Below are 55,572 nucleotides of genomic sequence, written 5' to 3'. Positions count from 1 at the left end.
GCCCTTCGCGGCGGTCACCGACTTCGTCGACCCGGCGGTCGACTTCAGCCTCAAGTTCCAGGCCAACGGCGCCGAGAACGAGGGGCACGAGGAGCATGACGTGCCCGAGAATGACGGCCCGTCGGTGCGGCCGGCCGAGGACGGGTCCAACGTCGTCTCGGTGGACTTCACGCGGAAGAAGTAACGACCGGTTCAGGTCGTCACCCCGGGCTTGATCCAGGGTCCGCCTTCCTCTTTAGCACCGCCTGACTGAAGAACAGGCAGACTCCGGCCACGCCCGGGGTGACGGAGGAAAATGAGCCAGGCTACCCGCACCGAGACCGACAGCTTCGGACCGATCGAGGTTCCTGCCGACTGCTACTGGGGCGCTCAGACCCAGCGCAGCCTCGGCAACTTCCCGTTCGGCGAGCGTGAGCGGATGCCGCTCGGGCTGGTCCACGCGCAGGCGATCGTGAAGCAGGCGGCGGCACGGGTGAACCGCAGGCACGGGCTCGACGGCACGCTCGCCGATGCGATGGAGACGGCGGCGGCGGCGATCATCGCTGGTCGCCATGACGATCAATTTCCTCTTTCGATCTGGCAGACCGGAAGCGGCACCCAGACCAACATGAACGTCAATGAGGTGATCGCCGGGCTTGCCAACGAGGCGCTGAGCGGCGCCCGCGGCGGCAAGAGTCCGGTCCACCCCAACGACCATGTCAACAAGAGCCAGAGCTCGAACGACAGCTTCCCGACCGCACTCCACGTCGCGGCGGTGCTCGCCGCCGAGCAGCAGCTCTATCCGGCACTCGAGCGGCTGACGACTGCCCTCGAAGCCAAGACGGCCGAGTGGGACCATATCGTCAAGATCGGCCGCACCCATACCCAGGACGCGACCCCGCTGACGCTTGGCCAGGAATTCTCTGGCTATGCCGCGCAGCTGAGGAGCTGCCGCGCGCGCATCGAGGGTGCGCTCGAGGGCAACCTTCGGAAGCTCGCCATTGGCGGTACCGCGGTCGGCACCGGCCTCAACGCGCCCGAAGGCTGGGCCGAGGACATGTGCGCGGCGATCAGCGACATCGCCGGCAGCGCCTTCCACCCCGCGCCCAACAAGTTCGCCGAGATGGCGGCGCGTGACGGCCTCGTCTTCTTCCACGGCGCGCTCGTCACGCTGGCCGTGGCGCTGAACAAGATCGGCAACGACATTCGCTTCCTCGGGTCGGGCCCGCGCTCGGGCCTTGGCGAACTCAGCCTGCCCGAGAATGAGCCGGGCAGCTCGATCATGCCCGGCAAGGTCAATCCAACCCAGGTCGAGAGCCTGACGATGGTCTGCGCGCAGGTGGTCGGCAACGGCCAGGCACTGACGATCGGCGGGATGCAGGGCCACTTCGAGCTCAACGTCTTCATGCCGCTGATCGGATCGAACGTGCTTCGTTCGGTCGAGCTCCTGTCGGTGTCGATGGTCAGCTTCGCCGAGCGCTGTGTCGAGGGGATGACCGCCAACGAGGAGCATATCCGCGAGCTCGTGGCGCGCAGCCTGATGCTGGTCACCGCGCTCGCGCCCGAGATCGGCTACGACAATGCCGCGAGCATCGCCAAGCATGCCCACAAGAAGGGACAGAGCCTCAAGGAAGCCGGGCTCGAGCTCGGGCTGGTCGATGCCGAGACCTTCGACCGGGTCGTTCGGCCGGAGGCGATGATCGGGCGGTGAGGCTCGCGGTCACTCTCGTCGGAGTTGCGCTGCTCGCGGGTTGCGCGACCCGGCCGCCGGTTCGCGAACCGGCGCGGCCGCCGATGGTAGTAGAGCCCGAGCGGCCGGTGGCGACCGCGGCCGATTACATGGCGGTGAGTGCGTCGCGCAGCCTGCTGCTGGTGCGCGCGGCCGAGCTTGCGGAGCGGCGGGCACCGACGGTTGCAACCCTGGCTCGCCGGATCGCGGCCAACCACCGGGGGATCGGGGCGCAACTCAACCTTGCCGGGCGCAGGCTGGACCTGCTGCCTTCGGCCGAGCTGCTGCCGCTCGACGCGGCGCAGCTTGCGGCACTTGGGCGGACGGGCGAGCCCGCTGTCGCATTCCGCCGGATCGTCGCATCGGCCGTGGCCAATTGCCTGGCCGACGCGGGGGACTATGCGATGCGCGGCACAAGCCCCACCCTCCGACCGGTCGCGCGCTTCGCCGAAGCGGTATGCCGCGAGGAAGCGGCGCTGCTTTCCAGGGGCTGACGAGTCGCCCCGTTGACTCCGTTCACGGAGTCGCGCGAATAAGAACAAAAGCAGAACATCAGCGTTGTGAGTCGTGTGGATCCAAGGTTTCGCCTGGTCGCCGGCGGCGGAAGCCGTGCGGCTGAAGAGGTGTCGTTTCCCGGCAAAGGCCGGGGCGCGGTGCCTCCTCCGGCACGTCCGGTCGAGCCGGCCAGCAGTGGGGCTTCCGCGTTCGCAGGCGAGCCGATCCTGTCCGAACTCTTCCCCTCATCCCCGCGCGATGGGGGATGGAGCGGGTTCGTCCTGGCCCAACTCGGCACTTCGGGTCCCCTGCTTTGGGTGCAGGAGCGGATGGCGATCCTCGAGGGCGGGCGGGTCCATGCGGCCGGGATCGGTCGGCTTGCCGACCAGCTCATCCATGTCGAGGCGAAGGACGCCAAGTCCGCGCTGTGGGCGATGGAGGAGGGCCTCCGATGTTCGGCGCTGAGCGGGGTCGTGGGCGAGATATGGGGCGATCCTCAGGCGCTCGACTTCACCGCCACCCGCCGGCTGGCAGTGGCGGCGGAGCGGATGGGGGTTTCCTGCTGGCTGGTCCGTCCGGGCGGCCATGCCGGGCTCAGCGGCGCGCGCGAGCGCTGGCGGCTGGCGAGTGCGCCGAGCGCCGTCCACCCATTCGATCCCAAGGCCCCGGGCAGCCCACGCTGGGCCGCCGAGCTGTTCCGCTCGCGACGGCGGGCACCGGCCTCGTGGGTGGTCGGGCATGACCCGGCGGATCTGCTCGCTGTGGCTGCCGAACCTGGCGATCGAGCGCTGGGCGAGTCTCAGCGGCGCACCGGCTGAGGCGGCGGCGCGGCCGCTGGTCCTCACCGTCGAGGGACGGCACGGGCCGCTGATCCATGCCGTCACTCTGACTGCGCGCGAGCGCGGGGCACGTGTCGGATCAAGGCTGACCGACGCCCGGGCGCTCGACCCCGGACTCGAGGCCGAGGCAGCCGACGTCGCCGGCGAGACCGCCTGGCTTCGCGCGGCGGCGCGCTGGGCGTCACGCTGGTCGCCGCTGGTCGAGGACGACGGAAGCGACGCGTTGCGGCTCGACGTCAGCGGGGTGGCGCACCTGTTCGGCGGCGAGCGGGCGCTGATCTCCGACATGGAAGCCCGCTTCGCCGCCATGGGGGTGAGCGCGCGAGCGGCGATCGCGCCCACCGCCGGAGCGGCCTGGGCGCTGGCGCGCTACGAGCCGGAGGTCCGCACCGCCACGGTCGACCGGCTCGCCCAACTGCTCGCCCCGCTGCCGGTGTCGGCCCTTCGGCTCAGCCCGCTCGCTACCCAGACTCTGGTCCGGCTCGGGCTCAAGACCGTCGGCGACCTCGCCGGTGTTCCGCGCAAGGCGCTGGCGCGACGCTTTCCCAAGGACGCGCATCCGCTCGACGCGCTCGATCGGGCGCTTGGCCGCCGGCCGGAGCCGCTGACCCCGCTGCCCGACGACCCGCCGCCGCGGGCGCTGCTTCCGATCAAGGAGCCGGTGGTTCATCCCGAGGCGGGAGCGCAGGCGCTGAACCTGCTGGTGCCGAGGCTCGCGGCCGAGCTGGAGCGCCGCAAGCTCGGCGCGCGCCACCTGTTCCTGACCGCCTTTCGGGTCGACGGGACCACCAGCGAGGTCCAGGTCTCAACCTCGATCCCCACGCGCGAGCCGGGCCATCTCCACCGGCTGCTCGGCGGCGTGCTGGAGCGGGTCGGGCTCGACCCCGGCTTCGGGATCGACGCCTTCCTGCTCGAGGTGCGCTGGTGGGAGCGGCTCGACTCGGCGCAGGAAGCGCTGGTCGGCGAACCTTCGGGCGAGATGGCGGTCGCGGCGCTGATCGACCGGCTGAGCGTCCGACTGGGCCCGGCCAAGGTGCGGGTGCCGGTGGCGGTCGAGAGCCACCTGCCCGAACGTGCGGCGGGCTGGCGCGAGGGGATCGATACTCCCCTCGCGATTGCGGGAAAGCCTGTCGTCGCGGACAAGCGAATTTCTTCCCGCAGGCGGGAGGGGGAGCAGGTCCCCGCCCGACTGCTCGATTCCCCCGAGGCCATCGCGGTCATCTACGCCACTCCCGAAGGGCTGCCGCGGCGGTTCGTGTGGCGGCGCAAGGTGCACGACATCGCCCGGGCTCAGGGACCTCGACGTGTGGCCCCGGAGTGGTGGCGCTCGGCCTCGACCGCCCGGCTGCGCGACTATTACCGGGTCGAGGACGGCGAGGGCCGACGCTTCTGGATCTTCCGCGAGGGGCTGGTCGACGATGGCCGCGGCGGCGCGCCCTGCTGGTTCGTCCACGGGCTGTTCGACTGATGCCCGAACAGGAAGGCTTCGCCCGCCGAAAGCTGGTCCGCGAGGATGGGCCGGCGCCCTTCATCCCCAAGGCACCGTTCGTCGAATTGGGGGTGACGACGCCGTTCAGCTTCCTTCGCGGGGCGTCGGATTCGATCGAGCTGGTGCTGACCGCGCTCGAGCAGGGGATGGACGCGATCGGGGTGGCCGACTGGAACAGCTTGGCCGGGGTCGTACGGATGCACAGCGCCTGCAAGGGCGCCGGATTGAGGCCACTGATCGGCGCGCGGCTGGTGGTGGATGTTGCTGACCCTCCCCCGCCCACGGGAGGGGAAGAGGCGCGCGGCGCCGAAGGGGAGGGCCTGTTGCGGCTGGTTCCGGCAACCCCTCCCCCGGCGCCTCCCGCAAGCGAGAGGGGGGAAGAGAGCATCCACCTTCTCGCCTACCCGCGCGACCGGGAAGGCTATGCCCGGCTGTCGCGGCTGCTCAGCCTGGGGCAGGGGAGGGCGGAGAAGGGGGAGTGCGTGCTGACACTCGCCGATGTCGCCGACCATGCCGAGGGAATCGCCTTCATCGCATGGCCGGGCGAGGACCTCGACGTCTTCGAGGCGCAGCTTCCTGCAATCCGCTCGGCGCTGCCCGGACTCCGCCATGTCGCCGCGACGCATCTCTACCGCGGGGACGACCTCGCGCGGATCGAGCGGCTCGACCGGATCGCGGCGAGCATCGGCGGGACCATCCTTGCCACCAACGACGTCCATTACCATGCCCGCCACAAGCGCCCGCTGCAGGATGTCCTGACCTGCATCCGCGAAAAGGTGACGCTGGCGAGCGCCGGGCTCCGGCTCCACGCCAATGCCGAGCGGCACCTCAAGTCTCCGGAGGAGATGGCGCGGTTGTTCGAGCGCTGGCCGCACGCGCTCGCCGCGACCCGCGACTTCGCCGACGCGCTCGACTTCAGCCTCGACGAACTCAAGTACGAATATCCACGCGAGAGCGTGCCCGAGGGCCGCACCCCGCAGGAACAGCTGTTCCACCTCACCTGGCAAGGCGCGGCCGACCGCTATCCGGATGGTATTCCCGACAAAGTGGACCGGCAAATCCGCCACGAGCTCGCGCTGATCGAGAAGCTCGACTTCGCGCGCTACTTCCTGACGGTGCATTCGATCGTCGACTTCGCGCGGAGCTGCGAGCCGCCGATCCTCTGCCAGGGGCGAGGGAGCGCGGCCAACAGCGCGGTCTGCTACTGCCTCAAGGTGACTGCGGTCGATCCGGCCGACACCGACCTCCTGTTCGAGCGCTTCATCTCCGAAGAGCGCAAGGAGCCGCCCGACATCGACGTCGACTTCGAGCATGAGCGGCGCGAGGAGGTGATCCAGCACATCTACTCGAAATATGGTCGCGACCGCGCCGGCCTCGCCGCCACCGTCATCCACTATCGTCCGCGCTCGGCGATCCGCGAGGTGGGCAAGGTGATGGGCCTGTCCGAGGACATTTGCGCGGCGATCTCCGGGACGATCTGGGGATGGGGCGAGGACGTCACCGAGACCCATGTGCAGGAAGCCGGCCTCGACCTCACCGACCCGCATCTCGCCCGGACCATCAAGCTGGCCGAGCAGCTGATCGGAATGCCGCGCCACCTCAGCCAGCATGTCGGCGGGTTCATCCTGACCGAGCGCCCGCTGATCGACACGGTGCCGGTCGGCAACGGCGCGATGCCCGACCGGACCTTCATCGAGTGGGACAAGGACGACATCGAGGAACTGGGCATCCTCAAGATCGACGTGCTGGCACTCGGCATGCTGACCTGCATCCGAAAATGCTTCGGGCTGATCGAGGAAGTGCATGGCGAAAAGTGGGACCTCGCCACCGTCCCGCGCGAGGAGCCCCGCGTCTACGACATGCTCTGCAAGGGCGATTCGCTGGGCGTGTTCCAGATCGAGAGCAGGGCGCAGATGAACATGCTGCCAAGGCTCCGCCCGCGCTGCTTCTACGATCTGGTGATCGAGGTCGCGATCGTCCGCCCGGGACCGATCCAGGGCGACATGGTGCACCCCTACCTCAAGCGCCGGCAGGGCAAGGAACCGGTCATCTACCCCCGGCCCGCGCCCGAACATGGTCCCCCCGACGAGCTGGAGCGGATCCTCAAGCGGACTTTGGGCGTCCCGGTGTTCCAGGAGCAGGCGATGAAGATCGCGCTCGACGCGGCGCGGTTCAGCTCTGCCGAGGCCAACCAGCTCAGGAAGGCGATGGCGACCTTCCGCAGCCGCGGCACGATCGACCTGCTTCAGGACAAGATGGTCGAGCGGATGGTCACCCGCGGCTACGAGCGCGAGTTCGCCGAGCGCTGCTTCCACCAGATCCGCGGCTTCGGCGAATATGGCTTCCCCGAAAGCCACGCGGCGAGCTTTGCGCATCTCGTCTACGTCTCGAGCTGGCTTCGGTGGAAGTATCCGGCGGCGTTCGCGGCGGCGTTGCTCAACAGCCAGCCGATGGGCTTCTATGCTCCCGCGCAGATCGTGAAGGACGCGCAGGCGCATGGGGTGACGGTGCTGCCGGTCGACGTGAACGAGAGCGGATGGGATTGCAGCCTGGAGGTCGAGCGCCCTTCGACTTCGCTTCGCTCCGCTCAGGACGAACGAGAGGAGGAGACCCGACCACAGCTCGCTCATTCCGAGCGCCCCAACCTCGTTCGTCCTGAGCGAAGTCGAAGGACGCAGGACCAAGCCGTCGCACTCCGCCTCGGTCTCCGCCAGGTCGAGGGTCTCCGCGCCATGGATGCGGCGCGGGTCGTCGCCTCTGCGCCCTGCGCTACGGTCGAGGACCTCCATCGCCGGGGCGGGGTGCCGCCGCATGCGGTGGTCCGGCTGGCCGAGGCCGACTGCTTCCGCTCGATCGGGCTCGACCGGCGTCAGGCGCTGTGGGATGCCCGAGCGCTCCGCCCGGTGCCCGAGCTGCCCTTGTTCGCAGCCGCCCGGACCCGTGAGGAAGGCGAGGAGCGGGAGAGGGCGGTGCTCCCTGCCATGCCGCTGCCCGAGCATGTGGTCAGTGACTATCAGACGGTGCGGCTCAGCCTGAAGGCGCATCCGATGCAGTTCCTGCGCGACCATTATGCGCGGCAGGGCTTCGTTCGCGCCTCGGACCTGCGCGCGATCCGCTACGGAAAGCGGGTCAGTCTCGCCGGGCTGGTGCTGATCCGGCAGCGGCCGGGCAGCGCCAAGGGGGTCTGCTTCATCACGCTCGAGGACGAGACCGGGACCGCCAATCTGGTGGTCTGGCCCGACGCATTCGCCGCCCAGCGCAAGGTGGTGATGGGGGCGCGGCTGATGGTGGTGCACGGCATCGTCCAGCATGACGAGGCGGTCTGCCACCTCATCGCCAGTCGGCTCGAGGATGATAGCTGGCGGCTGCGGACGCTCTCCGACAGCCAGTCCTTCGACCCGCAGGTCGGCCGCGGCGACGGCGCGGGACCCAGCCGCCCGCCGATGGCGCGCCACCCGCGCGAGGCGGAAATCATCCCCAAGGCGCGGGTGATCAACTGCCCGACCCACTGACCGTCCCTTAAAAATGCCACAAAGCTGCCATTCTTCGGCAAGGCTGGCGCAAGGAAAAGGGTGATAGGACAGCGACATGCGCAAGATCACACTGACCCTCGCGGCGCTTGCCGCCGCCCTTGTCGCCGCGCCGGCCTCCGCGCAGAGCCCGCTCGAGGGGCTGTGGACCAGTCCCAAGGGCAACGTCACCGTGCGGATCGCCCCCTGCGGTGCGCGGCTGTGCGGGCAGGTGGTCGAGGCCAGCGCCAAGGCACAGCGCCGCGCCGCCAAGCAGGGCGTCCCAAGGCTGGTGGGCGAGCCGCTGCTCAACAACATCGAGCCCGCCGGACCTGGCAAGTGGAAGGGCCGGGTCTACGTGCCGCGCCTCAAGAGCCATGTCGGCGGCAACATCACCATGCAGGGCCGCGACCGGATGCAGGTCTCGGGCTGCCTTGCCGGGATCCTCTGCAAGAGCGCGGTCTACCGCCGCATCGGCTGAGCCCACTTCGGCGGCGCTTTTCAAGGCCCGCCCGCCCCGCTAGCGCGAGGCCATGAGCAAGCTTCCAGTCCTCGTCACCGGCGGTGCCGGCTATATCGGCAGCCACGCCGTCCTCACGCTCCATGACGCCGACTGGCAGGTGGTGGTCGCCGACAATCTCTCCAACGGCCGCCGCGAGGCGGTGCCCGCCGGAGTGCCGCTGGTCGAGGTCGACGTCGGTGACGAGGCCTGCATGGAGGCGGTGCTGAGAGAACATGGCATCCAGGCGATCATGCACTTCGCCGGGTCGATCGTGGTGCCCGAAAGCGTCTCCGATCCGCACTTCTATTATCGCAACAACACGGTCGCGAGCCATGCGCTGATCGGCGCCGCGCTGAAGGCCGGGGTGCGGCACGTCCTCTTCTCCTCGACCGCGGCCACCTATGGCGCGCCCGAGACGGTGCCGATCGACGAGGATACGCCGACCCGCCCGATCAATCCCTATGGCCACAGCAAGCTGATGACCGAGCAGATGCTGCGCGACTGCGCCGCCGCCTACGGCTTCAACTATGGCGCGCTCCGCTACTTCAACGTCGCCGGGGCGGATCCAAAGGGCCGTTCGGGCCAGGCCGGCAAGGGCGCGACCCACCTGCTCAAGGTCGCCTGCGAGGCGGCGGTCGGCAAGCGGACCCATGTCGACGTGTTCGGGACCGACTATCCAACGCCCGACGGCACCTGCATCCGCGACTATATCCACGTGTCCGACCTCGCCAGCGCCCACGTGCTGGCGCTCGAAGGGCTGATCGCCGACCCGGCGACCAGCTTCACCATGAACTGCGGCTACGGGCGGGGCACCTCGGTGCTGGAGATGCTCGACGCGCTCGATCGGGTGAACGGGACCCCGGTCAAGCGGGTGATGGGCGAGCGTCGCGCGGGCGATCCGCCGCAACTGGTCGCCTCCAACCGGCGCTTGGTCGAACGGCTGGGCTGGCAGCCGGCCTATGCGGATAGCGAGACGATCATCCGCAGCGCGCTCGAATGGGAGCGGCGCCTCAACCGATAGGAAGTCTGCCCTTGCGTCACCGCCTTCTCGCCGCTCCGCTTGCCGCGCTTCTGCTTGCAGCGGCGCCGCCTCCCGCGCCCGCCGGCGTCTACAAGGCGCCCGCCGCGCAGGCCGAGCGGGTCCGGGCGACGGTCGAGTTCCTTGCCGACGACCTGCTCGAAGGGCGCGCCGCGGGCAAGCGCGGGCACGAGGTCGCCGCCGTCTACCTCGCCAGCCGCTATCGCGCGCTCGGCCTCGAGCCGGCAGGCGAGAATGGCAGCTGGTACCAGCGTGTGCCGTTCCGCCGCGCCGCGACCGCGGGCACCCCGACCTTCGCGCTGACTTCTGGTGGACGAACCGAGGCGCTCGCCGCCAACCGCGATATCGCCATCCGCCCGAGCGTCACCGAGCGTGAGCGCAAGATGGCCGCCGAGCTGCTGTTCGTCGGCTACGGCCTTCGCGAGCCCAAGCTTCGGCTCGACGACTATGCCGGGCTCGACGCGCGCGGGAAGATCGTGGTGGTGCTGAGCGGAACCCCGCGCGGCCTGCCCAGTGATATCGCCGCGCACCTCTCGCAGCAGAAGGACGAGATGGCCGCCGCGGCGGGTGCGGTCGGGCTGATCGAGATCGGCGGCGGCAATCCAAGCGACCGCGAAGTGACCGACTGGGTCGATTCGAGGGGAGCGGCAGGCAATGTCCCTGCTGGCCTTCGCCTGCGTGGCTCGGTCAGCCGAGGCGTCGCCGAGCGGCTGTTCGCGGGCAAGCCGCAGAGCCTCGCCGCCATCCTTCAGCAGCGCGCCGCCGGCCAGCCCGTCCGCGGCTTCCCGCTCGGCGCCCGGTTGTCGCTTGATGCCCGTTCGAACTGGACAGACTTCACCAGTCCGGCGGTGATCGGCCGCCTGCCCGGAAGCGACCCCGTCCTGGCCAAGCAGAACGTGCTGCTGATGGGGCACCTCGACCATCTCGGCATGAAGGAGAATGCCAAGCCGGGCGAGGATGCGATCTACAATGGCGCGCTCGACAATGCCGCGGGCGTCGCGACCATGCTCGAGGCGGCGCAGCGGTTCGTCGACAGCGGACAGCGGCCCAGGCGCTCGCTGCTGCTGATCGCTCATACCGGCGAGGAGCTGGGCCTACTTGGCGCTTCCTACTGGGCGTCGCACGCGACCGTGCCACTCTCCAGCGTGACGGCGGCGATCGACCTCGACATGCCCTTGCCGCTCTACGACTTTACCGACGTGACCGCGTTCGGCGCCGAGCACAGCACCATTGCCGACACCGTCGCGGCTGCGGGCCGGACGATGGGCATCAGCGTCGGGCCTGACCCGATGCCCGAGCAGGGCATCTTCACCCGCTCGGATCACTATCCGCTCGTACTCAAGGGCGTTCCGGCGATCCTGATGTTCACCGGCCATGCCAATGGCGGGAAGCCGGTGTGGGATCGCTTCTTCTCCGATGCCTATCACCGCGCCGGCGACGATCTGAAGCAGGACATCAACTGGGGTGCGCTCGCCCGCTACGGCGAGCTCAACTACCGCATCGCGAGGACCCTCGCCGACTCCCCGCAGCGGGCGACGTGGAAGCCGGGAAGCTATTTCGCCAAGGCAGTCCGCTAGCTTACTTCTAGAAAGTAGAATTCGTTCTCCCGCGTCGCGGTGGCGGTGGCCCCTCTAGAATGAGGGGCCGCCTTCTCCGCGGCGGAGGGGAGTCATGCCTTGGGCCTGGTTGCAGAGCAGCGATCCGCAGCAGGCGGGCGCGCGGTGAGCGCGTTCGGACGGGCCGGCGGGGGCGGTCGGCGCCTGTCGCGCAGGCAGTCGGCACCGCTGGTGGCGACGATTTCGACTCTGTCGGCAACCGCGCACGGCACCCTGATGGATCTCTCGGCCAACGGCGCGAGGATCCGGACCAAGCCGCCTGGCGTCGGGCGCGAAGTCGTCCTGATCGTGGCCGGGCTCAAGGTCCATGGGACGGTGTGCTGGACGACCGGAGACCAGTGCGGCCTGGTTTTCTCCGAGCCGCTGACGATCATGGAAGTCCGCCACCTGCTCCACGAGGCGGCGATCGATGGTGCGATGAAGGCCGAGGTGCGGGATGCCCGGGCCGAGTGGCTTGGCGGCAAGCCACGCTGAGCGAGCGGCGGCTTCGACCGCCTCACCTTGACTCGGGCCGTCGCCTCCCATAGTGGCCCCGACCGAAGCCCTTCCGGGCGTCAGCTGACAACAAGAAACAAAGAAACGGGCAGGCCCGGTCATGAAGATTCGCAATTCTCTCAAGAGCCTCAAGGACCGTCACCGGGATTGCCGCGTGATCCGTCGTCGCGGCCGCACCTACGTCATCAACAAGACGAACCGGCGCTTCAAGGCCCGCCAGGGCTGAGCTGAACCGGTCCTAAACGGACCGGATCCACTCATCGCAGGAACAGAGCGACCTGCCGTCCATCGACGGTTAAGGTCGCTTCGTCTATTGGAAGGCTTCGTTCAGGAGCCCGAATCAGATGACCGTCCTCTTCCGCACCATCATCGCCGCAGGCATCGGCCTCGCCGGCCTCGGCCTGGTGGGTGCGCCGACGGATGCCATCGCGCAGGCGGCACCGAGCCAGGGCTGCACGTCGCCTCCGGGCATGAACTACATGATCTGCAACGGTCAGCGCGTGCCCAAGCCTGGCAACCGTGTCGCCACCAGCGGTGGTGGCTGGCGCGAGGAAAGCCGTCAGGGCAATTGCATCGTTGTGCGCGAAAAGACCGCGAGCGGCGAGTATAAGGAAAGCCGCCGCTGCGACTGAGCCTTCTCGGGTAACCACCCGGAGGGCCCAGTTGGTGCCGTAGGCCTCCTGAACCCGGTGCTTGCCGGGAGGAGCCCCTTAGCCCTGCTTCGTGATCCCTCTCGCTGCGCGCCCGCTCGGGTCGGCGGCGATGGTGCAGGCCGGAAGCTGGAAGCGGGCCATGTCGGTGCAGGGGCGGACCTGAGCGCTGCCGTCGGCCCCCACGAAGATTCCCCAGCTTCGCTTGTCGTCACAGTCCGCTGACCACATCGACAGTTTCTTATATTCGGTGACGTAGCCCGAGCGGACAACCCGCTTGCAGCGAAGGCCGCTGGCGAGAATTGCGCGCTTCAAGGCGATGTCGCGATTCTGATCGCTGAGTTGGTGGAGCGCGTTCTGCTCGGCGCTGCGGACCGCGATTTCGGGCTGCTTGGGTGTGGCCTGCTCGCCCTGGTCGCAAGCGGCGGCAAGCAGGGACAGGCCAAATATCGTCGGCAGGCGCATTCTTACTCCTCCTCATCGGCGATGGTGACGGCATTCGCCGCCTTCGTCGCCTTGCTTACGGCCTCTTCAACGCTCGACGCGCGGGCAAGCGCCACGCCCATGCGGCGCCCGGGCAGGGTCTCTGGCTTGCCGAACAGGCGCAGGTCGACAGGCGTCTCGGCGGTGCCGAGCGCAAGTGCGTCGGCGACGCCGTCAAAGCGGAAGCGGCGGCCGGCGCGCTCGGCGAGGATCACCGCCGAGGCACTCGGGCCAAGCGTCAGGATCGGGGCGACCGGCAGGCCGAGGATGGCACGCAGGTGGAGCTCGAACTCGTTGGGCGACTGGCCGATCAGCGTCACCATTCCGGTGTCGTGCGGGCGCGGGCTCAGCTCGGAGAAGATCGCGCGGTCGCCGGCAATGAAGAACTCGACCCCGAACAGGCCGCGTCCACCGAGCGCGGACACGATGGTCGCGGCCTGTTGCTGCGCGTCGTTGAGGACGGCTGGCGCAAGCTCGGCGGGCTGCCAGCTTTCGCGATAGTCGCCGCCTTCCTGGCGGTGACCGATCGGAGGGCAGAAGTGGATGCCGTCCGCTGAGGCGACGGTCAGCAGGGTGATCTCGCTGTCGAAGCGGATGAACTCCTCGACGATCACCCGCGGGCGATCGCCCCGCATCTTCTCGATTGCGAAGTGGAAGGCGGTGCGGACGTCGTCGATGGTGCGTGCGACGCTCTGCCCCTTGCCCGAAGAGGACATCACCGGCTTGATCACGCAGGGGAGTCCCACCACCCCTGCAGCCTCGACCGCTTCCTCTTCGCTCTCAGCGAAACGATAGCCGCTCGTCTTGAGGCCGAGTTCCTCGGCGGCGAAGCGCCGGATTCCGTCGCGGTTCATCGTCAGCTGCGCGGCCCTGGCCGATGGCACGACGTGCCAGCTTTCGCCCTCGAGCGCTGCCAGCGTCGCCGTGTCGATCGCCTCGATCTCGGGGACGATATGGTCTGGACGGTGCTTCTCGACCGCCGCACGAAGCGCGGCGCCGTCGAGCATCGAGAAGACTTCGCAGGCATCGGCGACCTGCATGGCGGGCGCACCGGCGTAGCGGTCGCAGGCGACGACTTCGCAGCCGAGCCGCTTGGCGGCGATCGCGAACTCGCGCCCGAGCTCGCCCGATCCGAGCAGCATGAACTTGGCGAGGAACATGGCGATGATGCCTACCGCAAGCGTTTCGCACGCGATAGGGTAGGGCATGAGCCTGCTCCTCCTCGCCCTCGCCCAAGCCGCCGCGGCAAAGCCGCTGACCCCGAGCGACATCGTCGCGCAGGCGCCCGCCACGGCGTGGGAAACTCTCTCTCCCGACGACCTGATGGTGATCGACTATGCCGACGGGCAGCGAACGGTGATCCAGCTCGCCCCGGCCTTCGCTCCGGTGCACGTCGCCAACATTCGGGCGCTGGCTAGAGCCGATTACTGGAAGGCGTCGAGCGTTTACCGGGTGCAGGACAATTATGTCGCGCAGTGGGGCGTGAACGAAGGCGGCCCGACAATGCCGGCGAGCGTCGTCAGGAAGCCACCCGCCGAATATCACCGGGCCATGGCGGGGCTGGCCATCCGGCCGCTCGGCTTCGCGGATCCTTACGCGCCTCGGGTCGGTCATGCGCTCGGCTGGCCTATCGCCTACAATCCGAGGAACGGGCGGGCCAATCTTGCCCATTGCTACGGCATGGTCGGGGTCGGGCGCGACATGGCGCCCGATACCGGGACGGGCGGAGAGCTCTATGCGGTGATCGGCCAGGCGCCGCGCCATCTCGACCGAAACATCGCGCTGGTCGGACGTGTCGTCGAGGGGATCGAGAACCTTTCCGCCCTTCCGCGCGGGACCGAGGCGCTCGGTTTCTACAAGGCGGGGACGGTGGCTCGAGCGATCCGCACCGTGCGACTGGCCTCGGCGCTTCCGGCCGCGGGACGACCGAGCTTCCAGGTGATGCGGACAGGCAGTGCCAGCTTCGCCGCCTACGTGCGGGCGCGGGCCAACCGCAACGATGCCTTCTTCCAGGTGCCGGCCGGCGGGGTCGACCTATGCAATGCGCCGGTGCCCGTCAGGCGGACACCGGCGCTTCCTTCTCCGCGTTAGTCGTCCCCGTTCGGCGGGTGCGGCGCTGGGCCGCAGTCCCTTCCCTGAAGCCGAGGGGACGTCTCGTTACGCCGCCCAGGCGTGTCCGTTGTTGCGATTGCGGTGCTGGATGACCGCGGGGCCGTGATGATGGCGGGTGCTGGCTTCGGCCAGCGGCAGGGCCGTGGCACAGAAGGCGCATTCGGCCGACATGCGTCCGATCAGCCAGTGCGTGCGGCCGCAGCCGGGGCAGTGGTTGACCTCATGCTCCCGATACACGGCGTGATAGCCGCGACCCTTGGGATCATGCTTGAGACCGAGTTCTCCGAGGGTGGCAAAATTCGCCATAGGAAGTCCTTTCGCCCGGTAAAACTTCGACCCGCGGACGATGGTTCCGTGATGCTTTTGGCAGTCAGACCGTTCGCAAGGCTGTGGCCGGGCGGACACGAAGGGCGGGCCAGGCAGCGAGCAATGCGGTCGCGACGGCCACCACCATTCCTGCGATGGGCAGCAGCAGGAGGCTCGGCCAGTCCGGCCTGAAAGGCAGGTCGAACAGCTGCGTCACGACGCCCCAGGCCGCCGCCGTTCCCGCCAGAAAGGCAAGGGCGACGATCCCCCCGCTCATCGCCAGGAACTCGATCGCCTGGGCGGCGAGCACCTGTCCGCGGGTCGCTCCGACGAGCTTGAGAAGCACGCTTTCGCGCATCCGCGTCCGGCGAGTGGCAGTGACCGCGCCGGCCAGTACCGCCACACCGATCAGGATGGCGACCGCGGTCGCGAGCCTGATGGCAGCGTCGAGGCCTTCGAGGATCGCCGTGACCCGGCTCACGACATCGCTCACGCGGATGGTGCTGACCATCGGCAGGGCCTGCGCGAGCGCTCGTTCGAAGGCGATGGTCGAGCTTCCCTTGGGAGGGGCGGCGGTGGCCATCAGCGTGTAGGGAGCGCTCTCGAGCGTGCCGGGTGCGAAGATGATCGCAAAATTGAAGCCGAAGCTGCGCCAGTCGATTGTCCGGAAGGAGGCGATCCGCGCCTCGATCGGGACGCCGAGCACCGCGACCGTCAGCGTATCGCCGATCTTGAGGTTGAGCGCGCGGGCAGCCTCGACATCGAGGCTGACCAGCGGTGGGCCCTTGTAGTCGGCTGGCCACCAGCGGCCTTCGACGACTTCGTTGCCGACCGGAAGCTCGGCCGCGAAGGTCAGGCCGCGGTCGCCGCGCAGGATCCACGCGCCCTCCGGGATCGCCTTGAGCGCGGAGACGGGCTGTCCGTTCAATGCGGTGACGGGACCGCGCAGCGAGGGCACGAGGCGCAGGTCGGCGTCGGGCAGGCGCTCGGCCGCAAGGGCACGGAAGTGGGCTTCCTCGTTCGCCGGAATGTCGAGCATGAACAGGGCCGGGGCCTTGGCCGGGATGCTTCCGCCAAGCTCCTGCCGGACGCTTCCGCCGATGCCGGCGAGGGCGACCAGCAGCGACAGGCCAAGCCCGAGCGCGACGCTCAGCCGGATGGTCGCGGCGCCCGGACGGTGAAGGGCGGCAAGGCCGAGCCTGGTCAGGGGCCCGCCGCGCCCGCCGGCCGCCCGTGCGGTGCGGGCGAGCAGCCATCCGGCAGCGGCGAACAGGGCCGCGAGCACGAACCCGCCCACGATCGCCGACAAGGTGATCGCGATGCGCTCCGAGGTCATCAGGGCAAGGCCGATCACCGCCGCTCCGGCGGCAAGCGGCACGATGAGGTCGCGCCACGAACCGGCGCTGTCGTCAAGATCCCCGCGGAGGGTGGGGGCCGGGCGGGCGCGGGCGGCCCGTGCCAGCGGCGCCCAGGCGGCAGCAAGGGTGACGAGCAGGCCGAACAGCGCGGACTGTCCGAGCGCTCCCCATTGCGGGCGGGGATCCGGAGTGACGGGCAGGAGGTCGCCCGCCGCCTGCCCGACGATGGAGGGGACGAAAGCGCCGATCAGCAGCCCGACTGCGGTGGCGGCGAGGGCAAGCAGGGTGACGCTTGAACCCAGCATCAGCAGCAGGTCGCGGCTTCGTGCGCCATGCACCTTGAGGATGGCAATGGTCGAGCGGCGGCTGGCAGCGAACGCCCCGACCGCGCTGGCGATGCCGATCGAGCCGATCCCGAGGGCTCCGAGCGCGATGAGGAGCAGCATCTGGCCGGTCCGATCGGTGAAGCGCCGGGTTCCGCCCGCCGCGTCCGCTTTCTCGGTCACGCGCCATCCGCCGTCGGGGAAGCGCTTCTGGAAGGCAGGGCCGATGCCGTCGGTGGACGCGCCAGCAGGAAGCGCGATCCGGTAGCTGCTGGTGTAGAGACTGCCGGGCTGCACCAGCCCGGTCGCGGCAAGTCCGTCGAGGTCGACCAGTACCGGCGGGGCGAGCGCGAACCCGGACGGCGCTGGGAGGTCGGCGATGATGCCGCTGACGGTGAAGCGACCAAAGCCGACGACCAGCGGACTTCCGGCTCGAAGATCGTAACGCTCGGCCAGTTCGCGGCCGATCGCCGCCTCGGCCGGTCCTTGCGGCATCCTTCCGGAGGCGAGCGTCACCTGCCCCGCCGCGGGCCAGCCGCGCCCGATGCCCGACAGCTCGACCAGCGCGGTCTGGTCGGCGACCTGCGCGGTGCTTCGCAGCGTGATGCTCTCGCGAACCGTTCCAAGCTCGGCGAGCGCCAGTCGTTCTTGGGCAGTGGCCGAGCGCTGCGCGACCGACAAGGAAAGGTCCCCGCCAAGCAGTTCGCGGGCGTTGCCGTCGATGGTCGAGCGGATCGAACTGGCGAGGCTGGTGACTGCGGCAAGCCCAGCGACCGCGATCGCGAGGCAGACGAACAGCAGCCACAGCCCTCCGATCCCCCCGGCGAGATCACGCCGGGCGAGCGTCAGTCCGGCACTCATGCCGCGAGCAGTCCGTCGGCGATCCTGATGGTCCGCCCGGCGCGTTCGGCCACGGCGGGATCGTGAGTGATGACCAGCAGCCCGGCCCCGGCGGCAGCCACTCGGTCGAACAGCAGGTCGATGATCTTCGCGCCGGTCGCCGCGTCGAGGTTGCCCGTCGGCTCATCGGCCAGCAGGAGCCTCGGCGTCGGCGCCGTGGCACGTGCGATCGCCACCCGTTGCTGCTCGCCGCCGGACAATTGCGTGGGATAATGGTCCTCGCGCGCCTCCAGCCCGACCGCGGCAAGCTCGGCCTTGGCGCGTCCCAGCGGGTCGGCGGTCCCGGCCAGCTCCATCGGAACCATCACGTTCTGGAGCGCGGTCATGGTGGGGAGCAGGTGGAAGGCCTGGAGGACGACCCCGATCGCACGGCCGCGAAGCCGAGCCAGCGCATCCTCGCTCAGCTTACTCACGTCTTCTCCCAGGACGCGGGCCGAGCCGGAGGTGGCACGCTCTAGCCCGGCGATGATCGCCATCAGCGAGCTCTTGCCCGATCCCGAGGCGCCCAGCACCGCCACCGTTTCGCCCGGTTGGACGGCGAGGCTGACCCCGCGCAGGATGTCGGTGCGGGCCGCTCCACGACCGAGGGTGAGATGGACGTCGTCGAGCTGGATCAGGGGTTCGGTCATGTCACCTGATGAGCTAGGAAGCTTGAAGGCAGGCGGCAATGGCCTAGATGGTCATGATGTTCCGCCACCTCCTCCCGTTCATCGCCGCGGCGACCTCGGCCATTCCGGCCACCGCCCAGGCGCCGCAGGGCAAGGTGGAGGGGCCGCTGATCCTTGCCTTCGGCGACAGCCTGACCGCCGGTTACGGGCTGGGACGGGGGCTCGGCTTCGCCCCGCAGCTTCAGGATTCGCTCCGGCGGCACGGGATCAAGGCCCGTGTCCACGATGCGGGCGTATCGGGCGATACTACTTCGGGTGGACGGGCAAGGTTAGGTTGGACGCTCCAGCGCCTCGGTCAGAAGCCCGATCTCGCGATCGTCGAGCTGGGCGCCAACGACATGCTCCGCGGGGTCGACCCAAGGGTCACCGAGGCCAATCTCGAAGCGATCCTGAGCGAACTCGACAAGCAGGGCATTCCGGTCGTGGTCGCCGGAATGCTCGCGGCACCGAACCTTGGTCCCGACTATCGCCGCCGCTACGAGGCCATCTTCCCGGCACTGGCGCGGAAGTATGACGCCGACCTCTACCCCTTCTTCCTCCAGGGCGTGGTCGGCAACCGGGCGCTGCTCCTCGGCGACGGCGTGCACCCCAACTTCGAGGGCGTGAAGCGAATGGTGACGGGCATTCTGCCCACCGTCCAGCGGGCACTCGCCAAGCTCGAGCGCTAGGTGCTCAGACCCCGATCTGGCCCAGCGCCTCGTCGCTGAGCGGCTCGGCGAACTGCGCGCCCAACTTGCCGGCGGCGGTCCAGCGGACGACGGCGCTCGCCCGCTCGCGGCCGGGCAGGATCAGCCAGACGCGCGCTCCGACTTCATATTCGGCGGTTGTCTCGGCCATGAAGCCAGTAGCGGAGATGTTGATCAGCCGCGCCTCGGTCCCGGTCGCGCCCAGCTCGCGGACGTGCGCCTCGAGGTCGACCGGCGAGCGCGGCTCCCGCCGGCGCTCTCCAGGCTCGATCTGCTCGGCAATGGTCACGTCGATGGCCACGTTGCCCGTTACTCCACTCGGATGATGAATGACGCCCGTCGGCACCTGCCGGGCCTGACGCAAGCGAGCGCCTATGACGCATCTTTCTGAAAAAGGCCAGTGAGACCTAAGTCGTGGAGGTCGCAGCCGAAAAGTGACGACGACCTGCCCTCATGTTGCGGCGCGGACACTGGAGCGCGGCGTTCATCTGCGGTAACAGGAGGAACGGCCAGAAGCGGTCGCGACATGATTTTTGGGTGGGGTGACGAGACGATGCGCGGGTGGTTTGCGGCTTCGACGATGCTGGCTCTGACGACAGGGACGGCGATGGCCCAGGTGGCGACCACGCGGGCTCCGGCGCCGAGCGCGCCGACGGCGGCCGTGCCGGCCGTCCGTCCGGCGGTTCAGCCGGCCAGGGTCGATCCGCTCGCCCCGGAGCCCGCACCCGGCACCGCGGTGGCGGCCGAGCCGGTTGTTCCGGTGCTTCCGCCGGCGGTCTGGACTCCGGCGCAGGCACTGGAGCTTTCCACCTACGCCAAGGGTGTCGGTCGCGAGGGTCTCGATCCGCGCGACTACGATGTCTCGCTGCTCGACGTCGCGCTTCGCGGGCAGGATCCGGCGACCATCTCCAAGGCCGCCAACGCGACCTGGGAGAAACTCGCGCGCGACCTGGCGCTTGGCCATGTCCGCGGCTCGGCCCGGGTCCAGTGGTTCGTCAAGGACCCCGACCTGCCTGAAGGACGAAGCCGCGAACTGCTCGACCGCGCGCTCGGCGGCGCCGGGATCGCCGCGACCCTCGACGGGCTGCTTCCCACCCACCCGCAATATGGCTCGCTCAAGGCGGCGCTGGTCAAGGCCGAGGGCGACGCCGCGACGCTGGGCAAGATCCGCCTCAACATGGACCGCTGGCGCTGGCTGCCGCGCGACCTCGGCAGCCGCTACATCATCGTCAACGTGCCGGGCGAGCATGCGACCCTGGTCGAGAACAGTGTCACCCGCTGGAAGCACCGGGCGATCGCCGGAGCGGTCAAGACTCCGACCCCGCAGCTCGCGGTGCAGGCGACTGGCGTCATTCTCAATCCCTGGTGGGAGGTCCCGCCGAGCCTGTCAGCCGAAGTCGCCGGCAAGGGCGGCTACGTCGCGGTCAAGGGCAAGGACGGCAAGGTCCAGCGCTGGCGGCAGCCGCCGGGGCCGGGCAACGCGCTCGGCAAGATCAAGTTCGTGATGTACAATCCGCAGAACATCTATCTGCACGACACGAACAATCGCGGTCTGTTCGACGCCCGCTCGCGCTTCCTCAGCCATGGCTGCATCCGGACCGAGCACATCCTCGACCTCGCGGCCGAGCTGCTTGGCGACGATGGCGGGGAGTGGACCCAGGCCAGGATCGACGAGACGCTGACCGCCAAGAAGACGGTGCAGGCCAACTTCGTGAAGCCGCTGCCGGTCTATATCGTCTATTTCTCGGTGGCGGCGCTGACCGACGGCAACGTCGTCCGCTATGCCGACCTCTACAAGCGCGACGCGCCGGTGCTTGCGGCGCTCAACGATCGCGACGGCGGGGACAAGGCGAAGGTTCGGGCCGCGGCCCGCTGATGGAAGGAACGCTCCGGTTCAAGGCCGGAGCGTTCTTCTCAGGCCAGCTTGTCGGCGAAGATCAGGCGGCCCTCGCCGAGCGAGCGCATTACCTCGAAGTGACTGTTGCGGCCGAAGGCGAAACAGCCTTCGGAGCGACCGAGCTTGCCATGAGCGCCGATCATGTCGGCTTCGGCATACCAGGCCTGGTGCACGACAATCGCCCGATCAAGCGCGTTGCTGTTGCTCCAGTCGAGGCCGTTGACCTTCATCGAGAGGCCGTACTTGCCGTGATAGAAGTCGCCGGTGCTGTAGGCACCGTTCGAGGTCGCGTTGCTTCCAAAGTCGTTGGAGAAATGCTCGAGGAAGCCGGTGTGGCTGACGTCCGAGCCACGACCGTGGGCGACGAAGTGGCTTTCGACCTGGCCCGAGGCGACGTCGACGATGTGGAAGCGGCTCTCGCGGCTGGCCTTGCTGAAGTCGGCGATGCCGATCCGGTCGCGATGGCGGAGCGAGGGGCCATGGCGGTCGAGCGCGGCCTTGGCTCTGGCGAACAGCTGCGGATCGATTCCAAGCGGCGCGGCAGGCGCGGCGACCGGCGCGGCCGGCACCGGAGCAAGCGGGACCAGCGGTTCGCTGGTGACCGGCGTGCTCTTGAGAACGAGGCTCGGAAGATCGGCGGCAAGCGCGGCGCCCGAGACCAGAGCGGCTCCGCCACCAAGGCCGAGCAGACGCAGAATTTCACGGCGATTGGCAGTCACTTGGGTGCGGCCCTCCCCTGTTGAACGAAGAAAGCCTATACATGACAACAGGTTAATGAGCGATAGACACCTTGTCGGCTTGGCGTCCGGCGGCTTCGTTCTGGCGTATCCGTCACTCCAAACCGGGAACGCTTGTCGAATCAGGCCGTCACTGGTAGGGGCTGCGGCTTCCGGTGCGGCCTGTGGTCGCCCGCAAACCGCTTTGGTCGCCCGTCTTTCGCCCTCATGGCCGGGAAACGAGCGATGCCTAGCCCTCCGTGTCGGGGGGCGTGGGCGCAACCCTTAGACACTGGAGTGACGGACCTTTTATGCAAATCATCGTTCGCGACAATAACGTCGACCAGGCGCTGCGCGCGCTCAAGAAGAAGCTGCAGCGCGAGGGCGTCTACCGCGAGATGAAGCTGCGCCGTCACTACGAGAAGCCGTCGGAGAAGCGCGCCCGCGAGCGTGCCGCCGCGATCCGCCGGGCCCGCAAGCTCGAGCGCAAGCGCGCCGAGCGCGAAGGTGCTCGTTAAGGTCGGTCTTCCGATATTAACTTGACCCATGCCGAGGCCGCCCCTTACCGGGCGGCCTTTCCATTTGTGCTTGGCCCAAAGGATCTTGCCACGATGAGCGCCACCCAGGTTCCCTTCCGCCCCGTTCCAGCGGGCACCCGAATCCGGCTGTTCGTCGGCCTCGTCCTGCTGATCATGGGCGGCGCTGCGCTCGCCTGGTTCGGTGCCGGCCAGATGCGCCCTGCAGTCACCGCAACCGGAGTCCAGATCCGCACGATCAAGGCGGGAGAGGGTCCGCTCATCACGGCGAACGACGGGGTCATCATCGACTATAAGGGCGCGCTTCCCGACGGGACCAAGTTCGACGAGGCGCAGGATGCGCCGCTGCTGGTCGGACAGGTGGTGCCGGGGTTCGCCGAAGCGCTCCAGAACATGCGGCCGGGCGGAAGCTACAAGGTGCGGATTCCCGCCGAGCTTGCTTATGGCGCCAACCCTCCTCCGGGCTCGCCGATCCCGGCGAACAGCCCGCTCGACTTCGACATCACCGTCAAGAAGGTGGTGCCGAACGCGGCGCAGATGGTGGCGCAGCAGCAGCAGATGCAACAGCAGCAGATGCAGCAGCAGCTGCCGCCGGGCGTCGATCCGGGCGCGCTACCGCCGGGTCAGTGATCCGCGCGGCCGCGCGCCGCTCGGCCAGCTTCTCGAGCGTCACCTTGATGGTGGCCATGATCGGATCGGCGAGCAACAGGCCAAGAAAGCCAAACAGGGCGCCGAAGATGAGCTGCGCGGCAAGCACCATGGCGGGCGCGAGGTCGACCGTCTTGCGGGCGATGTAGGGCAGGATCAGATAGCCGTCGATGTTCTGGACGGCGAAGTAGGTGACGATCGCCCAGATGCCGGCGTCGCTGCTTGCTGAGAAGCCGACCGCGACCATCAGCAAGCCCGAGACGATCGCCCCGATGTTCGGGATGAAGGCGAGCAGGCCGGTCAGCAGCCCGAGAAGCGCCGCCATCGGTACGCCGCCGGCGGCCAGCATGGCGAAGGTGAAAAGCCCCTCGACGACCATTCCGACCAGCCGCCCAAACAGCAGGCGGCGGAGGGTGAAGCCGACCGCCGAGGCGACTTCATAATAGTCGGCCCGGTGGCGCATCGGCAGCATCCAGGCGAAGCCCCGGTCGTAGACCTTGGGTTCGACCGCGAAGAAGATGCCGATGACGATGATCAGGAAGGCGCTGGTGACAATCCCGAGCAGCGCCCCGACAACCCCGGTGATCCGGCCGATCGAGCCAAGCACCGTGGCGATGCCGCTGCCTCCGGTGACCCCGTCGGCGACCGACAGGCCATAGGCCTTGACGAGCTCCGAGATGGTGGTGGCGTCGGTCGGCGGCACGAGGCCGAGGCTCGAGGCCCAGGCGAACAGGCGGACGATCTGCTGCTCGATGGTCGACTGGAGCTGGCCGAACTGGGCGGCGAACTCGGCCCCGGCGAAGGTCAGCACCCAGTAGAGAAAGCCGAAGGCGGCAAGGGTGACGATCAGCAGGCGCTTGCCGCGACCGATCGGAAGGACCCGGCCGAGCAGGCGGGTGCCGCCGTCGAGCAGGACCGCGAAGACCAGCCCACCGACGATCAGTAGAAGCGGCTGGGCGAGGACGACGAGGGCGGCGACGAACAGCAGCGAGCCGATCCAGACCCAGGCCCGCTGCAGCTCGCGGCGGATCAGGGGATCGTGGAATTCGGCCGGTCCCGGCTGCTCGACGTGAACTTCGTTCTCGCCTGCCGCCGCCACGGGGTCAGACCCCGGAGCGGAGCGACGTGCCGGCGCGATCGCCGCGGAGGCTGCTGAACCAGGTCAGCGGATTGTACCAGACGAGGTCACCGTCGAGGCTGAAGGTGATGAACTCGGCGCGGCCACCGATATTCTCCCACGGCACCGGACCGCCGAGTCCACTCTCGGCAAGGCTGAAGCGGCTGTCGGCGCTGCGGTCGCGATTGTCGCCCATCAGGAAGACGTGATTGGCGGGCACGGTGACCGGTCCGAAGTCGTCGCCCTGGCTCGGTCCGAGGTCGATGGTGTCGTACGTCGCGCCGTTGGGCAGCGTCTCACGGACGATCGGCAGGCGGCAGGCGAAGCTGCCGTCGGGCTGCTGGGCCATGAAGCCGGCGAACTCGATCCCGCAGGGCGCATTCGAATCGACCGGGACCAAAGCGGGCGGACGGACCTGGCGGCGGACGGGCACGCCGTTCAGGATCAGCCGGCCGCCGCGGACCTCGACCGTGTCACCGGGCAGGCCGATGACCCGCTTGATCCAGTCTTCCTTGTGACCTGGCGGAGTGACGATGACGATGTCGCCCTGCTTGGGCAGGCTTCCGAAGATCCGTCCGCCCTGCTCGGGCCAGAGGTAGAAGCTCGGGCTTACCCAGGACCAGCCGAAAGGATATTTGCTGACCACCAGCCGGTCGCCCTTGAGCAGGTTCGGCATCATGGATTCGCTGGGGATGTAGAAGGGCTTGGCGACGAAGCTGTGGAAGAACAGCACGGCCAGCAGGACCCAGAACAGGCCCTTGATCTCACGCCACAGGGCGGATTCCTTCTTGGCCTCGGCGGGCGGCGCGGTGGGCGCGCCCGGAGCCGGGGCGGGGGCCGGGCTGCTGGCCTCATTCAGGACGGTATCGCTCACTCAGCTCTCCGGGACGGGCACGGCTTCGAGGATCACGAAGGCCTGCGCCCAGGGATGGTCGTCTGTCATCGTCAAATGCACGCGGATGGCGTGGCCCGCAGGCGTCAGCGCGTCAAGCCGCTCCGCCGCACCGCCGGTCAGACGAAGCGTCGGTGCGCCGCTCGGCAGGTTGGCGACCCCGATGTCCTTCATGAACACGCCGCGCTTGAAGCCGGTGCCGACCGCCTTGGAGAAGGCTTCCTTGGCGGCGAAGCGCTTGGCCAGGGTGCCGGCGCGGGTGAACGGGCGGCGGGCGGCCTTGGCCCGCTCGAGGTCGGTGAACACGCGCTGGAGGAAGCGGTCGCCGAAGCGATCGAGCGAATTCTGGATCCGCTCGATGTTGCAGAGGTCGGAGCCGAGGCCGACGATCAACGCGCCGAATCCATCAACTCGCGCATCCGGCGGACACTGGCGTCGAGGCCGACGAAGATCGCCTCGCCGACGAGGAAGTGACCGATGTTGAGCTCGGCAATCTGCGGAATGGCGGCGATGGGCACGACGTTGGCGAAGGTCAGGCCGTGGCCGGCGTGCGGCTCGATCCCGTTCTTGGCGGCGAGCGCGGCGGCGTCGGAGAGGCGCTTGCACTCGGCTTCGCGAGCATCCTCGGCGAGGTGGGCGTAGCGCCCGGTGTGAAGCTCGACCACCGGCGCACCGAGCTTCAGCGCGGCCTCGATCTGGGCGGGGTCGGGCTCGATGAACAACGATACGCGGATCCCCGCGGCGTTGAGCTGGTCGACGATCGGACGCAGGTGGTCGAGCTGGCCGGCGGCATCGAGCCCGCCCTCGGTGGTTCGCTCCTCGCGCTTCTCGGGCACGATGCAGGCGGCATGGGGCCGGGTCGCGAGCGCGATCCGCAGCATCTCGGCGGTCGCGGCCATCTCGAGGTTGAGGGGAAGCGCGATTTCGTTCTTGAGCCGGACGAGATCGTCGTCGCGAATGTGGCGCCGGTCCTCGCGCAGGTGCGCGGTAATGCCCTGTGCGCCGGCCGCCTCGGCAAGGTGGGCGGCGCGCACGGGGTCGGGGAAGTCGCCGCCACGCGCATTCCGGATCGTCGCGACATGGTCGATGTTGACGCCCAGCCTAAGCATCGATCGGGCGTCGTAAAGCGGGGGTTGTCACGCAGTGTAACCCTGCCCCGGTGACATTGCGAAAGGGTCGCGGCGAGGCCTTCTCGTGTCGCATCAGCCGCACAGATGGCAGCCCAACTCCTATTGTTCAATCATGCCGCCGCCCGGCTCCCCGGCTTGATCGCGGGAATGGCGGCGAGGTCGGGGGGGAGGTCGTCGGCGGCGTAGGTCGGCACGTCGAGGCGGATCAGCGGGGTGAAGGGGACGCCGAGATCGGCGGTGCCGTTCGAGCGGTCGACAAGAGAGGCCGCGGCGATCACCTCGCCGCCGGATTCGGCAATGGCCTTGATCGCCTCGCGGCTCGACAGGCCAGTGGTCACGACATCCTCGACCAGCAGCACGCGGGTGCCGGGATCGAGGCGGAAGCCGCGGCGAAGCTCGAAGGTGCCGGTGGGACGCTCGACGAACATGGCGGGAAGGCCGAGCGCCCGGCCCATCTCGTGGCCGATGATCACTCCGCCCATCGCCGGGGAGACCACCGCCTGGAGCCGGGCCCGGATGTCGGCGGGCAGCTTGTCGGCGAGCGCGCGGGCGAGGCGTTCGGCGCGGGCAGGGTCCATCAACACACGCGCGCACTGGAGATAGCGTGGACTGCGAAGACCGGAGCTAAGGATGAAGTGGCCCTCGAGAAGGGCCTCGGCGGCGCGGAATTCGGCCAGGATCTGCTCTTCGGTCATGGGCTTGGCACCGCCTTTCATTGCGCCTCCGATTAGGTCGAAGGGAGAGGGCAGACAAGCGCTTGAGGGAGGAGCGCACCCTGCTATAAGGCCGCCACTTTCAAGGGGGCTCCGCGCGGGCGCCCTTTCTGCTGAACCTGTTACCGGGGCTTCGATGACACTGAAACATTGGCTGATCGCTTTTGCCGCCGCCGGCCTCGCGCCCATGGCTGCGCAGGCGCAACAAGCGACCACGCCGGCGACCACCGCTCCGGCCACTGCAGGACCGAGCGCGGCAACCGCCAACCCGGCGGCGACGCCCGAAGCCCCGGCGACGCCGGCGGCCGGCAGCGACGCCACCGGCGCCAGCGCGGTGGCCCCGGGTGCGGCCCCGGCCGCGACCTTCGACCATGCGGTCCCGACCCCGGGCATCGGCATGCCCGACGGACGGATGGGCCTGCAGGACCAGTTCACCCCGGTCGGTCGCGAAGCATCGGCCTTCCACGACAACTGGCTGCTGGCGCTGTGCGCGGCAATCAGCATCGTCGTCCTCGCGCTGCTCGTGTGGACCATGATCCGCTATCGCCGCAGCGCCAACCCGACCCCGAGCCGGACCAGCCACAACACGCTGGTCGAGGTGCTCTGGACGCTCCTTCCGGTGCTCGTGCTGGTCGCCATCGCGGTGCCCTCGATCCGGCTCATCCGCCACCAGTACAGCCCGCCGCCTGCCGACCTCACGGTCAAGGTGATCGGCAACCAGTGGTATTGGTCCTACCAGTATCCGGACAATGGCGGGTTCGAGATCGTCTCGAACATGCTCAAGGAGCGCAACGAGGTCGCCGCCGGCACCCGCTTCCGCACCGACGCCGACGGCCCGCGCCTGCTCGCGGTCGACGAGCGGCTGGTGATCCCGGCGGGCAAGGTGGTGAAGTTCATCGTCACCTCGAACGACGTCATCCACAGCTTCGCCATGCCGGCCTTCTGGACCAAGACCGACGCCAACCCGGGCATCCTCAACGAGACCTGGGTCAAGGTCGACCGGCCGGGCGTCTACTTCGGCCAGTGCTCCGAGCTTTGCGGCGCGCGCCACGCCTTCATGCCGGTCGCGGTCGAGGTGGTGACCCCAGAGCGCTTCGCGCAGTGGGTCGCGACCAAGGGCGGGACCATGCCGGGTGCAACCCCGGCGGCGGCGGACAGCACCGCGGCGACCCAGGTCAGCCCGGCGGCGGTGAGCGCCCCGGCGCCGGTCGCGGGTGCGACTCCGGCCGCTCCGCCGATCGCGCCGCAGCCGGCAGCGCCCGGAAATACTCAGCCGGGCGTCGCCAACCGCGCGCCCGACAGCAGCACCAATTAAGACGAGAAGCGGACCCGACATGGCCACCACCGCCGATACCATGAAGCTGACCCCCGCCGAGGCGGGTCATGCCGACGCCCATGCGCATGACGACCATGACCACAAGCCGGGCTTCTTTGCCCGCTGGTTCATGTCGACCAACCACAAGGACATCGGCACCCTCTACCTGATCTTCGCGATCATCGCCGGGATCGTCGGCGGCGCCATCTCGGGCATCATGCGGGCCGAGCTTGCCGAGCCGGGCATCCAGATCCTGACCGGGGCTTGGCCGCTGGGCGCGGGAAGCGCCAACATCGACGAGGCCTATCACCACTGGAACGTGCTGATCACCGGCCACGGCCTGATCATGGTCTTCTTCATGGTCATGCCGGCGCTGATCGGCGGCTTCGCCAACTGGTTCGTCCCGATCATGATCGGCGCTCCGGACATGGCCTTCCCGCGGATGAACAACATCAGCTTCTGGCTGACCGTGGCGGGCTTCTGCTCGCTCCTGCTGTCGACCTTCACCAGCGGCGGCACCGGGATCGGCGCGGGTACCGGCTGGACCGTCTACGCTCCGCTCTCGACCAGCGGGTCCGCCGGGCCGGCGGTCGACTTCGCCATCTTCGCGCTCCACCTCGCCGGTGCGGGCTCGATCCTCGGCGCGATCAACTTCATCACGACCATCTTCAACATGCGCGCGCCGGGGATGACCCTGCACAAGATGCCGCTGTTCGTGTGGTCGATCCTGGTCACCGCCTTCCTGCTGCTGCTGGCGCTGCCGGTCCTGGCGGGGGCGATCACCATGCTCCTGACCGACCGCAATTTCGGCACCGCCTTCTTCGACGCGAGCGGCGGCGGCGACCCGGTGCTCTACCAGCACCTGTTCTGGTTCTTCGGCCACCCCGAAGTGTACATCATGATCCTGCCGGCATTCGGCATCGTCAGCCAGATCATCGCCACCTTCAGCCGCAAGCCCGTCTTCGGCTATCTCGGCATGGCCTACGCCATGGTCGCGATCGGCGTCGTCGGGTTCGTCGTCTGGGCGCACCACATGTTCACCACCGGCATGGACGTGAACGTGAAGATGTACTTCACCGCCGCGACCATGATCATCGCGGTCCCGACGGGCGTGAAGATCTTCAGCTGGATCGCGACGATGTGGGGCGGGTCGATCACCTTCCCGACTCCGATGCTGTTCGCGATCGGCTTCATCTTCCTGTTCACCGTGGGCGGCGTGACCGGCGTCGTGCTCGCCAACGGCGGCGTCGACACCTACATGCACGACACCTATTATGTGGTCGCGCACTTCCACTACGTGCTGAGCCTCGGCGCGGTGTTCGGCCTGTTCGCGGGCTTCTACTACTGGTTCCCGAAGATGACCGGGAAGATGTACAACGAGCCGCTCGGCAAGGTGCACTTCTTCATCATGTTCGTCGGCGTGAACCTGATCTTCTTCCCGCAGCACTTCCTCGGGCTCGACGGCATGCCGCGCCGTATCCCAGACTACAACGAGGCGTTCGCCTACTGGAACTACATCTCGTCGGTCGGCTATCTCGTGACCGTGGTGGCGATGGGCGTGTTCTTCCTGAACGTCTTCTGGTCGCTGTTCGCGGGCAAGAAGGCGGGCGACAATCCGTGGGGCGAAGGCGCGACGACGCTCGAGTGGACGCTGCCGAGCCCGCCGCCATACCACCAGTTCGACGTGCTCCCGAAGATCGACTGATCCTCGAAGCCTCGACTCGACAAGGAGCCCGCCCTGCTTTCCGAGCAGGGCGGGCTTCGTCGTTCTAGCGGGTCGCGACCTGGCGGATGACGAGCGCGGTACCGGCGAGGAGCAGCGCATCCTCGACGAAGCCGGTACGGGCCTGGCTCCAGCGCTTCATCGAGCGCAGCCGCGCGGCAAGCCCGAGGTGGGCGGTGCCGACCGCGGTGACGGCGGCGAGCAGCCCGGCCTTCACCCGTTCCTCGCGGGGGGCGAGCGCCGCACCGGCCGCCGCGGCGGTGAGGAAGCGCGCGGTGCTGCCCGAGAGGACCGTCCGGTTGGGCGACTTGGGCCACTTGTCGCCGACCATCTCGGCGACCGCGACCGCGAGCAGGCCGCCGGCGACCCAGGGCTTGTCGAGCAGCGGCGGCGGCGCATTCTCCTCGGGCAGGCGGTGACGCGCCGCGGCGATCGAGACGGCGGCGAGCGGGGTCAGGGCGCGCTGGCCCGAAAGGGCGCCGATGATAAGCGAGGGAAGCATGGTCGATCTCCTGGAATGGTCCAGGCTGAACGACGGGGGACGTGGCTAGTGTCCCGCCGCCCGATGCTCGTCTCGCCTAGTTCGCGGTGCTGGCCGGAACGCGCTTCGCCGAGCGGATGACGATACCGGGCTCGAGCATCTGGCCCTTCATCGCGCCGACCCCCTTGGTGGGCGACGTCGGCGAAGCGAAGATCGCCTTCACCACGTCCATTCCCTCGACCACCTTGCCGAACGGCGCGAAGTCGTCGTCGAAGGGGATCGAACCCAGAGTGATGAAGAAGTCGCTCCGGGCAGTGCCCGGGCCGGCGTTGGCGAGGAGGATGGTCCCCGCTTCGTGCGCGATTCCCGTCTTGCTCGCCGGCTCGTGCGCGACCGGCGGGTAGAGCAGGCGCGAATCCTTGGTGATGCCACCCTGGATGAGTCCGTTGCCGCTGCCGTAGGGCATGGCGCGGTAGAAGGTGATCCCGTCGAAGCGGCCGGCATCGACGTAGCGCAGGAAGTTGGCGGTGGTCAGCGGAGCCCGGCCGCGATCGAGCGCGAGGAGGATCCGGCCCTTCTCGGTCTGGAGCTCGACCTGGACGAGATCGGCCAGCGGAGCGGGGGTCGCCGCGGGTGAGGCCTGCGTTGAAGCCTGGGCCCACGCCGGGGCGCCGGCCAGCGCCAAGCTGATGATTGCAAAAGCGATTCGGATGGTCATGGCTTCACCCTAGCTGCACAAGCGCGAAAGCAGGAAGCCAGTTCTTCCCTCTGTCGAAGGTGCGGGACCCCGGCTTCCGCCGGGGGACATCATGACCTATATGCCCGCCGCATCATGAGCACCGCCGTCTCCACCCGCGACCTCCCGGCCGACTGGCGCGACCTGTTCGCGCTGACCAAGCCACGGGTGATGAGCCTGGTGGTGTTCACCGGCCTGTGCGGACTGCTCGCGGCCCCGGTCACGATGCACCCGGTCCTTGCCTTCACCGCCGTGCTCTGCATCGCGCTCGGCGCTGGCGGAGCCGGGGCGCTCAACCAATGGTATGAAGCGGACCTCGACGCCAAGATGAAGCGGACGCAAGGCCGGCCGCTGCCGGGCGGTCGGCTCAGCCCCCAGACCGCGCTGCAATTCGGAGTCGGCCTGAGCGCGGGAAGCGTGGTTCTGATGGACCTCGCCGCCAATCACCTCGCGGCGGCAATCCTCGCCTTCTCCATCTTCTTCTACGTCGGCATCTACACCGTCTGGCTCAAGCGCCGGACACCGCAGAACATCGTCATCGGCGGCGCGGCAGGCGCCTTCCCGCCGCTGATCGGCTGGGTCGCGGCGACCGGCGAGCTGGCGCTCCTGCCGGTGCTGCTGTTCCTGCTCATCTTCCTCTGGACCCCGCCGCATTTCTGGGCGCTGAGCCTGTTCGTCCGCTCCGACTATGCCGCGGCGGGCGTGCCGATGCTTCCGGTCGTGTCGGGCCCGACCCACACGAGGCGGCAGATCGCGCTCTACACGCTGCCGATGGCGGCCTGCGCGGTGGCGCCCTGGGCGCTCGGGCTGACCGGCGCCATCTACGGCCTCACGGCCGCCTTGCTCAGCCTGCTGTTCGTCGGGCTTAGCCTGATGGTGCTGGCCAACAAGGCGACCGAGCCGGCCGGCATGAAGCCGGAGAAGAAGCTGTTCGCTTTCTCCATCCTCTATCTGTTCGCCTTGTTCGGAGCCCTGGTCTTGGATCGTTTCCTGTGAGTGCGCCCGAGGACGAGGTGATCCGGGCGCGGCAGCGCAAGGCGGCGCGGGTGACCGCGATCCTCCTCTTCGCCTTCATCGCGCTGACCTTCGCCATCACCATCGCGAAGCTGACGGTGAACCGGTGACGGCCGCGAGCGCCGAACTCGCTGTCCGCAACCGCAAGGTCGCGGCGCGGGCGGTGCTGTTCGTCATGTTCATGGTCGGCGTCGCCTTCGCCAGCGTCCCGCTCTACCGGATCTTCTGCCAGGTGACGGGCTTCGGCGGGACCCCGATGCGTGCCGCGCTCGCGCCGGGCGGCCAGACCGCGCTAGCCCCGGTCGGAGTGCGCTTCGACGCCAACATCAATCCCGCGCTGCCTTGGGAGTTCAAGCCCGGGACCAACACGGTCAAGGTCGTTCCGGGCGAACGGATCGTCACTTATTATTCGGCGAAGAGCCTGGTCGCTCGGGCGACCACGGGAAGCGCGACCTTCAACGTCTCGCCGGCGGCGGCCGGACAATATTTCAGCAAGCTCGAATGCTTCTGCTTCACCGAGCAGACGCTACGCGGCGGGCAGCGGGTCGAGATGCCGGTGGTGTTCTTCGTCGACCCCAAGATCCGGACCGATCCTGCGACCAGTCACATCGAGGAAATCACCCTCTCCTACACTTTTTATCCCGTAGAAAAGCCCGGCCAACCCGGCTAGAGCGCCATCCACGTTCGTCATTCACGCGCTACTCCGAGGACCCATGGCCGCGACCCGCAACCATCCCTACCACATCCTTCCGCCGAGCCTGTGGCCGCTGATCGGGAGCTTCTCGGCGCTGGCGCTGACCGCCGGCGGCGTGCTGTGGATGCACGACAATCCCTACGGCCGCTTCGTGCTCCTTGCCGGGCTCGCGGGCGTGCTGCTGACCATGTTCAGCTGGTGGCGCGATGTCGTCCACGAGAGCCGCGCGGGCGACCACACGCCGATCGTCCAGCTGCACCTGCGCTACGGGATGATCCTGTTCATCGCCTCGGAGGTGATGTTCTTCCTCGCCTGGTTCTGGGCCTTCTTCGACAACGCGCTCTTCCCGAGCGCGGTTGAGAGCGTCGGCGGCGTCTGGCCGCCCAAGGACATGCCGGTCATCAATCCGCTCGGCTTTCCGCTTCTCAACACGCTGATCCTGCTCTGCTCGGGCACGACGGTGACCTGGGCCCACCACAGCCTGATCAACGGCGACCGTGACGGGCTCAAGAAGGGCCTTCTCGCGACTATCGCGCTCGGCATCGTGTTCAGCGCGATCCAGGCCTACGAATATGCGCATGCGCCGTTCGGCTTCGTCAGCGCCAGCGGCGGCAACGTCTACGGCTCGACCTTCATGATGGCGACCGGCTTCCACGGCGCGCACGTGCTGATCGGGACCATCTTCCTGATCGTCTGCTACGTTCGCGCCGTGAAGGGCGACTTCACCCGCGAGAAGCATTTCGGCTTCGAGGCGGCGGCCTGGTACTGGCACTTCGTCGACGTGGTCTGGCTGTTCCTGTTCATCTCCATCTACCTGTGGGGTGGATGGGGTGCCGAGTGGCACGGCTGAGCGGGCTGAAGGGACCGGCGGGCCAGTGGCTCGCCGGCACCTGCCCCCGATGTTGCAAGGGCCGGCTGTTCGCCGGCCCTGTTCGTTTCCGCGACCGCTGCGAGTCCTGCGGGCTCGACTTCACCCAGTTCAACGTCGGTGACGGCCCGGCCGCTTTCCTCATCCTGATCGTCGGTGCGATCCTGGTCGTCGGTGCGCTCCTGCTCGATGCCGCCGCCGAGCCGCCTTTCTACGTCCATCTCGTCTGGCTTCCGCTCGGGCTCGGGCTGACGCTCGGCGGGCTTCGTCTGGCCAAGGCGTGGCTGCTCGGCGCCGAATATCGCAACGCCGCGCGCGAGGGACGGCTGGTCCCGTGACGCGCCTTCCGATCCTGGCGACGCTGGTGGTGGTCGCGGCGGTCGCGGCGATGGTCGCGCTCGGTTTCTGGCAGCTTGGGCGGGCAAGCGAGAAGGAAGCGCTGCTCGCCCGCTACGAAGCAAATTTGCGCAGCGCTCCACTCGAAGTGACCGACCGGGTCGACCTCGACTCCGACCTGTTCCGACGGGCGCGAACCATCTGCGGCGGCGGGCCTCGTCCGACGCGGATCGAGGGTGCCGGCAAATTCGGTTTCCGCCTGCTCGCCGATTGCACGGCGATGGACGGCGGGCGAACGCTGGTCGTCCAGCTCGGCACGACCCCGCGGCCTGCTACCGGCGCCAGGTGGAACGGCGGACCGGTCGCGGGTTACCTCACTCCGGCACCCGACAAGCGCTCGGTGCTCCGGCGCGGCTTCGACCATGCGGTGCCGGACCCGATGATCGTCGCCGATCCCCCGCTCGCCGGCCTGTCGGCCAACCCCGCCCCGAGCCTTGCCGAAGTGCCCAACAATCACCGCAGCTATGCATTCCAGTGGTTTGCCTTCGCCGTCAGTGCGCTCATCATCTATGGTCTGGCGCTTCGCGGCCGGAGGAAGGGACGAGCGTGAGCCGGATCAGTCATCTCGCCAATGGCGTGACCGTCATCAGCAGCCCGATGGCCGGTCTCGAGACCGCTAGCGTCGGTCTGTTCGTCGACGTCGGCTCGCGCCACGAGGAGGCGAGGCTGAACGGGCTCGCGCACCTGTTCGAGCATATGGTCTTCAAGGGTGCGGGCGGGCGCTCGGCGCGGGCACTGTCCGAGGCGATCGAGGACGTCGGCGGCGAACTCAACGCCTATACCGAGCGCGACTCGACGAGCTTCACCGCCGCGGTCCTCGCCGAGCATGTGCCGCTCGCGGTGGAGCTGCTCGGCGCGCTTGTGAGCCGGCCGCATTTCGAGGGCGCGGACCTCGCGCGCGAAGCCGAGGTGGTGCTCCAAGAGCTGGCCGAGGCCGAGGACACGCCGTCCGACATCATCTTCGACGAGCTGTGGGGCGCGGCCTTCTCCGGCCAGTCGCTCGGCCGCTCGATCCTCGGCAGCGAGGAGAGCGTTCGCTCGATCGGGCCGGCCGACCTGTTTGCCTGGCGCGACGACCATTATCGCGGGGGCTCCATCGTCCTCTCGGCCGCGGGGCGGATCGAGCATGATGCGCTGGTCGCGCTCGCCGAGACTCACCTCGGGGGGCTCGGAAGCGGTCGCTCGGAGCGGTCGGAGGCGGCGACTTTCACCCCGCGGCTGCGCCGCGCCCGGGCCAAGGCCGACCAGGCCCAGCTGACCGCCGGCTGGGCGGCGCCCGCGATCCGTGCCGAGAACCATCTGCCGGCGCGGCTGTTCGCCGACATCGCGGGCGGAGGTACCTCGTCGCGGCTGTTCCAGGCGGTGCGCGAAGAGCGCGGCCTCGCCTATACGGTCAGCGCCGGACTTCACGGCCACGAGGAGATCGGCCTGTTCTACGTCCATTCGGCGATGGCCCGGAATCAGGCTCGGGCGGCGCAGGGGCTGATCGACGAGGTGCTCCGCGAGACCGCCGCGACCCTCGACCAGCGCGAGCTCGACCGCGCCCGGACTCAGGTCCGCGCGGGGCAGGCGATGGGCCGCGAGACCCCGTGGGGGCTGGCGACCCTGGCGGCTCGGCAGTGGCTGATCCACGGGCGGCTGATCTCGCCCGACGAGCTGACCACGCGGCTTCAGGCGCTGGACGTCGAGACGGTCCGCGCGGCGGGCGCTGGGCTTCTCGCCGGGCGACGGGCGGAAGCGACCATCGGCCTTCCGGCGGCGAAGGCGGCATGAGCGGGCTCGAGACCATCGTCGCCGAGCCGTGGGCCGATTGGGGCCTGATCGACTGCGGCAACGGCGCCAAATATGAGCGCTATGGCCACATCCGCGTGGTCCGGCCCGAGCCGCAGGCGATGTGGGCGCCGGCGCGCGACGACTGGGACCCGGACGCGACCTTCGTGCCCGGCAGCGACGAGGATGGCGGCGGACGCTGGGTCCACCATCGGCAGGTCCCGAGAAGCTGGCCGCTAAGTCGCGACGGAGTGCGCTTCGAGGCCAGCCTGACGCCCTTCCGGCATCTCCAGTTCTTCCCCGACATGGCGCCTCAATGGGACTGGATGCGTGCGCGCGCCGAGGGGGCCGAGGTGATGAACCTGTTCGGCTACACCGGGGTCGGGACGCTCCTGCTGAGCGACGCGGGAGCCCGGCTGACCCATGTCGATGCGTCCAAGAAGAGCGTCGAGCAGGGCAAGAACAATGCGCACCTGGCCGAGCTCGACGAGCGCCCGATCCGCTGGATGATCGACGATGCGGCCAAGTTCACCGCGCGCGAGGTAAGGCGCGGGCGGCGCTATGACGGGATCCTGCTCGATCCTCCCAAGTTCGGGCGCGGGCCGACCGGCGAGACGTGGCGGCTGGAAGAGCATCTGCCCGGCCTGATCGAGGATTGCGCGCGGTTGCTCGACAAGGACAGCCGCTTCCTTGTGCTGACGGTCTATGCGGTCCGGATGAGTGCGCTCAGCATCGCCGAGCTGGTGCGGCAGAAGCTCGGGGCACTCGGCGGGACGGTGACCTGCGGCGAGATGGCGGTGCGCGAGGAAGCGCGCGGCCTGCTGCTCCCGACTGCCATCTTTGCCCGCTGGGCGCCCTAGGTCCGTCCCATCCGAAGCGCCGCGCCGGCGAGGAACGGCGTGCCGACGACAAGGAACAGGCTGACCGCGGCCTCGAGCGCAAGCGCGCCGGCGCGGGGGTCCCCGGCTGCCCCGGCGGCGAAGATCAGCAGCGGAATGGCGAGTGGCAAAAGGAGCAGCGCGGCGAGCGCCCCACTGCGCGGCAGGCCAGCGGTCAGGCTTGCGACCGCGACCGCGAGCGCGGCCAGCCCGGGCGTGCCGATGGCGAGGGTAAGGAGGGTTCGGCCAAGCGCCGCTCCGTCCATCCCGAGCAGGGCGGCGGCGGGAAGCGCGGCGAGCAGCAGCGGCGGCCCGAAGCTCAGCCAGTGAGCGACGAGCTTGGCAAGCGCGACCTCCTCCATCAGCAGTCCGCGGACGGCGAGCTGGTCGATGACTCCGCTGGCCCGGTCGGGTTCGATCAGCCGTTCGACCGGGAGCAGCGCAGCGGTCAGCGCCGCGACCCACAGCATCCCAGGGGCGATCCGGCCGAGCAGGCGCGGATCGGGGCCGACCGCGAACGGGACGAGCATGGCCACCAGCAGGAAGAAGGCGAGCGGAAGCCACGCTCCGCCGCCGAGCGAGCGGCGCAGGTCGCGCAGGATCAGGCGGACGATCAGCGGCCGAGCTCCAGCCGGCGCCACTCGCCGCCGAGCGGCTGGTGGGTCGCGACGACCACCGCCCCGCCCGCCTCGCGATGCTCGGCGATCAGGCGGTCGAGCGCCCGAGCGGATGGTGCGTCGAGCGCGTTCAACGGCTCGTCAAGCAGCCACACAGGAGCCTCGGCGCTTGCCGCGAGCGCGAGCGCGGCCCGCTTTCGCTGGCCCGACGAGAGGATCCGGACGGGCACCTCAGCGAGCGGGGCAAGGCCGAGTGCGTTCACTGCCGGGCTGATGTCTCCGGCGGCCCAGAAGGCAAGCGCCCGGGCAAGCGGCAGTTCGGGGTCGAGCGGGAGGCGCTCGTCGGCAAGGGCGAGTTGGGCTTGGCGATGAATGCGGCCCGCCGTGGGCGCGAGCAGTCCGGCAAGGCAGCGCAGAAGGCTCGACTTGCCGGCTCCGTTGGGACCGGTCACCGCGACGCCGTCGCTCGCGGCAAGGGCGAGGTCGAGCCCCTGAAACAGCAATCGTCCGCCGCGCTCCAGCGCCAGCCCCTCGGCGGCGAGATGCATCAGGCGCCTGCAGCCTGTTCGAGCAAGTGCATGTCCTCGTCGCTGAGCCCGAAATGGTGGCCGATCTCATGGACCAGGACATGGGTGACGAGATGCTCGAGGCTCTCGTTCGTCTCGCACCATTCGAGCAGGATCGGTGATCGGAACAGGAACACGCGGTCGGGGAAGCGCCCGCTCTCATCGAAGCTCCGTTCGGTGAGTGGCCGGCCGACATAGAGACCGGTGAGTTCATAGGGGTCTTCCATCCCCATTTCGGCGAGAGTCGCCTCGTCCGCGAATTCCTCGACGCTCAGCAGAACGCTGCGGGCGGTCGCCGCGAAGGGCTCGGGCAGGCGCTCCAGCGCCGTGCGCGCAAGCGCCTCGATTTCCTCGAGCGAGGGGGCCAGTCCGAACGGGCGCATAGGGCATGTCACTAGCGGGAAGGCGACCCCGACCCAAGGGCAAGTTGCCGAAGTGGGTGTAGACAATCCCGAACCCCGGCCTAGTTTTGCCCCATGAATGTGCTGCTTACCGCCAAGGCGCGTCTCAAGTCGCTGATCGGACGCCGACTGTCGCGTGATTTCCTCGAGAAGCTCACCGAGTACAACATCGCGGAAACCGAGCTCACTCTTGCGGGAGCGAAGCATCATCGCCCGCCGGGGAGCAGCTGGGCCGCGATCATCGAGCGTGGGCGCGAGAAGCTCTGGCAGGAAGCGCTGCCTGATCCCGAGACGCCGATCCTGCTGCTCGAGTTCGGCTCGTGGCAGGGCGAATCGATGCGCTACCTCGCCGGTCTCAACCGCCATTCCGACAGCTGCTTCCTCGGCTTCGACAGTTTCGAGGGACTGCCCGAGGACTGGCGCGGCATGGCGGCCGAGCGCTTCGACCAGGGCGGGGCGCTGCCGGTCGTCGACGATCCGCGAGTGCGTTTCGTCCGGGGCTGGTTCCGCGACAGCGTGCCACCCCTGCTCGACGAGCTGGAGGAGCTCGCGCGGGGCAAGCACCTGGTCGTCCACTATGACGCGGACCTTTATTCCTCGACCATCTTCCTGCTGTTCGCGCTGGGGTCGCGGTTCAAGGCCTACGACGTCATCTTCGACGAATTCTCCGGGCACGAGACGCGGGCGCTGTTCAACTACATGCAGGCGACCGGCGCGACCGCGCGCTTCTCGCACCGGCTCGACTGGCAGGGCTGGCCGCAGGTGGTCGCGGGACGGCTGGAGACGCCCTAGCCGCACGGCTTGTTCCCGGCGCACACAGGCCCTAAGGACCCGCCCGTCCAGGCATCACGGAAATGCGGAGCGGTGGCCGAGTGGTCGAAGGCGCTCGCCTGGAAAGTGAGTATACGGCAAAACCGTATCGAGGGTTCGAATCCCTCCCGCTCCGCCATTCGCCTGCCGTCAGGATCTCGTGATCGACCAGCCTTCGCCGCCGCCAATCGTCATTACCGCCCGCGCGCTTCCGCCGCTTGCGGGGGAGGCGGTGCAGGACGTGGTCGTGCTCGGCCGGCCGGCTCTGGAGCGGGCGCCCAGCCAGGCGCTCGAGGATATCGTCCGGGCGGTGCCGGGGGTGCAGCTGTTCCGCCGCTCGGGCGCGCGGAGCGCCAATCCGACGACGCAGGGCATCAGCGCGCGCGGGCTCGGGGGCAATGCCGCAAGCCGGATGGTGGTGCTGCTCGACGGCGTTCCGCAGGGCGATCCGTTCGGCGGCTGGCTGGTCTGGCCGTCGCTCGACGCCGCCGGGCTCGCCGAGGTGCGGGTGACCCGTGGCGGCGGCAACGTCACGGTCGGGCCTGGCGCGCTGGCCGGAGCGATCGAACTCGACAGCGACCGGACGCCGGGGCTGCGCGCGGCTCTCGACGGCGGGCTGCACGGAGCGGGCGAGGCACGGCTGGCGGCGGTCCACGGCGGAACCTCGCTTGCGGCCTGGGGCGGCACCGACGCGGGCTTCATCCCGGTGGTGGCGGAGGATCGCGGAGTGGCCGACCGGCGCTCGCCATTTGCGTATGGCGGCACCCGGCTTGGACTTCGCGCGGGGGCTTTCAGCGCGGCGGCGGCACTGTTCGCGGATCGGCGCGAGCGCGGACTTCCGGGTACCGCCAACGCCAGCCGCGGCGCAGACCTGTCGCTCCGCTGGCGCCGGGCGAACCGCGGCAGCGTCACCCTCTTCCACCAGGAACGGCGCTTCGAGAGCGCCTTCGCCAGCGCCTCGGCCGACCGATCGAGCGTCTCGCCGACCCTCAGCCAGTTCGTGCCGGCGAAGGCGACCGGGTGGAATGCGGAATGGCAGCCGCTGGCGACCCTCAGGCTCGGGACCGATGGGCGAGTGGCGCGGGGAGCATCGGAAGAGGAGGCAAGCTTTGTCGCCGGGCGTCCGACCCGGGACCGCGTGGCCGAGGGCCGGCAGGCGACTGCCGGCCTGTACGGCGACCTCACCTTGCCGGTCGGATCAGTGACGCTGAGCGGAGCCCTTCGGGTCGATCGCTGGTGGCTGCGCGGCCTGTCGCTCGAGGAGCGGAACCGGTCGACGGGCGCGCTCCTCCTGTCCGAACAGGCGCCCGACCGCGAGGGTACGGTGCCGAGCGGCCGCGTCGGTGCCCGGCTGCCACTCGGACGCGCGCTGACGCTTCGTGGCGCGGCCTATCTCGGGTGGCGGCTGCCGACACTGAACGAGCTGGTGCGGCCCTTCCGGGTCGGGCGCGACGCGGTGGCGGCCAATGCGGCGCTTAAACCCGAGCGGTTGCGCGGGATCGAGGCCGGGGCCGAGTGGAAACGGGGTCCGTGGAGCGCGTCGGCGACGCTGTTCGCCAATCGTCTGCGGAATCCGATCATCAACGTCACCCGCGGGACTGGACCCGGGACCTTCCCCGGCGTCGGTTTCGTCGCGGGTACCTACCGCCGGCGCGAGAATGTCGCTGCGCTCGACACGAAGGGCGTGGAGGCGGCGCTCGGCTGGAGCCGGGGCGATTGGCGCGCGAGCGGGACGCTGAGCATGGTTTCCGCGCACGTCCGGGACAGCGGGCCGCTCGACGGGCTGCGGCCGGCGCAGGTCCCGCGGCTCACCGCGACCGCCGAGATCGGCTGGCGCGAACTCGGGCTGCAGCTGCGCCATGTCGGCGCGCAGAATGAGGACGATCTTGGAACGCTCCGGCTGCCGGCCGCGACGACTCTCGACGCGAGCGCGTCATGGCCGCTGCGCGACGGGCTGGCGCTTCGGGTGCGAGGCGAAAATCTGACCAACGCGCGGGTGCTCGCCGCCCGCAGCGCCGACGGGATCGACGAACGCGCGACCCCGCGGCGACTGTGGCTCGGACTGACCCTTCGCCGCTAGTTGAGGCCGAGCTTGTCGAGCTCGGCGGTGACCAGCGGATGGTAGAGCGGGCGCGCCTGGCGATAGACCCGGACCGCGATCGGCCGGCCCCAGCTCCGGTCCTCGGCAAGCGTCTTGATCAGCGGCCGGACGAACTTGCGGCGGCCCTGGGCGGTGAGGAAGCGCTCGAGCGCGGGAACTGCGGGCTGGTAGCGGTTGGCGACGGCCAGCGTCAGCCAGGCGAACAGCACTTCGTTGTTGCCGGTTTCGTTGAGGCCGAAGCTGCGCTCGAGCGCGTCGAGCTGCGCCGGGCTCTGCTTTCGCGGCAGACGGGTGAGGAAGCGCAGACGCTCGTCGGTGGTCCAGCCGGTCCAGGCTGCCGAGGGGAGGGTGCCGCGTGCGGCGGCGGCGACCGCGGCATCGACCTCGGCGAAGGCCTGCGGATCGGCGGCGATCGTGTTGGTCGGAATTCCGGTGCCATAGACCCAGCGGTCGAGCTGGAGCCGCTGCTCCAGCGCGGCGTCGCCCCGCACCAGCTCGCGGCGGAGGTCGGCGAGGAACATCGCGCTGGTCACCGGCTGGAAGGCGTGGCGGTCGAACCAGCCGCGCAGGAAGGTGTCGAAGCGCTGCCGACCGACGTTGGCCTCGACCATGCGGAGGAAGGCCGAGCCTTTCTCATAGGCGATGTCGGTGAGGCCATCGTCGGGGTGGCGACCGCGAAGGTCGATCGCGAGCCGCGTGTCGGCGCCGGTCGGCCCGCCATTGTCCTGGATCGCGCTTTCGAGCGCGTCGATCCCGAGCGCGACCTGCTGGCGGGCGACCTTGGGTCCGTAGACCTCCTCGACAATCCGCCGCTCGGCGTAGGTGGTGGTGCCCTCGTTGAGCCAGAAGTCGGCCCAGGTGGCGTTGGTGGCGAGATTGCCCGACCAGCTGTGGGCCAGCTCGTGCGCGATCAGGCTGGTGAGGCTCTTGTCGCCGGCGATGAAAGTCGGGGTCAGGAAGGTTAGGGTCGGATTCTCCATCCCGCCGAAGGGGAAGGAGGGCGGGAGCACGATCATATCGTAGCGGCCCCAGCGATACTTGCCGAACAGCCGCTCGGCGGTCTCGACCATCTTCTCGGTGTCTTCGAGCTCGCGGGCGGCGGCCGGAAGGGTGACCGGCTCGGCCCAGACGCCGGTGCGCGCGCCGAGCGGCTGGAACTTGAGGTCGCCGACCGCGATCGCGATCAGGTAGGGCGCGACCGGCTCGGCCATCCGGTAGGTGAAGGTGCGGGTGCCCGGTCCGGCCAGCGGCCGAGCGCTAGCGGACGGAGCGCTCATCACCGCGGTCAGCGCCTCGGGGACGGTGATCCGCGCTTCCCAGGTCTGGCGGATTCCGGGACTGTCCTGCGTCGGGATCCAGCTGCGGTTGAAGATCGATTGGCCTTGGCTGAAGAGATAGGGCTGGCGCTTGCCCGCGGTCTGCGAGGGCTGGAGCCACTGGAGCGAGCCGTCGCCGGCGCTTCGATAATCGATCCGGATCCGCCGGGTGGTCGGCGCGAGCGCAATGCTCAGCGGACGCCCGAGCGCCTCGGTACCGGTCCCGAAATTGTAGGCGAGCGGCGCGTTGCTGTCGGCGTCGACAACCCGCGACACCTGATAGCCCTTGCTGTCGAGGACAATCTCGCGGGCGCTGGCCTGACGCTGGATGTCGAGCGTCGCGCTGCCGGCGACCTGGCGGGCAGCGAAGTCGACGGCGAGGTCGAGCGCGACATTGGTCACTCTCGCCTCGAGCGGCCGGGCGAAGCTGTGCGGGTCGACCGCGTCCGCCGTGGCGAGCACGGGGGCGATCTGGCGGGCACCGGTCACCGGGCCGGAAAGGCTCTGGCAGGCGGACAGGGCGACGGCGGAAGCGAGCAGGATGGCGAGGCGGGTCATGAAGGCTCCTTTGTGCAGAGCCCTGTAATGACAGGTGAATGAAGGCGATAGCGTCAGTCGACCGCCGACTTGTAGATACTGCTGAGCGGCGCCGCCATGACCCGGCGGACCATCGGCTCGAAGAAGTCGAGCGGGGCGCTGGCGAAGGCGGGATCGAAGGCGGCCTGGTCGTAGCGCTCGCAGAAGCGCGCGGTCGCCTCAAAGTGCGGGTGGCCGCGATAGGCCTCGCGCATGTCGCGATCCATGCCGAGGTGATGGAAGAAGTAATAGCCCTGGAAGATGCCGTGCTGGGCGGTGATCCAGTGCAGCTCCTCGCTCACGAACGGCTTGAGGATCGCCGCGGCGATGTCGGGATGATTGTAGCTGCCGAGCGTGTCGCCGATGTCGTGGAGGAGCGCCATAACGACATAATCCTCGCTCTCGCCGGCCTGGTGGGCGCGGGTGGCGGTCTGCAGGCTGTGCTGGAGCCGATCGATCGGGAAGCCGCCATAATCGCCGTCGAGCAGCCGAAGGTGGGCGAGCACCCGGTCGGGCAGGGCCTTGGCGAAGGGCGAGAAGTGGCTGGCGATGACCTGCCAGTCCTCGGCGGTGCCGTGCTCCATCGCGGTGAAGCTGGCGTGGGCGGGATGGTCGGTCATGGCTTCGACTCCTCGACCCATGGGATGGCACCCGCCGTCGCCCGTGGCAACGTCGCGGCGAGCGGTGGCTCGCAATGGCGGACGCCCGCCGCTATATCGCGCTGATGCTCAGCGGCTCGATCCGTCATGGCCAGCGATAGCGCGGCACTCCTCCAGCGGGTGGAGCCGCGATCGAAACGGGCACGTGCGCTGCAGCCGCGGTCGGGTCCGATCGCGCGCACGGTCGGGCTGGACGCGCCCTTCTTCGCCGACAAGAACCGCGCTTTCTGGGTGCTCCAGTCGGCGGGGTGGGCCGGCTACTTCATCCTCCGGACGCTGAGCGGGATCGCCAATGCGGTGCCGGCGATGTTCGTGGTCCACACGCTGCTGCTGACCGCGACCGGCTATTCGCTGACCTTGCTGCTCGCCTCGCTCTACCGCCGGCTGATCGTCATGAAGGCGCTCTACACGGTGATCCTGAGCCTCGCCGCGGTGGTGGTCGCCTCGGCCGCCTTCTCGGTCATCGAGACATGGAGCCATGCAACCTTCGTCCGGCCTGGAGCGAGCCCGGTGGGGGTCCAGCTGCTCGGCCCGATCCTGCTCAACTTCGCGCTGCTCGCGGCCTGGTCGGCGCTCTACTACGGGATCAACTATTACCTGCTGCTCGAGGAGGAGATCGACCAGCGTTCGCTGCTCGAGACCCAGGCGAGCTCGGCGCAGCTGGCGATGCTGCGCTACCAGCTCAACCCGCATTTCCTGTTCAATACGCTCAACTCGATTTCGACCCTGGTACTTCTGAAGCAGACCGAGCGGGCGAACGCCATGCTGGCGCGGTTGAGCAGCTTCCTGCGCTACACGCTGGCCAACGAGCCGACCGCGCAGGTGACGCTGGCGCAGGAGGTCGAGACCCTCAAGCTCTACCTCGAGATCGAGAAGATGCGCTTCGAGGACCGGCTCCGTCCGCACTTCCGGATCGAGGCCCAGACCATCGGCGCCCGGCTCCCGAGCCTCTTGCTCCAGCCGCTGATCGAGAATGCGATCAAATATGCGGTGACTCCGAGCGAAACTGGCGCCGATATCTGGCTGACGGCGATCCCCGATGGCGAAATGGTCCGGATCGAAGTGGCCGACAACGGCTCGGGCGGGCAGGACGCCTTGGTCGCCACGCAGAGCACCGGGGTCGGTCTGGCGAACACCCGCGACCGTCTGGCGCAAGCCTATGGTCAGCGGCATCGCTTTACGACCAGGACGAACGAACAGGGGGGTTTCAGCGTTATTGTGGAGATACCGCTCGACGCACGCCCGCTGGGCGAGTGACGGGCGGCCCAACCAGAAGGATCTCAATGAGCATTCGCACCATCCTCGTCGACGACGAGCCGCTGGCCACCCAGGGGCTCCGGCTCCGGCTCGAGGCGCATGACGATGTCGAGGTGATCGCCACCGCCAGCAACGGCCGCGAGGCGATCCGCGCGATCAAGACCCACAAGCCCGACCTCGTCTTCCTCGACATCCAGATGCCGGGGTTCGACGGCTTTTCGGTCATCCAGGGACTGATGGACGTCGAGCCGCCCTTGTTCGTGTTCGTCACGGCCTATTCCGAGCATGCGCTTCGCGCGTTCGAAGTGCAGGCGGTCGATTATCTCGAAAAGCCCGTACTGGAGGACCGGCTCGCAACGACGATGGAACGGGTCCGTCAGCGGCTCGCGGAACGCGGGGCGGCAAGCCAGGCCGAGCGACTGAAGGAGGTGCTTGCCGAGCATGCGCCCGAGGCTGCTGGCGAACTGGAAGAGGAAGGTCCCGCCGACCTTGCCCCGGGTCGCTTCGAGAAGATGATCAACATCAAGGACCAGGGGCAGATCTTCCGGGTCGACGTCGACACGATCGAGCGGATCGACGCGGCCGGCGACTACATGTGCATCCAGACCGGCGACAACACGCTGATCCTGCGCGAAACGATGAAGGATCTGGAGAAGAGGCTCGACCCGCGCCGCTTCCAGCGGGTGCACCGGTCGACCATCGTCAACCTCGACCTCGTGCGTCAGGTGAAGCCGCACACCAACGGCGAATGCTTCCTGGTGCTCAACTCGGGCGCGCAGGTGAAGGTCAGCCGCTCCTATCGCGACGTGGTGGCGCGCTTCGTTCACTAACCTTGCGCATTGTCCGCTTGGCCTGTCGCCGCATTGGCGTAAAACGGCAGGATGGACGAGGCCGACGCCGACGCGCGACAGGTGATTGCCGACCAGGGCTTCGACTTCTCTCGAGTCCTGGCGATCGCCGACGCACTGCCGATGCCGATCGCGCTGCTCGACAGGCAGCAGCGCTACCGCTTCTGCAACAAGGCGCTGGCCGAGTTCTTCGAGATGAAGCGGGCGGCGATCCTAGGCCGGACCTTGCGCGAAGTGGTGGGCGAGAAGGCCTTCCGGGTGCGCGAGCCGATGATGCTCGCCGCGCTTCAGGGCGAGCGGCAGTGGTTCGCAGCGCCGTTCGAGCATCCCTCGCGCGGGCCGATCGCGCTCCAGACCGAATATCTTCCCCAGAAGGACGAGTCAGGGCGGGTGACCGGGGTCGTCGTGCTGGTGCAGGACGTCACCGAGCAGCGGGTCGCCGAGCGCGCACTGCGCGAATCCGAAGCGCGCTTCCGGCGGATCGCCAACAGTGCGCCGGTGATCATGTGGGTGACCCGGCTCGACCGCCGCCGCGAGTTCGTCAACGACGGCTATCTCTCCTTTGCCGGGATCACGCGCGACCAGGTCGAGCGTCACGACTGGAAGGACTTCATCCACCCCGAGGACTGGGAGCGGGTCGCGGGCGAGAGCATCGCCGGCGAAGCGACCCTGCGCCCCTTCACCATCGAGGCGCGCTACCGGCGGGCCGACGGCGAATGGCGCTGGCTGCGCTCGGTCTCGAGCCCGCGCTTCGGGCCTGACGGGGAATTGCTCGGCTTCATCGGCGCAGCCTTCGACATCACTGTCGCCAAGCGCGGCGAACTGCAGCTCAAGGCCGAGGTCGAGGCACGGACGGCCGAGCTCTCAGCCAGCGAGGTCAGGTTCCGGGCCGTGTTCGACACCGCGCTCGAGATGATGGCCCTGATGACGGTCGAGGGCGATTATCTGGAGGTCAATCGGACCGCGCTCGAGGCGCTCGGCTGCCCGATCGACGAGGTGCACCGGCACAAGGCGTGGGAAATGCCGCCGGTCGCCGGCAACCCCGAGGCGACCCGCGTCATGCGCGACCTCATCCGCCGCGGAGCCGAGGGCGAGACCGCCGAGGCCGAGCTGCACGTCTCGGTCAACGGAGTGCGCCAGACCCATCTCACCTCGATCAAGCCGGTGATCGGTCCCGACGGTCGCCCGGTCTATCTGGTCGGCGAGGCACGCGACGTGTCCGAATTGCGCGGAGCCCAGGAGCAGCTCCGCCAGAGCCAGAAGATGGAAGCGCTCGGCCAGCTGACCGGCGGCATCGCCCACGACTTCAACAATCTCCTGACGGTGGTGGTCGGCGGGCTCGACCTCATCGTCAAGCGCGCCGAGGACGCCAAGCTGGAGCGCTACGCCCGCAACGCGCTCGAAGCCGCCGAGCGCGGGGCGCGGCTGACGGCACAGCTACTGGCGTTCAGCCGGGTGCAGCGGCTCGAAGTCCGGCCAACCCTCGTCGCCCCATTGATCGAGAACATGCGGCCGCTGCTGCGGAACGTGCTCGGCCCCGGAATCGAGAAGCAGTTCGAACTCGACGAGGATCCCAAGCCGGTTCTCGCCGACCCGACCCAGCTCGAGCTGGCGGTGCTCAACCTCGCGATCAATGCACGCGATGCGATGCCGGGCGGCGGGTTGCTGACCATCACGTTGCGCAAGCTGCGGATCGACGACGACGCCGAGCTGGACCCGGGCGACTATCTCGAACTGAGCATCGCCGACACCGGCGAGGGGATGGATTCCGATACCATCGAGCGCGCCTTCGAACCTTTCTTCACCACCAAGGAGGTCGGACGCGGCACCGGACTGGGGCTGTCGATGGTCTATGGGGTCGCACGCCAGTCGGGCGGCACTGCGCGGATCGAGAGCAAGGTCGGCGAGGGTACGGTGGTGCGGCTCTACTTCCGCCATGCCGAGGAGGGCTCGGTCGTGCAGGAGCCGATCGTTCCCGCCAACGACGACCACGGCTCGCCGCACGCCTCGGCGCAGGTGCTCGTGGTCGACGACGATCCCGACGTGCGTGCCTTCATCTGCGCCAGCCTAGAGGAGCTCGGCTACGCCGTGCGCGAGGCATCGGACGGCGGCGAGGGGCTGGCCCTGTTCCGCGAAGCTGCCCCCGACCTGGTCGTGCTCGATTATCTGATGCCCGGAATGTCGGGCGCCGAGGTCGCCCGGGTGATCCGGTCGGAGCGGGCCGAGCAGCCGATCCTGTTCGTCTCGGGCTACAGCGAGACCGACGCGATTCGCGCGGCCGCGCCAGATGCGATCCTGCTGCCCAAGCCGTTCCGTGCCGACGCGCTGGGCAAGGCGGTAAGGCAAGTGCTGGCGACGGTCTGACCCGCCGCCAGCTTTGCTTTCCTCAGAGCTTGACGCTGAGCTCCAGGCCGTAGGTCCGGGGCACGCCGAAGTTGGCATATTCGCCGGTGATGCCGTTGACTGCCCCGGTGGTCGGATTGGGCAGGCTGGTCGAGGGGTCGCGGCGGTAGATATACTGTTCGTTGAACAGGTTGCGCGACCAGGCCGCCAGCGTGAACTGGTTGTTGCCGAGCGCGATGTCGGCCAGCGCAAGCCGCGCGTTCACGACGAAGCTGCTATCGTTCTTCGTGGCATATTCGGCGAAGCTCTGCGTCGCCTGATTGTAGTTGCCATCGATGTGGAAGCGCAGCTTGGTCTCGTTCCAGTTGAGCGGCAGCTCATAGTCGATCGCGCCATTGGCGACGTTGCGCGGCGTGTAGACGATGAACACCGGGACCCTCGGGCTTCCCGGACGCTGCGGATCGGACGTGTCGGGCACCTTGGTGTAGGTGTAGGCGTAGGCGCCTGACAGCTGGAGGTTGTCGGTGACCCGGGCGATGAAGTCGATCTCGACGCCCCGGATCTTGGTCTTGCCCGGCGCATTGATCGTGTCGAGCGTGTTGCGGGTCGAGGTACCACCGGTCGAGACGACGCTCGAGAAGTCGACCTGGCTGCCGGTGCGGTCCATGAGGTAGGCGGCGGCATTCACGCGCAGGCGGCGGTCGAACCACTCGGTCTTTGCCCCGACCTCGTAGCTCTTGACGTCCTCGGGCCCGAACTCGCGATAGGTGACCGAGCGCGAACTGGCGCCGCCCGAGCGATAGCCGGTGGCATATTTGGCATAGAGGTTGATCGAGCGGGTCGGCTCGTAGGCGATCGTCACCAGCGGGTTGAAGCGGTTGGTGTCGAGGTCGAGCGTGCAGAGCGGCGCCGTCGTCGACGTCGGCGGGCAGCGCGACGGCTGGTTGTTGAGGAGATAGAGGACGCCGTCCTTCTTGTCCGCGGTGTAGCGGCCGCCGACGGTGAGCTTGAGCTGCTCGAGCCCCGGGGGAGTCCAGGTCGCCTGGCCGAAGACCGCACGGCTGGTTGACTTGACCCGGCTTCCGCGGTCGATCGAGCGGCAGCCCGGGAGTGAGCCGAACCCGCCCGAGCCGGTGCACGCATCGACCACCGTGTAGGCGGTACCGTCGGCATTCCAGCGCAGCGAACTCGGGGTCGCGGCTTCTTCGAAGGCCTTCTCGCGGAACCAGTAGACGCCGAACACATAGTCGAGCTGGTCGGCGATCCGGCCGACGGCTTGGAACTCCTGGCTGTACTGGTTCTGCTCGAGGTAGGAGAGCGAGTAGCGCGAGAAGAGGCCGTTGGGCGAGAAGACCGGCGGGCGGTGGGCGCCGCCGACATTGTCCCACTGGTCGACGCTGACGTCGCGATAGGCGGTGATCGAGCGCAGCTCGAGCCAGTCGGCGACGTTCCAGCGCAGATTGGCCGAGGCACCGCGGGTCTTGTCGACCGAGGGGCGCTGCGGAACGCCGATGTCGGCGACCTTCTGCACCTTGTCGCCCTCGATCACGACGAGCGGCGGCAAGGGCCGGACCTGGCTCGACGGCAGCGAGCCGGTCAGCGTTCCGACCGGATAGCCGTTGGGATTGAAGTTGATCAGCTGGCTGTAGAAGGGCGTGTTCTTGTCCTTGCCCGCATCATAGGCGAAGTCGGCGGTGAAGGACGGGCTCGGGCGGAAGCGGAGCTTCGCCTGGAAGCCCTGGCGATCATAGTAGCCGAAGTCCTTCTGCCCCGGCATCGGGTTCCTGGTGATCCCGTCGCGATAGTCGGCGGCTGCGTCGAACTTGAAGGAGAAAGGGCCGATCGCGGGCAAGTCGACGTGGACGTTGCCATTGACCGCGCCGTAATTGCCCGCGCCGATGCTGCCGCGAAGACCGAAGCGGCCGGTCGGCGCCTTGGTCACCATGCTGACCGCGCCGCCCGAGGTGTTGCGTCCGAAGAGCGTGCCCTGCGGGCCCTTGAGGACCTCGATCCGCTCGATGTCGAGCAGCGCCGCGCCAAGGCCCTGCTGCCGGCCGAGGTAGACGCCGTCGAGGTAAACGCCGACGCCCTGCTCGCGGGCGGGCTGGTTGGCGTCGAGCGGCACGATGCCGCGGATGCCGATGGTCACCGCCGACTGGCGCGCCTCGAAGGTCGCGACGCGAAGGCCGGGGATCGAACCGTCGCCGAGGTCGAGCAGGCTCTGCACCGAGCGATCCTCGAGCGCCTGGGCGTTGGCGACCGAAATGGCGATCGGCGTCCGCTGGAGGTTGGTCTCGCGCTTGGTCGCGGTGACGACGATTTCCTGCAGTCCGCCGGCATTGCTGCGCGGTGTCTCGTCACGAGCGCCCTGCTCGGCAAGCGCCGAGTCGGCGCGCTGAGCGTCGCCCGGCACTTCCGGCGCGCTGCTCGGCGTTCCGGTGGTTGTCTGCTCCTGCGGCGGAAGGGTGGTGCCAGCCTGGGCGAAGGCCGGAACGGCCGCTCCCGACATGAGCAGGATGAAAGCGGCCCGGAGGCCGGCGGAAGCGTGAGCGTTCATGTTGTTCCCTTGTCCCCCCGGCGGCTGCGCGCCGGCTGTCAGGGGGCCCTAGGGAAGTCAGGCGACAGCATTGTTGCCGGTCCTTGGCGGTCAGGTTTCCGTCGCGTGACGAGTCGATGACGAGGCTCGGGAACCCCCGGTCCGTTCTCGGACGTTTGACGGACGAAGATTACTCTCGGGAGTGTCGAGCGATGTTCGCCTTGTTGATGAGTGCCGCCCTGCAGGTGGCAGCCGCCGAAGCCACGCCGGTCAATCCGCGCGCGACCGACCTGTTCGACCGCGATCCGGTCCTCGCCGCCTGGGCGATCCGCCGCTTCGACCAGAATGGCGATGGATGGCTGACCACCTTCGAGGCGCAGCCGGCCCTGGCCGCCCTGAAGGCGCTTGCCGACACCGATCGCGACGGACGGGTGTCGGTCGCCGAGTTTCAGGCGGTCAAGGCGCGGCTGCCGACGCTGGCTTCGAGCCAGCGCTGACGATCAGCTGGCGAGCTTGCGTGCGCCCAGCCCGGTGACCAGCTGGTTGGCCCGCTCGTAGGAAAGCGGCTTGCCGAACAGATAGCCCTGGATGGTGTCGCAGCCGAGCTCGCGCATCCGCTCGAAGTCCTCGGCAGTCTCCACGCCCTCGGCGGTGACCGACATGCGGAAGTCCTTCGCCAGCGCCACGATTGACTTGATGATCGCGACGTTTCCGGGCCGGGTACCGGCGTCACGGACGAAGCTGCCATCGATCTTCAACTTGTGGAAAACCGCCTTGTTGAGATAGCCGATCGACGAATAGCCGGTGCCGAAGTCGTCGAGCGCGATCCCGACTCCGAGTGCGCGAAGCCGGCCGAGGATGTCGAGGCTTCGGCTCGAGCTGTCGATGAACACGCCCTCGGTGACTTCGAGCTCGATCCGGTTGCCGGGCAGCTTGTAGCGGGCGAGCGCCTGGCTGAGCACGGTCGGGAGGCTCGGCAGGATCTGCTTGGGGCTGACGTTCAGCGCGACGGTGATCGGCTCGGGCCAGGTCGCGGCGGCGCGGCAGGCCTCCTCGATGATGAAGTCGCCGAGCGGGCCCATAAGGCCGCATTCCTCGGCCACCGGGATGAAGACGTTGGGCGGCACGAAGCCGCGCTTCGGATGATTCCAGCGGACCAGCGCCTCGAAACCGACCAGCTTCTGGTTCTTGGCGCTGACCAGCGGCTGGAAGGCGAGGTGGAACTGGCGGCTCTCGAGCGCGGCACGGATGTCCGCCTCGAGCCGGACCCGGTCCTCCTGCTCCGACTGGAGCTCGGACGAAAAGTAGCGGACCACACCGCGGCCGGCATCCTTGGCCTGGTAGAGGGCGAGGTCGGCCTTGAGGATGAGGTCGTCGACCGTCGCCCCGTCGATGGGTCCGAAGGCGCATCCGACCGAGACGCCGATCCGGATCTCGGTCCCGTCGATCGAGAAGGGTTCGGCGATGGCGACGATGATCCGGTCGGCCATCTGCTCGACCTTGCGGCGGCTCTGAGCGTCAGGAATGACGATCGCGAACTCGTCGCCGCCGAGGCGCCCGACATGCCCGTCGGAGGAGACCTCGTCACACAGCCGCTTGGCGACCGCCTGGAGCACCGCGTCACCCTTGGGGTGGCCGAAGGTGTCGTTGACCGGCTTGAAGCCGTCGAGGTCGAGGAACATGATCGCGCAGGGCACATTGCCGGCGGTTGCGGCGCGCAGCGCCTCGCCGAGCAGCTGGCGGACCCGGCCGCGGTTGGGCAGGCCCGACAGCACGTCGACGTTGGCGAGGTGGGTCAGCCGCTCCTGCGTGTGACGAACGTCGGTGATGTCGAGCCCGACCCCGCGGAAGCCTTCGAAGCGCCCGGCGGTGTCGATGATCGGGTCACCCGAGAGCGAGATCCAGCGATTGCCGCGGGCGGTCTTGAGCTCCATCTCGAGGTTGGAGAAGGCCTGCTTGTCGAGCAGCACCCGGCCAAGCTCGCTGTTTCCGCCGAGCAGCGCAGGTAGGCTGTGGCCAAGGATCTGGGTCGATGGCCGACCGACCAGCGAGCTCAGACGGCTCGAAACGTAGAAGACGCGGTTTTCCGAATCGATCTGCCAAAGCCAGCCGACGCCGCGCTGCTCATACTCCTGGAGCAGGAGCGAGGCGCTTTCGGACTGGCTGCCCATGTCGGCATTGGTCTTGAGCTGCCCGGCCGCCCAGCGGGCGACGGTGAGCACGCCGACGATCGCCACCCCGAGCACAAACTGCATGGCGATCATCTGCTGGAAGGCCATGGTCGAGCCCATGAGCAGCGCCGCGGAGAGGCCGGCGGTGAAGGCGATCATCCAGGCCAGCGCCGAGGAGAAGATGACGATGAGGCCGAGGCCGGCAATGCCGACTCCGGCGATGAGGGTCCCGGCAATGACCTGGCTGGCGGTGTCGAGGGTCGGGAAGACGTAGAGCGGAAGGCTCAGCCAGACGGCGGCGCGGATCACCACGTCGCCGATCATCAGTGCCGGCGGAACCGGCTTGCCCGAGCGTCCGACGCAAGTCACCGCCTGCGACTGCGACCAGCGCATCGCGAGATAGTTGACGGCACCCACCCCGGCGACCCAGCCAAGCAGCCATGCCGGCGAGACCGAGCCCCACAGGCCCGCTCCGAAGAGGACGGCCGCGACGATGCTGGCGATCGCGAAGAAGGGTGCCAGCTGGCCGCGGGCGATCAGCTGAACGTCGCGCAAGGGCGAGGACCCGGCACCATTGTCTCGGGCGAGCCCGGGAGATTCGCCATCCGGCAACCGGGCGGCGATCATGCGCTTGTAGCGGTCCGGGGCTTCGTACATCGGTGGCAATGGCTCCTTGAAGGGTCCTGCTACCGCCAAGAGGGTTGAAGCCGAGTTAAGAGCTGACGTCTTCCAGAAGCTTTTGCGGGGTGAGCCGGGGCGAGCCGGGACCCTTCTTTTCGGCCTTGCGGATGGCCTCGAACACGGCGCGGTTGGCAGGCGTCGCAATGCCGTGATCGCCGCCAAGGGCAACGACCTTGCCCTGCAATTCGTCGATCTCGGTCGGGCGGCCGCGCTCCAGATCCTCCATCATCGACGAGCGCGCGGTGGCATCAATCCTGACCCCGCGCCGCGCTGCGATGCGGAAGAGAAGGTTGGGCAGGCGGAGCACGAAGGGGAAGCGACGCACGGGCAGCCCGCCGAGGCTCCAAGGCTCGACCTGCATCGCCTCGAACAGCCGCAGCGCCTCGTCCTGGCAGTCGGCGAGAAGCCGTCGCCACGCGCGATCGCCGAGCTGCTCGCGGAGGGTCAGCCCGGACAGCGCATTCAGAGCATTGTTGAGGTTGTAGACGAGCTTGCCCGCCAGCACCGCGGTTATGTCGGGGTGCTGGACGATGTCGAGATGCGGAGCCTCGAGCGGCGGCGCGCCGGCCTCGATCACCAGCGGCCCGCTGGTTCCGCGATGGAAGCGTCCCTCGCCGCGGTGGAGCACGTTGAAGCTGACCATCCCGGCGAACACCGGCCTGCCAGGAAGGAGCGCGCGAAGCCGCGCGGCATTGTCGAGGCCGTTCTGGAGGCTGATCACGGGGGCGACGGATGGGGCGTGAGCAGCAATCAGCCGGCCCATCTCCTCGGTCTGGCCGCTCTTGACCGTGACGAGGATGAGCGACGCCCGTGCAAGGGCACGGGCAGGGTCGGTCTCGATCGCGAGTGCGTCGGCGTCGACCGTCTCGCTCCAGCCCTCGAAGCTGCCGAGGGTCAGGCCATGAGCCGCGACCTCGGCGGCGATCCGTGGGCGTGCGAGGAGCGTGACCCGTTCGCCTCCGACGGCAAGCAGCCCGCCGACGAAGCAGCCGATGCTGCCGGCACCCGCGATCACGATGTCACCGTCCATGGCGGGGTGATGCTGGCCTTAATCCCGGTTGACAAGAAGGACGCGCGCCGGAAAAGGTGCCCGGCGATGGCACAGAGCTGGCACAACTGGCGGAACACCCAAGCGGCGGCGCGATGGCGCTGGCGGTGAGCTGACTCGTCATTTCATCCCAGTCTGACCTACGTGACCCGCCCCACCAGGCGGGTTTTTTGTTGCCGGAGCATGTCTCTTGACCCCCACTGCCCAGTTCACCGCCGTCATCCCGGCCGAGCCGCCGGTCGATCACGGCCCCGTCCAGAATCCGCTCCCTCGCCTGCTGGCGGGGGAGGACCTCAGCGCCGAGCATAGCCAGCATCTGTTCGAGCGGCTGGTGCTCGGGCGCCTGGAGCCGGGCGAAATCGGCGGGATGCTGATCGCGCTGCGGATGAAGGGCGAGACGCCCGAAGAGATGATCGGCGCGGCGCAGGCGCTGCTCGCCGCGGCCACGCCGTTCGAGCGGCCCGAGGGACTGTTCGCCGACTGCTGCGGAACGGGCGGGGACGGGTCGGGGACGATCAACGTCTCGACCGCGGCCGGCCTGGTGGCGGCGTCCTGCGGGCTGCCGGTCGCCAAGCATGGCAATCGCTCGGTTTCGAGCCGCTGCGGCTCGGCAGACGTGCTCGAAGTGCTCGGCGCCCGGCTCGAGCTCGAGCCCGCAAGGGCGCGCCGGCTCCTCGACGAGACCGGCTTCACCTTCCTTTTCGCGCCGGCCTACCATCCGGGGATGAAGCACGCCGCGCTGGTCCGCCGCCAGCTCAGCGTCCGAACGGTGATGAATTTGCTCGGGCCGTGCGTGAACCCGGCTCGGCCCTCGGTCCAGCTGCTGGGCGTGGCCGACGCCCGGATGCTGCGCAGGGTCGCCCAGGTGCTCCAGGCGCTTGGCGTCGCCGAGGCGCTGGTGGTGCATGGCGGCGGGCTCGACGAGATCGCGCTCCACGCC

Annotated in this window: 55 protein-coding genes, 1 tRNA gene and 1 pseudogene (2 of these 57 running past the window's edge); 35 read left to right on the top strand and 22 right to left on the bottom strand. The window is 68.7% G+C overall.

The features are described from left to right. The 12 genes from ABD727_RS13585 to ABD727_RS13530 form a co-directional block, all read left to right on the top strand. Nucleotides 1–184, top strand: partial view of an SspB family protein gene (locus ABD727_RS13585; protein ID WP_344707923.1) — the 3' end only. 302 nt of this gene lie to the left of the window's left edge; the window shows 184 of its 486 coding nt (coding positions 303–486); the start codon falls outside the window, past its left edge; the stop codon is at nt 182–184. Nucleotides 185–295: 111 nt separating this feature from the next. Then, on the top strand, nt 296–1,690 hold the full coding sequence (gene fumC, locus ABD727_RS13580; protein WP_344707922.1) for a class II fumarate hydratase: 1,395 nt from the start codon (nt 296–298) through the stop codon (nt 1,688–1,690). Beyond that, complete coding sequence (locus tag ABD727_RS13575) at nt 1,687–2,202, top strand: hypothetical protein (RefSeq protein ID WP_344707921.1); 516 nt, start codon at nt 1,687–1,689, stop codon at nt 2,200–2,202. The genes fumC and ABD727_RS13575 overlap by 4 nt, the downstream gene beginning before the upstream one ends. A 318-nt stretch (nt 2,203–2,520) precedes the next feature. Further along, nucleotides 2,521–3,021: an ImuA family protein gene (locus tag ABD727_RS13570; RefSeq protein WP_344707920.1), complete on the top strand. Its 501-nt coding sequence runs from the start codon at nt 2,521–2,523 to the stop codon at nt 3,019–3,021. Beyond that, on the top strand, nt 2,942–4,510 hold the full coding sequence (locus ABD727_RS13565; RefSeq protein WP_344707919.1) for a DUF6504 family protein: 1,569 nt from the start codon (nt 2,942–2,944) through the stop codon (nt 4,508–4,510). The genes ABD727_RS13570 and ABD727_RS13565 overlap by 80 nt, the downstream gene beginning before the upstream one ends. Next, on the top strand, nt 4,510–8,043 hold the full coding sequence (locus ABD727_RS13560) for an error-prone DNA polymerase (protein ID WP_344707918.1): 3,534 nt from the start codon (nt 4,510–4,512) through the stop codon (nt 8,041–8,043). Before ABD727_RS13565 ends, ABD727_RS13560 begins: the two co-directional genes overlap by 1 nt. Nucleotides 8,044–8,119: 76 nt before the next feature. Continuing rightward, nucleotides 8,120–8,521: a DUF2147 domain-containing protein gene (locus ABD727_RS13555; RefSeq protein ID WP_344707917.1), complete on the top strand. Its 402-nt coding sequence runs from the start codon at nt 8,120–8,122 to the stop codon at nt 8,519–8,521. A gap of 52 nt (nt 8,522–8,573) precedes the next feature. Then, on the top strand, nt 8,574–9,563 hold the full coding sequence (galE, locus tag ABD727_RS13550; RefSeq protein WP_344707916.1) for a UDP-glucose 4-epimerase GalE: 990 nt from the start codon (nt 8,574–8,576) through the stop codon (nt 9,561–9,563). 11 nt (nt 9,564–9,574) lie between these two features. Next, a complete protein-coding gene (locus ABD727_RS13545) occupies nt 9,575–11,158 on the top strand; it encodes a M20/M25/M40 family metallo-hydrolase (RefSeq protein WP_344707915.1) in 1,584 nt (527 codons plus the stop codon). 144 nt (nt 11,159–11,302) lie between these two features. Further along, nucleotides 11,303–11,671, top strand: coding sequence for a PilZ domain-containing protein (locus ABD727_RS13540; protein WP_344707914.1), 369 nt, complete (start codon nt 11,303–11,305; stop codon nt 11,669–11,671). A 121-nt stretch (nt 11,672–11,792) separates the two neighbouring features. Continuing rightward, nucleotides 11,793–11,918 (top strand): type B 50S ribosomal protein L36, encoded by a 126-nt coding sequence (gene ykgO, locus ABD727_RS13535; RefSeq protein ID WP_029941846.1) that lies wholly within the window; start codon nt 11,793–11,795, stop codon nt 11,916–11,918. Nucleotides 11,919–12,036: 118 nt separating this feature from the next. Next, on the top strand, nt 12,037–12,324 hold the full coding sequence (locus ABD727_RS13530; RefSeq protein WP_344707913.1) for a hypothetical protein: 288 nt from the start codon (nt 12,037–12,039) through the stop codon (nt 12,322–12,324). Between the two features lie 78 nt (nt 12,325–12,402). Here ABD727_RS13530 and ABD727_RS13525 read toward each other — a convergent pair whose 3' ends face one another. Together ABD727_RS13525 and purT are read right to left on the bottom strand one after the other, a co-directional pair. Then, on the bottom strand, nt 12,403–12,807 hold the full coding sequence (locus ABD727_RS13525; protein ID WP_344707912.1) for a hypothetical protein: 405 nt from the start codon (nt 12,805–12,807) through the stop codon (nt 12,403–12,405). Nucleotides 12,808–12,809: 2 nt separating this feature from the next. Beyond that, the gene (purT, locus tag ABD727_RS13520; protein ID WP_344707911.1) at nt 12,810–14,033 is read right to left on the bottom strand and encodes a formate-dependent phosphoribosylglycinamide formyltransferase; all 1,224 of its coding nucleotides are present in this window, start codon (nt 14,031–14,033) and stop codon (nt 12,810–12,812) included. Between purT and ABD727_RS13515 the strand changes: the two genes are divergently transcribed. Further along, nucleotides 14,032–14,916 carry a peptidylprolyl isomerase gene (locus ABD727_RS13515; protein WP_344707910.1) on the top strand — a complete coding sequence of 295 codons (885 nt, stop codon included), beginning with the start codon at nt 14,032–14,034 and terminating at the stop codon, nt 14,914–14,916. The two genes, purT and ABD727_RS13515, sit on opposite strands and share 2 nt — an antisense overlap. Before the next feature lie 66 nt (nt 14,917–14,982). Here the strand turns inward: ABD727_RS13515 and ABD727_RS13510 are convergent, their stop codons facing one another. The 3 genes from ABD727_RS13510 to ABD727_RS13500 all read right to left on the bottom strand — a co-directional run bounded on the left by ABD727_RS13510 (nt 14,983) and on the right by ABD727_RS13500 (nt 18,453). After that, nucleotides 14,983–15,243, bottom strand: a complete 261-nt coding sequence (locus tag ABD727_RS13510) for a hypothetical protein (protein ID WP_344707909.1) — start codon at nt 15,241–15,243, stop codon at nt 14,983–14,985. A 64-nt stretch (nt 15,244–15,307) separates the two neighbouring features. Further along, complete coding sequence (locus ABD727_RS13505) at nt 15,308–17,785, bottom strand: ABC transporter permease (RefSeq protein WP_344707908.1); 2,478 nt, start codon at nt 17,783–17,785, stop codon at nt 15,308–15,310. Beyond that, nucleotides 17,782–18,453 (bottom strand): ABC transporter ATP-binding protein, encoded by a 672-nt coding sequence (locus ABD727_RS13500; protein WP_344707907.1) that lies wholly within the window; start codon nt 18,451–18,453, stop codon nt 17,782–17,784. The genes ABD727_RS13505 and ABD727_RS13500 overlap by 4 nt, the downstream gene beginning before the upstream one ends. Nucleotides 18,454–18,509: 56 nt before the next feature. On the opposite strand from ABD727_RS13500, the gene ABD727_RS13495 reads away from it, so the two are divergent. Beyond that, the gene (locus ABD727_RS13495; RefSeq protein ID WP_344707906.1) at nt 18,510–19,160 is read left to right on the top strand and encodes an arylesterase; all 651 of its coding nucleotides are present in this window, start codon (nt 18,510–18,512) and stop codon (nt 19,158–19,160) included. Between the two features lie 4 nt (nt 19,161–19,164). On the opposite strand, the gene ABD727_RS13490 is transcribed toward ABD727_RS13495, so the two are convergent. Next, the gene (locus tag ABD727_RS13490) at nt 19,165–19,479 is read right to left on the bottom strand and encodes a PilZ domain-containing protein (protein ID WP_344707905.1); all 315 of its coding nucleotides are present in this window, start codon (nt 19,477–19,479) and stop codon (nt 19,165–19,167) included. A 306-nt stretch (nt 19,480–19,785) separates the two neighbouring features. Here ABD727_RS13490 and ABD727_RS13485 point away from each other — a divergent pair, with 306 nt between their 5' ends. Further along, a complete protein-coding gene (locus ABD727_RS13485) occupies nt 19,786–21,054 on the top strand; it encodes a L,D-transpeptidase family protein (RefSeq protein ID WP_344707904.1) in 1,269 nt (422 codons plus the stop codon). Nucleotides 21,055–21,092: 38 nt separating this feature from the next. On the opposite strand, the gene ABD727_RS13480 is transcribed toward ABD727_RS13485, so the two are convergent. After that, entirely contained in the window at nt 21,093–21,794 is a 702-nt protein-coding gene (locus tag ABD727_RS13480; protein ID WP_344707903.1) for a murein L,D-transpeptidase catalytic domain family protein, read from the bottom strand. Between the two features lie 308 nt (nt 21,795–22,102). Between ABD727_RS13480 and rpsU the strand changes: the two genes are divergently transcribed. Together rpsU and ABD727_RS13470 are read left to right on the top strand one after the other, a co-directional pair. Next, nucleotides 22,103–22,309 (top strand): 30S ribosomal protein S21, encoded by a 207-nt coding sequence (gene rpsU, locus ABD727_RS13475; RefSeq protein ID WP_029941857.1) that lies wholly within the window; start codon nt 22,103–22,105, stop codon nt 22,307–22,309. Nucleotides 22,310–22,402: 93 nt separating this feature from the next. Then, nucleotides 22,403–22,825, top strand: a pseudogene (locus tag ABD727_RS13470) (FKBP-type peptidyl-prolyl cis-trans isomerase); the annotation flags it as partial. 10 nt (nt 22,826–22,835) lie between these two features. Here ABD727_RS13470 and ABD727_RS13465 read toward each other — a convergent pair. From ABD727_RS13465 to pyrE, 5 genes are all read right to left on the bottom strand, one after another. Then, complete coding sequence (locus ABD727_RS13465) at nt 22,836–24,074, bottom strand: AI-2E family transporter (protein ID WP_344707902.1); 1,239 nt, start codon at nt 24,072–24,074, stop codon at nt 22,836–22,838. A 4-nt stretch (nt 24,075–24,078) separates the two neighbouring features. Continuing rightward, nucleotides 24,079–24,966 carry a signal peptidase I gene (gene lepB / locus ABD727_RS13460; RefSeq protein WP_344707901.1) on the bottom strand — a complete coding sequence of 296 codons (888 nt, stop codon included), beginning with the start codon at nt 24,964–24,966 and terminating at the stop codon, nt 24,079–24,081. After that, complete coding sequence (acpS, locus tag ABD727_RS13455) at nt 24,967–25,377, bottom strand: holo-ACP synthase (RefSeq protein ID WP_344707900.1); 411 nt, start codon at nt 25,375–25,377, stop codon at nt 24,967–24,969. It lies immediately after the preceding gene. Then, nucleotides 25,374–26,093 carry a pyridoxine 5'-phosphate synthase gene (locus tag ABD727_RS13450; RefSeq protein ID WP_344707899.1) on the bottom strand — a complete coding sequence of 240 codons (720 nt, stop codon included), beginning with the start codon at nt 26,091–26,093 and terminating at the stop codon, nt 25,374–25,376. Before ABD727_RS13450 ends, acpS begins: the two co-directional genes overlap by 4 nt. Nucleotides 26,094–26,224: 131 nt before the next feature. After that, nucleotides 26,225–26,809 (bottom strand): orotate phosphoribosyltransferase, encoded by a 585-nt coding sequence (gene pyrE, locus ABD727_RS13445; RefSeq protein WP_344707898.1) that lies wholly within the window; start codon nt 26,807–26,809, stop codon nt 26,225–26,227. Nucleotides 26,810–26,963: 154 nt separating this feature from the next. Between pyrE and coxB the strand changes: the two genes are divergently transcribed. Beyond that, entirely contained in the window at nt 26,964–28,142 is a 1,179-nt protein-coding gene (coxB, locus tag ABD727_RS13440) for a cytochrome c oxidase subunit II (protein ID WP_344707897.1), read from the top strand. Nucleotides 28,143–28,161: 19 nt separating this feature from the next. Continuing rightward, nucleotides 28,162–29,847 carry a cytochrome c oxidase subunit I gene (gene ctaD / locus ABD727_RS13435; protein ID WP_344707896.1) on the top strand — a complete coding sequence of 562 codons (1,686 nt, stop codon included), beginning with the start codon at nt 28,162–28,164 and terminating at the stop codon, nt 29,845–29,847. A gap of 64 nt (nt 29,848–29,911) precedes the next feature. Here ctaD and ABD727_RS13430 read toward each other — a convergent pair whose 3' ends face one another. Together ABD727_RS13430 and ABD727_RS13425 are read right to left on the bottom strand one after the other, a co-directional pair. Continuing rightward, nucleotides 29,912–30,367 (bottom strand): DUF4126 family protein, encoded by a 456-nt coding sequence (locus ABD727_RS13430; protein ID WP_344707895.1) that lies wholly within the window; start codon nt 30,365–30,367, stop codon nt 29,912–29,914. A 76-nt stretch (nt 30,368–30,443) separates the two neighbouring features. Beyond that, nucleotides 30,444–31,064: a peptidylprolyl isomerase gene (locus tag ABD727_RS13425; protein WP_344707894.1), complete on the bottom strand. Its 621-nt coding sequence runs from the start codon at nt 31,062–31,064 to the stop codon at nt 30,444–30,446. Nucleotides 31,065–31,178: 114 nt separating this feature from the next. Between ABD727_RS13425 and ABD727_RS13420 the strand changes: the two genes are divergently transcribed. From ABD727_RS13420 to ABD727_RS13385, 8 genes are read left to right on the top strand one after another with little or no spacing between them, the layout of a single operon-like run. Beyond that, the gene (locus tag ABD727_RS13420; protein WP_344707893.1) at nt 31,179–32,078 is read left to right on the top strand and encodes a heme o synthase; all 900 of its coding nucleotides are present in this window, start codon (nt 31,179–31,181) and stop codon (nt 32,076–32,078) included. Continuing rightward, nucleotides 32,075–32,206, top strand: a complete 132-nt coding sequence (locus ABD727_RS13415; RefSeq protein ID WP_344707892.1) for a hypothetical protein — start codon at nt 32,075–32,077, stop codon at nt 32,204–32,206. Before ABD727_RS13420 ends, ABD727_RS13415 begins: the two co-directional genes overlap by 4 nt. Next, on the top strand, nt 32,203–32,766 hold the full coding sequence (locus ABD727_RS13410; RefSeq protein WP_344707891.1) for a cytochrome c oxidase assembly protein: 564 nt from the start codon (nt 32,203–32,205) through the stop codon (nt 32,764–32,766). Before ABD727_RS13415 ends, ABD727_RS13410 begins: the two co-directional genes overlap by 4 nt. 43 nt (nt 32,767–32,809) lie before the next feature. Continuing rightward, nucleotides 32,810–33,640, top strand: coding sequence for a cytochrome c oxidase subunit 3 (locus ABD727_RS13405; protein ID WP_344707890.1), 831 nt, complete (start codon nt 32,810–32,812; stop codon nt 33,638–33,640). After that, on the top strand, nt 33,628–33,996 hold the full coding sequence (locus tag ABD727_RS13400) for a DUF983 domain-containing protein (protein ID WP_344707889.1): 369 nt from the start codon (nt 33,628–33,630) through the stop codon (nt 33,994–33,996). The genes ABD727_RS13405 and ABD727_RS13400 overlap by 13 nt, the downstream gene beginning before the upstream one ends. Further along, nucleotides 33,993–34,604 carry an SURF1 family protein gene (locus ABD727_RS13395; protein WP_344707888.1) on the top strand — a complete coding sequence of 204 codons (612 nt, stop codon included), beginning with the start codon at nt 33,993–33,995 and terminating at the stop codon, nt 34,602–34,604. The genes ABD727_RS13400 and ABD727_RS13395 overlap by 4 nt, the downstream gene beginning before the upstream one ends. After that, nucleotides 34,601–35,827, top strand: coding sequence for a M16 family metallopeptidase (locus tag ABD727_RS13390; RefSeq protein ID WP_344707887.1), 1,227 nt, complete (start codon nt 34,601–34,603; stop codon nt 35,825–35,827). Before ABD727_RS13395 ends, ABD727_RS13390 begins: the two co-directional genes overlap by 4 nt. Beyond that, a complete protein-coding gene (locus ABD727_RS13385; protein ID WP_344707886.1) occupies nt 35,824–36,684 on the top strand; it encodes a class I SAM-dependent methyltransferase in 861 nt (286 codons plus the stop codon). Before ABD727_RS13390 ends, ABD727_RS13385 begins: the two co-directional genes overlap by 4 nt. Here the strand turns inward: ABD727_RS13385 and ABD727_RS13380 are convergent. The 3 genes from ABD727_RS13380 to ABD727_RS13370 are packed head-to-tail and all read right to left on the bottom strand — an operon-like array spanning nt 36,681 to nt 38,268. After that, on the bottom strand, nt 36,681–37,343 hold the full coding sequence (locus ABD727_RS13380; RefSeq protein WP_344707885.1) for a heme exporter protein CcmB: 663 nt from the start codon (nt 37,341–37,343) through the stop codon (nt 36,681–36,683). The two genes, ABD727_RS13385 and ABD727_RS13380, sit on opposite strands and share 4 nt — an antisense overlap. Continuing rightward, entirely contained in the window at nt 37,316–37,867 is a 552-nt protein-coding gene (gene ccmA / locus ABD727_RS13375) for a heme ABC exporter ATP-binding protein CcmA (RefSeq protein ID WP_344707884.1), read from the bottom strand. The genes ABD727_RS13380 and ccmA overlap by 28 nt, the downstream gene beginning before the upstream one ends. Next, entirely contained in the window at nt 37,867–38,268 is a 402-nt protein-coding gene (locus tag ABD727_RS13370) for a metallopeptidase family protein (RefSeq protein WP_344707883.1), read from the bottom strand. Before ABD727_RS13370 ends, ccmA begins: the two co-directional genes overlap by 1 nt. A gap of 93 nt (nt 38,269–38,361) precedes the next feature. On the opposite strand from ABD727_RS13370, the gene ABD727_RS13365 reads away from it, so the two are divergent. From ABD727_RS13365 to ABD727_RS13355, 3 genes are all read left to right on the top strand, one after another. Further along, nucleotides 38,362–39,078 carry a TylF/MycF/NovP-related O-methyltransferase gene (locus tag ABD727_RS13365; protein WP_344707882.1) on the top strand — a complete coding sequence of 239 codons (717 nt, stop codon included), beginning with the start codon at nt 38,362–38,364 and terminating at the stop codon, nt 39,076–39,078. A gap of 66 nt (nt 39,079–39,144) precedes the next feature. Then, nucleotides 39,145–39,235: transfer RNA gene (locus ABD727_RS13360), tRNA-Ser, on the top strand. Between the two features lie 21 nt (nt 39,236–39,256). Beyond that, complete coding sequence (locus ABD727_RS13355) at nt 39,257–41,176, top strand: TonB-dependent receptor plug domain-containing protein (RefSeq protein WP_344707881.1); 1,920 nt, start codon at nt 39,257–39,259, stop codon at nt 41,174–41,176. Here ABD727_RS13355 and ABD727_RS13350 read toward each other — a convergent pair. Together ABD727_RS13350 and ABD727_RS13345 are read right to left on the bottom strand one after the other, a co-directional pair. Then, entirely contained in the window at nt 41,173–43,071 is a 1,899-nt protein-coding gene (locus ABD727_RS13350; RefSeq protein ID WP_344707880.1) for a M1 family metallopeptidase, read from the bottom strand. The genes ABD727_RS13355 and ABD727_RS13350 overlap by 4 nt on opposite strands. A 53-nt stretch (nt 43,072–43,124) precedes the next feature. After that, on the bottom strand, nt 43,125–43,709 hold the full coding sequence (locus ABD727_RS13345) for an HD domain-containing protein (RefSeq protein WP_344707879.1): 585 nt from the start codon (nt 43,707–43,709) through the stop codon (nt 43,125–43,127). Between the two features lie 126 nt (nt 43,710–43,835). Here ABD727_RS13345 and ABD727_RS13340 point away from each other — a divergent pair, with 126 nt between their 5' ends. From ABD727_RS13340 to ABD727_RS13330, 3 genes are read left to right on the top strand one after another with little or no spacing between them, the layout of a single operon-like run. Further along, nucleotides 43,836–45,005, top strand: a complete 1,170-nt coding sequence (locus ABD727_RS13340) for a sensor histidine kinase (protein WP_344707878.1) — start codon at nt 43,836–43,838, stop codon at nt 45,003–45,005. A gap of 26 nt (nt 45,006–45,031) precedes the next feature. After that, a complete protein-coding gene (locus tag ABD727_RS13335) occupies nt 45,032–45,835 on the top strand; it encodes a LytR/AlgR family response regulator transcription factor (RefSeq protein WP_344707877.1) in 804 nt (267 codons plus the stop codon). Between the two features lie 51 nt (nt 45,836–45,886). Further along, entirely contained in the window at nt 45,887–48,217 is a 2,331-nt protein-coding gene (locus tag ABD727_RS13330) for a PAS domain-containing hybrid sensor histidine kinase/response regulator (protein WP_344707876.1), read from the top strand. A 22-nt stretch (nt 48,218–48,239) separates the two neighbouring features. On the opposite strand, the gene ABD727_RS13325 is transcribed toward ABD727_RS13330, so the two are convergent. After that, the gene (locus tag ABD727_RS13325) at nt 48,240–50,753 is read right to left on the bottom strand and encodes a TonB-dependent receptor (RefSeq protein WP_344707875.1); all 2,514 of its coding nucleotides are present in this window, start codon (nt 50,751–50,753) and stop codon (nt 48,240–48,242) included. Nucleotides 50,754–50,944: 191 nt separating this feature from the next. Here ABD727_RS13325 and ABD727_RS13320 point away from each other — a divergent pair, with 191 nt between their 5' ends. After that, nucleotides 50,945–51,229 (top strand): EF-hand domain-containing protein, encoded by a 285-nt coding sequence (locus ABD727_RS13320; RefSeq protein ID WP_344707874.1) that lies wholly within the window; start codon nt 50,945–50,947, stop codon nt 51,227–51,229. Between the two features lie 3 nt (nt 51,230–51,232). Here ABD727_RS13320 and ABD727_RS13315 read toward each other — a convergent pair whose 3' ends face one another. Then, complete coding sequence (locus ABD727_RS13315; protein ID WP_344707873.1) at nt 51,233–53,560, bottom strand: putative bifunctional diguanylate cyclase/phosphodiesterase; 2,328 nt, start codon at nt 53,558–53,560, stop codon at nt 51,233–51,235. A 55-nt stretch (nt 53,561–53,615) separates the two neighbouring features. Further along, a complete protein-coding gene (locus ABD727_RS13310) occupies nt 53,616–54,614 on the bottom strand; it encodes a 2-dehydropantoate 2-reductase (protein ID WP_344707872.1) in 999 nt (332 codons plus the stop codon). Nucleotides 54,615–54,822: 208 nt separating this feature from the next. Here ABD727_RS13310 and trpD point away from each other — a divergent pair, with 208 nt between their 5' ends. Then, nucleotides 54,823–55,572, top strand: the 5' portion of a protein-coding gene (gene trpD / locus ABD727_RS13305; RefSeq protein WP_344707871.1) for an anthranilate phosphoribosyltransferase. The gene runs 321 nt beyond the window's last position; the window shows 750 of its 1,071 coding nt (coding positions 1–750); the start codon lies at nt 54,823–54,825; its stop codon lies beyond the right edge, outside the window.

It is taken from the genome of Sphingomonas swuensis, from assembly GCF_039538045.1.
GTDB classification, from domain to species: domain Bacteria; phylum Pseudomonadota; class Alphaproteobacteria; order Sphingomonadales; family Sphingomonadaceae; genus Sphingomicrobium; species Sphingomicrobium swuense.
Note: the sequence above shows the minus strand (reverse complement) of the source record. Positions and strands in the feature narration are given on the sequence as shown.

Coding starts and splice junctions, on each gene's coding strand:
- fumC (WP_344707922.1), top strand. CDS start 296: ATGAGCCAGGCTACCCGCACCGAGACCGACAGCTTCGGACCGATCGAG.
- ABD727_RS13565 (WP_344707919.1), top strand. CDS start 2,942: ATGACCCGGCGGATCTGCTCGCTGTGGCTGCCGAACCTGGCGATCGAG.
- ABD727_RS13560 (WP_344707918.1), top strand. CDS start 4,510: ATGCCCGAACAGGAAGGCTTCGCCCGCCGAAAGCTGGTCCGCGAGGAT.
- ABD727_RS13555 (WP_344707917.1), top strand. CDS start 8,120: ATGCGCAAGATCACACTGACCCTCGCGGCGCTTGCCGCCGCCCTTGTC.
- galE (WP_344707916.1), top strand. CDS start 8,574: ATGAGCAAGCTTCCAGTCCTCGTCACCGGCGGTGCCGGCTATATCGGC.
- ykgO (WP_029941846.1), top strand. CDS start 11,793: ATGAAGATTCGCAATTCTCTCAAGAGCCTCAAGGACCGTCACCGGGAT.
- ABD727_RS13530 (WP_344707913.1), top strand. CDS start 12,037: ATGACCGTCCTCTTCCGCACCATCATCGCCGCAGGCATCGGCCTCGCC.
- ABD727_RS13525 (WP_344707912.1), bottom strand. CDS start 12,807: ATGCGCCTGCCGACGATATTTGGCCTGTCCCTGCTTGCCGCCGCTTGC.
- ABD727_RS13515 (WP_344707910.1), top strand. CDS start 14,032: ATGAGCCTGCTCCTCCTCGCCCTCGCCCAAGCCGCCGCGGCAAAGCCG.
- purT (WP_344707911.1), bottom strand. CDS start 14,033: ATGCCCTACCCTATCGCGTGCGAAACGCTTGCGGTAGGCATCATCGCC.
- ABD727_RS13510 (WP_344707909.1), bottom strand. CDS start 15,243: ATGGCGAATTTTGCCACCCTCGGAGAACTCGGTCTCAAGCATGATCCC.
- ABD727_RS13505 (WP_344707908.1), bottom strand. CDS start 17,785: ATGAGTGCCGGACTGACGCTCGCCCGGCGTGATCTCGCCGGGGGGATC.
- ABD727_RS13500 (WP_344707907.1), bottom strand. CDS start 18,453: ATGACCGAACCCCTGATCCAGCTCGACGACGTCCATCTCACCCTCGGT.
- ABD727_RS13495 (WP_344707906.1), top strand. CDS start 18,510: ATGTTCCGCCACCTCCTCCCGTTCATCGCCGCGGCGACCTCGGCCATT.
- ABD727_RS13485 (WP_344707904.1), top strand. CDS start 19,786: ATGGCCCAGGTGGCGACCACGCGGGCTCCGGCGCCGAGCGCGCCGACG.
- rpsU (WP_029941857.1), top strand. CDS start 22,103: ATGCAAATCATCGTTCGCGACAATAACGTCGACCAGGCGCTGCGCGCG.
- ABD727_RS13450 (WP_344707899.1), bottom strand. CDS start 26,093: ATGCTTAGGCTGGGCGTCAACATCGACCATGTCGCGACGATCCGGAAT.
- pyrE (WP_344707898.1), bottom strand. CDS start 26,809: ATGACCGAAGAGCAGATCCTGGCCGAATTCCGCGCCGCCGAGGCCCTT.
- coxB (WP_344707897.1), top strand. CDS start 26,964: ATGACACTGAAACATTGGCTGATCGCTTTTGCCGCCGCCGGCCTCGCG.
- ctaD (WP_344707896.1), top strand. CDS start 28,162: ATGGCCACCACCGCCGATACCATGAAGCTGACCCCCGCCGAGGCGGGT.
- ABD727_RS13430 (WP_344707895.1), bottom strand. CDS start 30,367: ATGCTTCCCTCGCTTATCATCGGCGCCCTTTCGGGCCAGCGCGCCCTG.
- ABD727_RS13425 (WP_344707894.1), bottom strand. CDS start 31,064: ATGACCATCCGAATCGCTTTTGCAATCATCAGCTTGGCGCTGGCCGGC.
- ABD727_RS13420 (WP_344707893.1), top strand. CDS start 31,179: ATGAGCACCGCCGTCTCCACCCGCGACCTCCCGGCCGACTGGCGCGAC.
- ABD727_RS13405 (WP_344707890.1), top strand. CDS start 32,810: ATGGCCGCGACCCGCAACCATCCCTACCACATCCTTCCGCCGAGCCTG.
- ABD727_RS13385 (WP_344707886.1), top strand. CDS start 35,824: ATGAGCGGGCTCGAGACCATCGTCGCCGAGCCGTGGGCCGATTGGGGC.
- ccmA (WP_344707884.1), bottom strand. CDS start 37,867: ATGCATCTCGCCGCCGAGGGGCTGGCGCTGGAGCGCGGCGGACGATTG.
- ABD727_RS13370 (WP_344707883.1), bottom strand. CDS start 38,268: ATGCGCCCGTTCGGACTGGCCCCCTCGCTCGAGGAAATCGAGGCGCTT.
- ABD727_RS13365 (WP_344707882.1), top strand. CDS start 38,362: ATGAATGTGCTGCTTACCGCCAAGGCGCGTCTCAAGTCGCTGATCGGA.
- ABD727_RS13350 (WP_344707880.1), bottom strand. CDS start 43,071: ATGACCCGCCTCGCCATCCTGCTCGCTTCCGCCGTCGCCCTGTCCGCC.
- ABD727_RS13345 (WP_344707879.1), bottom strand. CDS start 43,709: ATGACCGACCATCCCGCCCACGCCAGCTTCACCGCGATGGAGCACGGC.
- ABD727_RS13340 (WP_344707878.1), top strand. CDS start 43,836: ATGGCCAGCGATAGCGCGGCACTCCTCCAGCGGGTGGAGCCGCGATCG.
- ABD727_RS13335 (WP_344707877.1), top strand. CDS start 45,032: ATGAGCATTCGCACCATCCTCGTCGACGACGAGCCGCTGGCCACCCAG.
- ABD727_RS13330 (WP_344707876.1), top strand. CDS start 45,887: ATGGACGAGGCCGACGCCGACGCGCGACAGGTGATTGCCGACCAGGGC.
- ABD727_RS13325 (WP_344707875.1), bottom strand. CDS start 50,753: ATGAACGCTCACGCTTCCGCCGGCCTCCGGGCCGCTTTCATCCTGCTC.
- ABD727_RS13320 (WP_344707874.1), top strand. CDS start 50,945: ATGTTCGCCTTGTTGATGAGTGCCGCCCTGCAGGTGGCAGCCGCCGAA.
- ABD727_RS13315 (WP_344707873.1), bottom strand. CDS start 53,560: ATGTACGAAGCCCCGGACCGCTACAAGCGCATGATCGCCGCCCGGTTG.
- ABD727_RS13310 (WP_344707872.1), bottom strand. CDS start 54,614: ATGGACGGTGACATCGTGATCGCGGGTGCCGGCAGCATCGGCTGCTTC.